Source organism: Burkholderia sp. FL-7-2-10-S1-D7 (assembly GCF_001524185.1).
GTDB classification, from domain to species: Bacteria; Pseudomonadota; Gammaproteobacteria; order Burkholderiales; family Burkholderiaceae; genus Burkholderia; species Burkholderia diffusa.
In genome coordinates this window covers 1-57,671 of sequence record NZ_LOWY01000037.1, presented here as the reverse complement: position 1 = coordinate 57,671, position 57,671 = coordinate 1, and the positions used below count along the sequence as shown (strand labels likewise).

Genomic DNA, 57,671 nt, shown 5'->3' with positions numbered 1-57,671 from the left:
GCCAACGCTGTCGAACCAGCCCTGATACACGCCTTCCAGGAAGGCGGAGGACCATGCGAGATGGCCGTCGCCGAACGCGCGCAACGGCGCGGCGTGATGAACGATGCGCAGGAAATCGTGTTCGTCGGACAGTTCGGCGTAACCCCACTGCATGTCGCGCCAGCGGGCATTCAACGCATTCGCGAGATCGTCCGTCGACTCGCAAGGGCCAAGCGGATGCGCGGCAGCGAAGCGCATGCCGATGCGCGCCATCAATTGCCTCAGTTCGTCTCGATCGAGCTGATCGGTGAATTCAGCCGCCAATGCCTCGAGGAAGCCGCGCCATTGGACCGACACATGGCGTTCAAGTAGATGCTCCAACATTCCCTGCATGGACGACGAATCCCCGGTAAAAGACAATTGTCGGCGTGGCCGCATCGTGCGCTTCGCGTGCGGACATCGTGGCAACAGCGTTTTTGCGAATCGTATCGAATCCAATGAGACGAATGGGGCTCGATATCTAGCCGAAAACTGCCAAACTATCGGCCGCCACCGACAATCGACGGGAGCGGCCACTGCGGCAGCCGAGCGGGATCGGTCGCGCGGTTCGCGCGCGGCGCGACGTATGAAACGCTGGAAAGGTCGCTCTGTCAGGCCCGGCCGGGCGAGGACTCCGCGCGGAATTCGCTGAACAGTTCGCGACGCTCGGCGAGTTCGTCGATCTGTTCCGGCGTCAATGCTGCGACGATCACGGCCGTCTCATCCGACATGCCCAGTTGTTGTTTCGCCGCTTCGCGATCCGCTTGCAGCAAGCGCTGGGCAAGCGTCAGATACGAACGATTGAATTCCGCAATCGCGTCGAAGATGTCGTCCTGTTCGGGCATGGGCGTTCCTGATTTTGGACGGTGATTGCATTCAGCCGGCCGCAGGGCGCGTATCGGCAATACGCGGAGTGTCGGCCACGCACTCTACGCGCCGGACATATCGACGAGCGGACAAAACCTAGCGGTAATCCGCCACGCCGTGGGTTTCTTGTATTTACTTTTGTGAAAACACGACATGACGGACCAGCGACATGCGGTTCGGTAAAGTCATGTGGCGATCGCCGGTCCACCAGCATTCCTGTCGGAACGCGCGGCGTCGCCAGCGTCCCAATTAAAGACGAGCGCAAATACACATCGGGGAAGGAGACGACGACGCGGCAACGCCGATGCGATCACAGCGGCCGCCGGGTGCTTGCTATGCAGCCCGTATCACACGCTCGCGCCAAAAATCGCCGCGGGCGCCGAAAATCTTGCTGCACCATTTGGTGCCGTCCCAATACACGGGAAACCCGTACGCATGTCCCGGCCATCGGCCCTCACACCACATCGGTTCCGCGGGAGGATCGGTGCATGGAAGCCAGACACTGGCCCAGCCGGTGCACTGCCGTTGATCGGATATCGTCATGGTGTCTATGGTCGAATGCGTCATGGTGGCTCCACTTTCACTTTTCTCTTTGGCAATTGCGTTTCAACGCTAAATATATTTCATTCTTTTCTTCTTCTTTCTTCGCATATAGCGGGACCGTGGCGCGCTTCCATCCATGCATGCATGCAGGAAACTCAACGGCTCCCGGCCGCGGGCCGCCGTCGCAATCAGGCCTGGACTTTTTCCGGCAGGTGTTGCGACGAGAAGACGCCATGCTTGCCGTCTAAGGCTGCGACCCTCGGCCGACCAGCGCTTCGATCTCCGTTGGTGTCAGCGCGATGATCCGTGACGCGATCTGATTCGATATGCCCAACTCGCGTGCCGCCACCTCGCAATCGATCTTCAACATCTGCTGCATCAGTTCGAGATAGGCGGGATCGAGTGCCCCCAGTGCATGGCAAATATCATCATCGTCCGTCATCACGCTCTCCTAATGACACGCCCGTGAACGCGATGCATCGGTACACACTCGCATCTGCAAAATCCGTCCGGGTTCCGGGTTTTCCTCTTCAAACCGTATCCCAACCGAGCGCACGCCTGCCGACAAACGACAGCCGTAATCCGCTATATAACGCCGCGCCGGCCACTTGCACACCATTTCAAAATAATTCTTGCGCAAATGCATGACCTCGCTATCACTCTGTCGGATTCACCCAAGATTCAGTCGCCGCTTTATTTCGGAACACACTAGGATTGCCTGAATCGCACGTGCGCGACGCATGCAATTGCGTCCTGTGCGACTTCGAATCTTTTGTTGCGCCCGGACACCGACATCGCATATCGACGTTGTCTGCTCTTCATTCCGAACCCATGGAATTACCACTATGTTGAAAGTGACGAAAGCCGTCTTTCCGGTCGCCGGCCTGGGCACGCGGTTCCTGCCGGCCACCAAGGCCAGTCCCAAGGAAATGCTGCCGGTCGTGGATAAACCATTGATCCAGTATGCGGTCGAGGAAGCAATCGAAGCGGGCATCACGGAGATGATTTTCGTGACCGGACGCAGCAAGCGCGCGATCGAGGATCATTTCGACAAGTCGTATGAGATCGAGGCCGAGCTCGAGGCTCGTGGCAAGGACAAGCTGCTCTCCCTCGTGCGCAGCATCAAGCCGAGCCATGTCGACTGCTTTTACGTGCGCCAGGCCGAAGCGCTCGGGCTGGGTCATGCCGTGCTGTGCGCGGAGAAACTCGTCGGCGACAATCCGTTCGCAGTGATCCTCGCAGACGACCTGCTCGATGGCCCGAAGCCGGTGTTACGCCAGATGATCGACGTCTTCGATCACTATCATGCGTCGGTCATCGGCGTCGAGGAGATCGCGCCTGAAGATTCGAAATCCTATGGCGTGATCGACGGCAAGCGTTGGGAAGAGGATCTCTTCAAGCTGTCCGGCATCGTCGAGAAGCCCGAACCGTCGGTTGCGCCGTCGAACTTCGGTGTCGTTGGCCGCTATGTGTTGAAACCGAAGATCTTCGAGCATCTCCGCGGGCTTAAACCCGGCGCGGGCGGCGAATTGCAACTGACCGACGCGATCCAGTCGCTGCTCACCGATGAGCAGGTGCTCGCGTACCGCTACGACGGCACACGCTTCGATTGCGGCAGCAAGCTCGGGTACCTGAAGGCGACGATCGAGTTCGCGCTGCGGCATCCGGAGGTCGCGGCGGACTTCGAGCGGTATCTGCTTGCGCGCCTCTCCGAGGCGATGGTCGCATGACATGAACGCGAGACGACGATCGGCCTCCATTACACTGCCGATGCGGTCGTTGCAGCGCATGCCGGCGCCCGCCCTGCCCGCACGAACAGGCGACGCCCGGCATGTGGACATCGGTTAGCCGCCTCGGCGACGCGGCACTGACCGTCCCGCTCGCTGCGGTTTGCAGCGCATGGCTCGCGACGTCGATGCATGGGTGGCGGATCGCCGTATCGTGGTTGATGCTGCTCGGCGGCGGCATGCTGGCGGTCGGCCTGACCAAGGTTCTGTACGCGGGCTGCGGCATCGAGATCCGTACGATCCATTTTCGCGTGATTAGTGGGCACACAATGCTCGCCGCATCGGTATGGCCGATGGCCTTCTTGCTCGCGCTGCACGATGGCTGGCATGTACGCGCCCATATCGCGTTGCTGCCCGGCTCGGCGCTCGCGGCGGCCGTCGCAACAGCCCGCGTGTTCGATCATGCGCACACCGTATCCGAGGTGGCCATCGGTTGGATCATCGGCATGCTCATAATGGTGACGCTGCTGCGCTGGAAAGCCGCACCCGTGCTGCTTCCCTGGCGCCGATCGCCCGCGGCCGCTTCGATGCTTGCTGTCTCGAGCATTGCCTACGGATACTGCTCACCGATCCAGGCCGCGATCGAGACTTACTCCCCGCTCCTGTGTACGGCATTTCGATGAGGTGCCGGCGCACCCGTGCGCCGACGTCGGGATCGCGAGGCTGTCGTCGCATCGGCCCGCCGCGTACGCGTTGCACCTGACGCACCCACGTGGCGGCGCGCGCCAACATTCTGTCGGACCGATTCGACGAGCAATCCGCACAATGCTGCTATTGCGCACCGCACCATTTCTCCCGAGATCACGCGTCAATTCGATGAAAATCCTTGTCTACGGAATCAACTATGCCCCCGAACTGACCGGCATCGGCAAGTACACGGCGGAAATGGCTGAAACGCTCGCCGCCAAAGGTCACTCGGTACGCGTAGTCTGTGCTCCACCGTATTACCCGGAATGGCGCGTAGCAAACGGATATCACTCGGCGCGGTATGCGACCGAGCACCGCAACGGCGTCAGGTTGTGGCGAGCACCGCTGTGGGTCCCGCGCCGTCCGCGCGGCGCCCTGCGCATCGTGCACCTCGCCAGCTTCGCGCTGACGAGCTTTCCGCTCATGCTGCGCCACGCTCTCTGGCGGCCGGACGCCATCATCTGCGTCGCGCCCAGCTTGCTGAATGCGCCCGGCGGATGGCTCGCGGCCAGGCTGAGCGGTGCACATGCGTGGCTTCACATTCAGGATTACGAAGTTGACGCGGCATTCAATCTCGGCATGCTCGACGGCTCGCTGTTGCGACGCGCGGCGCTGGCATTCGAACGGATGCTCATGAAGCGCTTCGATACCGTCTCGACGATCTCCTGGAAAATGGTCGAACGCGCGGTGGATAAGGGCATTCCACCCGCCAAGCTCGTACATTTCTCAAACTGGGCCGACACGCGCTCAATCTATCCGCTGGGGCGCCCAAGCGAACTGCGCGCCGCGCTCAGTATTTCCCTCGACGCGACGGTCGTACTTTATTCCGGCAACATGGGCTCGAAGCAGGGGCTCGACGTATTGGCGGATGCCGCACAAAGGCTTGCCTCACGCGACAACCTCGTATTCGTCTTCTGTGGCAACGGCCCGGTGCGTGACGACCTCATTGCACGCTGCAGCAAGCTGCGAAACTGCAGATTCATGAATCTGCAGCCCGCCAACCGACTGAACGAACTGCTGAATCTGGCGGACATACACGTGCTCCCCCAACGCGCCGACGCCGCGGACCTCGTCATGCCATCGAAGCTGACCGGCATGTTCGCGAGTGGCCGGGCAGTCATCGCGATGGCCAATGCGGGCACGGAGCTGCACGATGTTGTATCCCAGCGCGGGGTATTGGTTTCACCTGGCGACCCGGAAGCATTGGCGAGCGCCATCGATGCGCTCGCTGCCGATGCAAGGCGGCGGATGCATCTAGGGCGCGCTGGAAGGGATTTCGCAGAGGCCGTCCTGTCACGCGAAGCGGTATTGCACGAATTCGAGGCGAAATTGACCGCATTGCGTCGAACGTCGCCCGGTACCTGACCGCGTGGCCGGCGACGGCGGCTGCGCCCATGCCGCCACGATCGCCGGCCGCTCGCGATACCCCGGCTTCCGGCTCGCCACGCGGCAGCATGCTCAACGACGTCGGTCGGCCCGATGAAGCTCAACGGCTTTCACCGATATCAGATATTCATAGACGCATTGCAGGAACGTGTAATGCCATCCTGCGCGCCCGTCAAGAAACGACCGACGGACAGCCATCATGTAGAAAAACTTGAATAAGGGCCGACATGGCATTCTGTAGAACAGTGCTTTCTGATGAAATCGTCGAACATTGAAGTCACGGTCGAACAGCGCCTTGATGACCGAAAAATCGGCCTGCCGCCGGCGAAGCAACTCGCCGGCTTCCATCGACGAATAGACGTTGTGCTTGCCGATCCAGTGAGCCATCCCTTTCGAGAAGGGAAAGTGATCCAGCGGGCCGGCCAGTTCGTGAATGTCGCCGTCGACTATCAGAACCTCGTTGACCTCGCGTTCGTAATGCACACGCGACGGACGCACGAATCGAATAAAGTAGGGCGAGATTTGCGCATGCTTCAGCCATCGACCCAGGAAGTAGTCTCTACGGCGCATCCTCGCAGCACCAATTTCGTCGGGCGCATCGGAAACAAAGCGGCGGAGTTCATCCATCAGTTCCGGGGAGGGTCGCTCATCGGCATCCAGGATCAACAGCCATTCGTGCCTGAAGCCGAAATTCCGTAAAGCATGATTACGTTGCGCGGCAAAGCCGTCGAATTCTCGCGCCACGACATGCGCACCGAACGCGTTCGCGATTTGCACGGTGCTGTCTTCGCTTATCGAATCGAGGACCCAGATGTCGTCCACGCCATCGATGCTCTTCAGACATCCCGGCAGGTCCGCTTCCTCGTTCTTCGTCAGGATCAAGACCGAGAATCCGTATGTCATTCTGCCCCTCTGCGCACGCGCGAGTTGATTCGACGGGCAGGCATACCGGCATACACCGCCCACTGCTCTTCTAGTGGCCGCGACACGACGGCTCTCGCCCCCACCACGGCGCCCTCGGGTACGACCGCTCCCGGCGCAAGAAAAGCCTCAGCACAGACCCACGCGTGATCACCCACTGTAATAGGACGCGTCACGAGCTGGAAATTGCGGGAATGGATATCGTGCGAACCGGCACACAGGTGCGCGCCTTGGGAAATCACGACATAGCTCCCGATCTTGATATTGGCCATGTTGTAGAGAGTCACGCCATCCGCTATGCCGACATGCGAACCGATTTCCAACATCCACGGCGCCCAGATCCTGACGCGCGGATACACATGAACATGCGGGCCCAGTTTTGCGCCGAACGATCTGAGCAACAGCGATCGCCACCCATGCAGCGGCCTGGGACTGAACCTGAACAGCAAGACATAGGCCGCGCCCCAGACGGCGCGCCGCAGCCGATTCGAGAAGTTGAACGACGGCTCGGTGAAGGGATCATTACCGTCAATAATCATACGATCGAGAAATGAGCGAGAGGCGAATCCGCGCCGATGGGCGCGGGAACAAATCACGTCGGCGCTCTGTTGCCGCCAATAGCCACCGGTGCGAACATGCCGAGCTGTAAGTCTACCGCCACGCGTGCTCGTTCAAGTCGCATCATTCCGCCAAAATCTAGTTGTTCATGCACATTGTTCCCGGTCCTCGCAGGCTGCGAGGCTATCATCGACTCGATCGAATTACGTTTCGACGCGCTTCAATTTCCCCGAGAGCCGAATCATGAAGGTTAGCGTTGCAGTATGCGGCCGGTTTCACTTTCACAACTATATCGATCGACTCGACGAGCTCGGAATCCTGGACACGTTCTACTACTCTCACAGAGCGCGTACCTCCACGTTCTCACTGGCGCATGGCCGGGCAGTCAATATCTGGGCGAAGGAATATGCGGTTCGGGCTCACGCGAAGCTGTTGAAGGGCCGTCTGAGCGATCAGCTCTTCCCTGCATACCACGATCTGTGGCAATTCGGTGTGCAATTCAACTGGCGGCCGACACCGCTTCTGCATGTCATGGCACATGGCACTTCACGACAAATCGTCGCCAGGGCAAGGCGCGAAGGTTCGATCGTAGTCGGGGAAGTCGTCAACACGCATCCGCTCTATCGCGATCGGCTCCTGTCGGAAGAAGAGGACAGGCGCGGACTGCCACGCATGCGGCGGATCAATCGGCAACAAAGGCGGCTCATCGATGAAGTGAATCTTTACGACTACGTCCTGGCACCGTCGTCGATCGTGCGGGATTCATTCATTCAGTACGGTGTTCCCGCGAGCATCATCAAGGTGATTCCCTATGCGGCCAATGTGAAGCGATTTCGCCCGTTGGAACAGCGTGGCATGGATACAAGTCGCTTCGGTATCCTTTGCGTTGGACAGGTCAGCCTTCGCAAGGGGCAGCTCTATCTCCTGGAAGCTGTCAAGCGGCTCGGCGACAAGCGTGTCCATGTCACGTTGATCGGACAGATCGATCCGACGGTCGAGCCGCTGCTCGCTCCGTACCGCCACCTTTTCACACACATTCCTCGCGTAGACAACGCGCAGCTCAACGACTACTACAACGCGGCAGATCTTTTCGTCCTGCCGTCTCTTGAAGAGGGGCTCGCCGTCGTTTTATGTGAGGCGCTCGCGACTGGCCTGCCGATTGTGGCGACGAGGGAATCCGGCGCCGCCGAAATCATCGAGCATGATCGCAGCGGCACGATCGTCTCCTCCGGATCCGTCGAACAACTGGCCGATGCCATCGGCGAGATGATCGGCTCGCCCGACAAGCGCGTGGAATTCTCCCGGCACGCGCGCGTCGCGGCAGCCGGTACGCACAACTGGACCCAGTATGTCGACAAGTTGCAGCAGGTCTATGCCAACTGCCTCCAGCCGGTGCGCAACGTGCGTTCAGGCATGTGACGGCTGCGCCCGGTACGCAGTGACGGGTTGATGCTATCGGCTGATTCTCGATGCGGCGCCGGGAATCCCGACCGATAAACCCTGCACACCCGGAAGCATGCCGGCGACCGACTTCCCCATTCCGGCACGCCGCCCGGAGCGCAGGCTCGATACGGAACCGGCGCCCAGTCCCGAGTACATGCTGCCGCGAGCGTACCCCATCTGCTCCAGGTCATCTGCGTACGGATTCTTCGCGACGGCGGCCGCCGTCGCGAATGTCCGCAATTCGCTCGCATCCGATACGGATTGCCGATAACTTCCCGAGTTTCCTTTCAACGTGTCTCCAGCCGGATCGCCATAGATCACGCTTGCCTGTGCCGCGGCAACGCTGGACCTCGACTGCCCGTGACACCCGGGCAATGCACAGGTTGCAAGCGACGTTGTCGGCACCATTGCCGCCGCCGCGATCGACACGGCGCACAGAAGCAGCATCGTTTTTCGCCCGTTGAACATCCCGTTTGCCTCATTCATTGCGACTCACCTCATCGGTCAGCAGAATTTTTATCTTGACGTGCGTCGACAAAGCCGAACGACCGGCATTGCATACGACTCTCAATCGCACGATTCGGACGTTCGGCAAAACAGCCAGTTGGTCGCGCGACGTCCCCAGCACGTAATGCTCACCGATTGTCCGTATACCCGGCGCCGACATGTCGACGACACCTCGCCACACCGGGCGGCCCGTGTAATCCAGTCCCGTCAGCATGAGCGTTGCGCTGGATTCGCTTCCAGCGGTCGCATGCGCGTCGCCAATCTCTACGGCCAACTCGCGCGCTCGCCGATGGATCGTAAGATCGAATGGCCGTTGACGAGCGCTTCCGCCGAAGTCAAATCCGACATCGATGGCGTCATCGTCGTGGTGAGCGTCGCGAATGCGCGCGTCGTCGACATTCAATTGAACGGCAACATCGAACGACGCCTCCGAGATACTTCGTGGACTCGAAAATCGGGCTTCCATATCGGATTGCGCCCCGACGATTGCCGGATCGACGATTGTCAAACGCTTGCAGATGTTGGCCATCAATACCTGACTGACACGCGCCGTTACCGCAGAGTCTCGCGCCTTGACACCGATTGCCGTGCGGCCGCTCTCGAGCCATATTCCCGTCACATCGAATTGCGGTTGACCGCTTTCGTTTCGAAGCACGGAGCCGATCGTCAATCCACGTGGCACCGGGTCGTTGATTCCGGAGAAATCGGTATACAAGACGCCGGATCTCATTCCGGTCACCTTGACCCTGACGACGCCGCCTCCCGTTGTCAGCGGCATGAGGGTGCCCTGGGCGGGAACCAGCCTGGGTCGATTGAACACGACCGACTCCATCGGTGTGGAGAAACTCAGCGTCACGAACGCGCTCGCTGCCCGTCTCGCTCCAACGAACGTGACGTCATTGAACTCGACGTTGCGGCAGCTGACGATCGGAATGGGTTCTTCTATCGTCGAATCGTTCACGACGATCTGGTTAACCGCCGGACCGTTCGAAAAGAAGCCGATCCGGCAGCGGTTGTATTCGATCCTGTCAACGAGCTTGTCGTTCTCAACGAAGCGGATGTACGAGTCATTGACGACGATGGCTCCACTGGCGGACGGATAGAAATAACCATTGACCCGGACGCGATTGCATACGATCAGGTCTGAAGAGAATGCGTACAGGCTGCCGTCGAGGGAACTGACATCGGCGTCGCGACGATCGCGTGACGACAGGAATTCCAGATCGTCGAGCACGATGCGCGTGGCGACGCGAAACCCAGCCCTATCCAGGCTCAGGATGCGCGCGGCGCCCGTCGCACCTGCTGCGCGATCCGTCTCGTCGCCATTCTGCACGATATCGGCCCAACGCGCGTCGTAGGCGTTCCGGAGCGGCACGGCGAGTTCGACGGAGTCGACACCGACTTTCGCGACTATGTTCCGCTCGAAATATCGAATCGACGGCGGGTAGCCTTGTGAGTCCTGGTTGAAGCCGTAGACCAAGACCGGCATGCCCGCCCGATACTTCGACACGGCATCGGCGCTCGCCAGCCGAACGTGCGATGTGCCGGCAGCCACCGATCCGATACAGTCGCCGTTGACGAACTCGCCGAATCCGGGTATCGAACCGGCGTGATCAAGGAAGTAGTCCTGGTTGATAATGAGCGGTACGCGTTCAGTCGTCGATTGCGACGTCCCGACGTTGCACAATTGCGTGCCTCTTCCACCTCGTACGTGCACATCCGCGACACCTTGCAGCCACCTTCCGGTCAGGATATTCAGCTTACCGTCCGGCAAGATGAGATCGAATGCGGTGTCTGCGCCCCGCATTCTCTCTCGAATCCTCAGTAGTCCGCTTGAGTTCTGTTCAGCGGATGCATCTGCTGATACTCCGTATGCCGCGGCATCGATCACTTCACGGGCCGATGGCCCTGGGCGCCGCTCGAATGCACCGGCGTCGCCTAGAACCGCTTCCGTACCCGCGGCGGATGCAATCAGCTTCAGGAACGCACGCCTCGATTGCTTCACGATGTCGACTCCAGTATCTGATTCGTGGCCATGCCTGGAAATGCTCGCGGGCGCGACGTTTTGCGCGGTTCATGCCGATGGATTCGCGTCATGCCACCGAACCGACCGTGCGTGGACGGACCGTGCCTGCGTTGGCTGCCGGCGCTTGAATTCGCGCCATTCTGATCTTGCCCGCGGTCACCAGAATATAGACGGCAACGAACGAGAATCCGAAGAAATACGCCATCGGCACGCCACCATCGCGAAACAGCGTCGAGATATAGCCATTGAAAATCCAGTACGACGCGAATAGTTTCGGACTCGCCGTATAAGTGACACGGTGATGAAACCGGTACAGGAACAGTCCAACCAGGAACATTCCGCCGACCAGTGACGGGAATCCGAATATCGAGTACAGGTCGGCATGCAACGACCATGTCAGCGCAAAGAAATTCCCATATTTCAGGAGATTGATCCGTTGCGTTGTCGTCGGCTTGTCAGGCCAGATCGCGCGAGGAATCGGCCATACGAGCAGCCGCAGGTACTGCGTGCCCCAGTTGAACCCCGTTCTTTCCGGTACCAACTCGTAAATTGCCGACGACACGTCGAACTCCTGGAAGTCGCTCGTTCCGGCGCCAACCGCTCTCGACTTCTGATATCGATCCACGATCTCCGAAATGCTCGTGTCGCCGGTCAAAATTTTTCGCGCCGCGAGGCGATCCGACCCAACGACGTCGAATACGAGGATCAGACAAACGCCGATAATGATCGTCTTCATCGCGAAGCTGCGGCGACCACGCCGCATCAACCCGATGGTCAATGCGCTCAGCACGACGATGACGAAAGACAGGCGCTGTGCGCCAACCAGTATGCGCAACAGCACGAACGCGCCGATCCCTGCAACCATCGGCGGCGTCACGCCATAAGCGAGGATCAGGATCAGCAGTGCTGCCGGAATGAATTCCGCAAATGCCATCAGATAGCCCGACACGCCCACTAGCCGTTGCCCGCCATTCGAATCGACCTGCACTTCGAACGATTGGACCGAATCGATACCGGCCGTCCCGTACGCGACATGCGTCGAATACAAGCCGAGCGCAACGAGAACGATCAAAGCCATGAAAAAACGTACCTTGTCGGTGATGACGAGGCGGGTCGGCGGAATCATGAGCTGTCGAAGATTGCGCGGTTCCACAAGTGCCGGCAGGATGACCGCGGCGAGAAGCGCACAATTGATATTGAGGCACGTCAGCCAGAGCGTTCCGTCCGATGGGGTCAACCCGATGGTGTTCCACAGCAGGGATTTTCCGATCAGATAAATATTGATCGGGCGTATGACATATCCCAGGAAGTGATAGATCAGGTACAGGAAAATCGGATGATAAATGGGCATGCGCATCGCCATGACGAACGCGAAGCACATGCCCCAGCACAATAGATTGATTACCGCGATATAGCCTATGATTTCCATGTCATCTCTTCGCCGGTCGGATATTCACTCGATGACGCAACGCGGCTTCTCGCGAAGCCCCATCAGCCAGCCATAAACGTCGGCCATCTGTGTGGCAACGACATTCCATGTGAAATGACTTTCGACCAGTGCTCTCCCGCCATTGCCCATTGCCACGAGCCGCGCATCGTCGGTGGCATACAGTTCGTCAAGGAAAGCCCGCAGTCCCTCGACTGAATTGAGAATCTCGAATGCGGCGTGTCGGGAAAATCCGATCGACAGATTGCATTCGCGCGTCAGCGCGACCGGCTTTCGGAACGACCATGCTTCGAGTGGCACCATCGGCAACCCCTCGCTGAATGACGGCAGGATCACGCAATCGCAAGCCGCGTAGGTTTTTTCCTTGTCCTGGCCGAATTGCGGGCCGATGAAATGGACACCGTCGCCGCTCACGCCCTCGCTGACCATACCGCGCAATTTACCGATATAGGAAAGATCCCCCCAGCCACCGACGATCAGATTCCAACTCGCATTGATCGAATTCGCCACGACGCGATCCTTCCAGGCCGTCAGCAGGTTCTCCAGGCCCTTCTTTGGATGCAACCGTCCGAAGTAGAGCAGCAGTTTCCTGGATGCCAGTTCACCGGTCCACCAGGACGGTAATCCGGGGCTGTCCAGCTCCGGAATCGCCACACCGTTATGCACGACGGCAATCGGTTGTTTCAGACCCACGGCCCGGATCGCATCCGCCTCTTCGCGATTGAGTGCATGAAAGCAGGCAGCGCGATTCAAATGGCTACGTTCATAGGCGGCGAGCGCAACCCATTTCTTCAGTTTCGAACGATTCAGGATCCATTGATCGAGCATGCCGTGCGGCGAGATGACGTAGGGCTTGCGTCGATGCCGATGCCACGCGACGACATCCGCCGACGGGTGCATCCAGATTCCGTGCGTGTGGACGATGTGGGCATCGGATGCCAGCAGCGAACTACGCAAGGCCGGGGAGTAACCGAGCATCGCGGGGCCAACCGCGTCGCAAGTCGTCACCTGCGTCCCGCGCCATTGCGGAAGATCGCTATTGGTGTTCGCATCGTTCAGTGCGAATACGCGCGGTACGAACCCGTTCGACGGAAGCGCGAGTGCAAGACCACGTACCGCGTCGAACAGGCCGCCACCGGTTCTGGACGCGGACGCCGTTACGAATCCGACCTGATAGCCCGGAGCCTGCTCATGATGGAGGTCGACAGTCCGAGTCACGCGGCCTCCCGCAGGAGATCCGCAAACCGCGGATACAGGCGACGATAGCGCTCGACCGCACGGTCGATCTCCTCCTGCCCCTGGGACGGCGCCCGATAGTCGGCGATCATCGTCCTCGCGACCTCATTCACATTGAACCCATCGATGTCGTGAACGCGGGCGCTCAGGCCCAGGTCCGTCATGATGCCGCTCGTTTTGGGCAGGTAGGAGAGCGCCACGAGCGGCCGCCCTGCCAACAGGCCGAAGATGCATGAATGAAAGCGGCTACCCAGAAATACCGAGGCACCGGCGATGATGCTCCTGACGTCCGCCACGGGTCGATCCTTCTGATCCAGGATGACAAATCCTGGACACCGTTCAGCGATCTGGCGGCCCACCGGCAGATCGGCCGCGACCTGGTTGACGATGACGATCCGGACGCCCAGCGTGTCGTGCAGGACATTCAGCAGCTCACACAAGTTCCGCACATATCGTTCCTTGGCCTGCGCCTGGTCGGCGGCAAGCGGAAACGCCCATTCGATCACCGAGACAGCAATGTAAGGCTCGTCTGGCTCGATTCCGAGTTCCGCTTTCATCGATGCGGTCGCGGCCGGTGTCGCTGCATGCCAAAAAGCAAGATCGCCCGTTCTGGCCACCCGCGCTGCCGGCAATGCGAGCGTCTCGACGACAAAATGGTACGACTCGCTTTCCCGCACGCAGATGAGGGATGCTTTCGCGAGCACCTTTGCAGCAAACCACCGGCCGCGCCTGGAGCGGATCGGACCGACGCTCTGCGGCGCCAGAACCACGGTGGCGCCGAATTTCGAAGCCGCCCAGATCTGGATCAGATTGGCGTAGTACGACGGATTGGAGTCCTCAAGATAGCCGCCCGGACAACTGACGACGACGTCGGCTTTCCAGAGCGCATCGATGGCACGTCGTTGCTCGACCGGAATCAGCCAGCCGAGCAGCCACGGTCGTCCCAACGACACATAGCAGATCGTGATGCCCTGGCGAACGACATTGCACAGACGGCGGCGCCACACATGCTTCGATACGCAGTTCCCGAGCCGTTCGTGCCACGTCACCCGCGGCAGATGGGCGCGTTGCGTCGACGGCTGGTATGCGATACCGCTGAGAGATGCGTTCGGATAGGCTTCGAGGATTTCGTCGATACACACCTCGATGAGCGCCGCATCGCCTTTGTTCACCGCGCCAAAGACATTGGCCACAACGACATGATTCACTTGCATTTCGAGAACCCGTTCGCGAAGTTCAACACATTTTCGGAAAACCGCTGCAAATTCCAGTCATCGAGATTCCACGGAAAGTTGCGCCTGAGCGCGGACAGCTTCTGGTCGTCAAGCAGTGTCGCGACGCCGCGGTCAATGTCTGCATCCGTTCCATCCGTGACGAACCCGTTCTCGCCGTGTCGGACCAGTTCGTGTGCAGCCCCGCAGCCGTCGCTGCACAATACGGGCGTCCCACACGCGAGCGCCTCGTTCAGACACAGGCCCCACTGGTCATAGTCACTCAACAGCATCAAGAAATTGGCAAGCGACAGGAAAACCGGCATGTCCTGATTGGGAACCAGCCCTTTGAACACGACGTCGCGCGCGATTCCGAGGCGCTCGCAGCGCGCGCGCAGCGAAGCCTCGAGTTCACCGGCGCCTATGATTAGCAGCGAAACACCGATCGTCCTTGCCCGCGAACGCGCGTACGCGTCGATGACTTTGTCGACACGCTTGCGAGCCACCAGACGCGACACGCAAACGATGTACTTTTCCGGCAATCCCATCTGCATGCGAAGCTCGTCGGGCCGGACGCGGGCCGCGGCTGCGGCTTTCGTGAACCGGCTGTTGTCGACCACGTCGTAGCCGACGTGGATGCGCTCCGCCGGGATGCCAAGGAACTGGAAGTACTGACGCTGCCGACGCCCTGCCACTATCGCGCCGTCATACAGGCACGCAAGCCGGGCCTTGAGGAGCTCGCGGCCCGGCCGGCGCACACCGTCGTCGAACTTGCTGTCGGCGCAAAACACGATTTTTGTTCCGCGCGTCAACCACCGGTAGATCAGCCCGACGATCGAATATGGAAAGTTGTATCCGATGGTCACGATCATGTCCGGCTTCTCACGAACGATTTCCCTGAACAGGCACGCGAGGAATGTCGGCCGCGTGTACCGCGCGCGTTCCTTCGTCACGTACCGCCAGCCGCTTTGCGGCGCATCGCATCCGGGGCGCTGTGCGTCTCGATGCAGGTAATCCGTCGATTTGCGATTCATCACCAGCACGCGAAAGTCGACGTTTTCCTGCACGAGACGGCGTTCCGCATCGTTCAAGCGCGCGGTATGGTAATCGCCGATGCTACCGATCAAGAACAGAACCTTCATATTCCTTCTCGCGATACTCTTGAAATACCTCGTATTCGCCGAAGAGAACCAGGAATACGTCGAGCCCCAGCAGACAGATCGCGACGGATACGAGTCCCCCATGGCGCACGGCGAACAGCCCGGCGACGATCGCAATGCTGGCAGCGAGCAAATAGGCGAACGCAAAGCGGATATGGCGATTGATCGCAATCACGAAGATGGAAGCCGATTGCCACAGTGAATTCGCGACCATCGACAGCAACAGGATGTCGAACAGCGTCGAATCGAAAACGACGTGCTTGCCCGTCCAGGCTGCATAAAACCGCTCTCCGTACGCGCTCATTGCGATACCGACCGAACCCGCGACAGCCATCGTGACGATCGTCAGTCTGCGCTTGATACGTATGACGTCGCCCTTTCTGCCGACGGCGGCAAGCTTCGACACTTCCGACCAGACCGAGTTTGACAACAGGTTCATCATTTGCACGGCTACTCGCGTAAGCGTTCGCATCGTGGAAAACGCCGCCACCTGCGCCGGACCGAGTGCCGTCCCGATCACCCAAAGGATCCCCTGGAAATTCAGTCCGTTGCTGAGCGGGAATCCGAGGAAAGCCAGGGATGGAACCAGCGATTTCCTGAGCCACGCCCAGTCGATCGTCAATGGAAGCAGCGTAGCCCAAGGGCAATATCGCTTCTTCACGATCTGCTGCGCGGCGAAACCGGCAATGCGCGCGACGAGCATGCCGGTGGCGACCGCAATCGGTGTCTTGAATATCACTAGCGCGACCAACCCGAATGCCAGCGCGACAAAGCGCGTCACGTTCAGAATACCGACGGACAGTGCATAGCAATTGGCACTTCGCAACGCGGCTGTCTGGGGGCCATACATCACGCTCAGGCATACGTCTCCAATCAAAATCAGCGCCACGAACCTAACCTCGTCCCCCGACATATACCGGAACACGTGGCCACCCGCGCCCAGGATCCACCACGCCGCTCCCGAGACGATCAGCACGGCAAGCACGAACATCGCGACCGTGGCAGCGAGCGTCCGGTAAATCAGCTGAAGTCGTTCGTGATCTCCGACTGCCGCCAACTGGTCCATCTCATTCGCCGCTACAGTCGACAGGCCCAGGTCGCTCAACGCGAGGTAGGTGGGAATAGTCGAGATGAGAATCCATTCCCCGTATTTCGCCGCGCCCCACACCGACAGAAACAAGGGAACCGATACGATCTGAGCGAAAACACTCACGGCCTGTCCGAGGCCGTGAGCGAGAAATGCCTTGATGATGCGCTGTGCCAACATGGTGGGTTCGAATCGATAGCCGGGCAAGGCGCGTCGTCCAGGCCCGGTCTTGAAATCATTGCCGCGGTGCGTATTCGTACTGGTACGCGTACTTGTATTTCCCGTATGCATACCCCCCGGTGTTCAGAGGGAGATCGTTAAAGATCACGCCTTTCAGCGTCCCGCCCCCCTGGCGCAACTGCTTGATTGCCATTTCCACTTCTCGCGGCGGATTCGCGCCGAAGCGCAACACCAGCAGCGTCACACCCGCATAGCGGCCGACGATGGCTGGGTCCGTGACGGCCAGAACCGGCGGGGTATCGACAATGACGTTGTCGTATCGGGACGACAGCTGATTCAACACCTTCTCGAAGTTGGGATGCAGCAGCAGCTCGGCCGCATTCGGCGGCAGTTCACCGGTAGGCATGAAGTCAAGTCCGTTCACGAGCGTATCGCGCTGAATGAATTCGCCGACATCTCCACCTGATCTGATCAACTCCGTCAATCCGCGCCCTCGCGCCGCACCGACGTAACGGTGCAGGTATCCGCGACGGAGATCGCCGTCGATCAGCAATACTCTCTTTCCCGTACTCGCCATCAGTGCGGCGAGGTTGATGGCAATGAACGACTTGCCCACGCCCGGCGCGGGGCCGGTCAGCATAAGAATGTTGTTTTTGGCGTCGAATTGAGCGAACTGCAGTGCAGTGCGCAAGCTGCGGATGGCTTCGACGGCGAGGTCGGTCGGTGCGGCCTTGGCCAGCAACGGCGTATCGCTGCCGCCCGATCTCTCGACTCGTCCGAACGTCGACTGTCGCTCACTATGCGGAATCGTCGCATAGACCGGAATCCCGAACTTGTCTTCCACTTCTGCCGGATCCTCGATGCCGCTGCGCAACGCCTTGAACGCGAAGGCGGTGACCAGCCCGAGGAATATGCCGAGCGTCGTGGCCACGAGGATGATCAGGCCGGGACGCGGCCATACCGGCACTGTAATCAACTCCGCGCCGTCAAGCAGACGGACGTTGCCGGTCTTGCCCGCCTTCAGCACCCTCAATTGCTCAACGTTGTTGAGCAGCGTGGTATAGATTTCCTGGGCAACCATTGCGTCACGAGCGAGGCCGACGGTATCCTGCTCATTGGCCGGAATCGCTTTCAGTCGCTGGTTGAATCCGGCGATCCGAGCGTTGACGGTATCGAGCTGTCGATTGACCGCGTCGACGTCCGGATGCTGCCGAGTGAAACGTTGAAGCAACTGGTCACGTTGAAGCACGAGCTGGCTCTTCTGAACCTCCGCCTGCACGATCTGATTCAGCAAGCTCTGCGCCTCGACGGGCAGATCGACGATGGTATTTTTCGTCCTGTAATTGTTGTATTTCGTTTCCGCCTTCGTCAGATTGTCCTTCAACCCCGGCAACTGGCGGTCGAGGAACCGAATCATGTTGTCGGCTTCCTCGGACTTTCTGTCGACGTTCTGTTTGACATACCGCCGCGCAATCTCGTTTAGCACCGCCTGGGTCTTGTGCGGATCGTCGCTGCGCCAGACCGTGCTGATGATGCCAGAATCTTTCCCTTGCTCCGAGATGTTGAGAGACTTCTGAAGTCGCGTGATGACATCGAGACGCTTCGAGTGAACGAGCTGAAATCGCGTCCCCGGCCGGCCGACGAGGCGCTCGACTTTAACCGTGACCACGCCGCCCGGGACCGACGCACGGCACACGTTGCCGACGTCGCAATGATCAGCCACCGCCTCGTCGTCGGGAGAACGTAGGCCGTACTGGCCGTTCGGCAGCGCGGTCACCGTCCAGATGCGACCGTTGTACTGCGACGGCACCTCCATCTGCGTGACTTCGATTGCCTCGTTCCCCCATGCGAAGGAAGGCAGGTTCAGGCGAGGCGCTCCATCGACGGGCACCGGCAACCGTGACGCGAGGAAACGGCCAAACAGCGGGAAATAGGTCGGCTTCGCGTCGATATCCAGATGCACTGCATCCACGGTGGGACCGAGGATCATGCGTGACCTCAGAATCTCGATCTCCGTCGTAGCAGCCGTCTTCAGTTCGAACATGCTTGCCAGATCGCCCAGAGCCGACCCGATGGAATTGCCGTTCTCTTCGACCTGCACCACGATGTTCGACTCGTAGGTAGGTTTCGTGATCAACGCATACACGGCGCCCAGCAACGCTGCACCGAGCGCGAACGCGAGAATTACGTTCCTATATTCCAGCAGCGCGGCCAGGTGCTCGCCGAGACTCGGGCTTTCCTCGGCTGGGGAACTGCGTTGCTTGGACAGGAATTCATCTGCTTCTTGCATGGGCTTGGTTCAATTGGTTGAGTTGCTGAAACGTGTCCGAATCGGGGCCTTTCATCCCTTCACCGGCCTTGCCGGGATGCCAGCCGCTCACCGCGTCTGCAGTGCATCCGGTTCCGTGACGCGCCGGCCTGTAGTCGCAATCCTTTCCGACCACGCGCTCACGCCTTGTTCGATCGAGTCGAGGGCCGTCTCGAACGCCTCCCGACCGCGCCTGAACGGATCTTGAATATCGGCATCGCCGAATTCCCCCAGGCGAAACACCCGCCCTCTCGACAGGGGATTCAACCTTTCGACATAGCGCTTCTGCTCCATGTCCATAACGAGCAATAGATCGGCGTGCATGCAATGCGAGCGCAGCAGTTGCCGTGCACGATGACCTTCGATGTCGAGGCCTCTCGCCCTCATCAATTCCCTGGCGACTGGGTCCGCCTGCTCCCCGACCAGCGCGCCCACACCCGCGGATTGCACGATGCAATCCGGAAGCTCGCTCGCCAGCATGGCCTCGGCCATCGGGCTGCGACATATATTTCCGATACAGACAACCAAAATGGATCGAATCATCGATATTTCCCGGTATCGTCCTGAGTTACGCCGGACGCCCACTGCGACACGTCAGACACATCACGATGGAAATGCTCCGAGGCAACCGGAGGCGCATGACGGCACGCGACCTTGGCCATCCCGGCACGCTGGCCGCACGCTGCGTTCTACGACGTCGCGAATTCCGCGTATCTCGCCTGATAATCCGCGTACGCGATGGCCAGCCCCTCTTTGAGGCCAGTTGTAGCGCGTATTCCGAGCGAATGGAGTTCGCCCACATCGAGAAGCTTCCGGGGAGTGCCATCCGGCTTCGACGTGTCGAAGACGATCTCGCCGTCGAATCCGACGACCTTGGCGATCGTCCGAGCCAGATCGGCGATCGACAGGTCCACACCGGTGCCAACGTTGATATGCGCGGTCGGTGGCCGTCTCGCATGCTTCCACTCATCCGCCGGGATCTGCATGATGGCCACGGCGGCAGTCGCGAGATCGTCCACGTAGAGCAGCTCGCGTTTCGGGTTCCCGCTGCCCCAGACCGTCACCGATGCGCTGCCGCCGGTCTTCGCTTCATGCATCCTGCGTATCAGCGCCGGCACCACGTGACTGTTCTCCGCATGGTAGTTGTCGCCCGGACCGTACAGGTTGGTTGGCATGACGCTGCGAAAGTCGGTGCCATACTGCCTGTTGTAGCTCTCGCAAAGCTTGAGTCCTGCTATCTTGGCAATCGCATACGGTTCGTTGGTCGGCTCGAGATACCCGGAAAGCAGGGCGTGTTCCGGGATCGGCTGCTCGGAGAATTTCGGATAAATGCATGATGAGCCGAAGAACATCAGCCTATGAACAGCTGCGCGATACGCATGGTGAATGACGTTCGCCGCGATCATGAGATTGTCATAGATGAAATCGGCCGGATACACCGCGTTGGCCTGGATGCCACCAACCTTGGCCGCCGCCAGGTACACGTGGTCGATCGCCTCGCTCTGGAAGAACGCCTCGACCGCGTCGCCGTCGGCGAGATCGAGTTCCGCTCGCGTGCGAGTGACGACCGTGCAGGATTTCATTGCCGACAGCCGGCGGACGATCGCACGTCCGACCATGCCATTGTGGCCCGCGACGAATACTCTGATGTGCTCGCCCATTTCGTTACTCGTTGTATGCGAATGCCGTGAAACCGGCCAGTTTGATCAATGCATCGCGTTTTGCCGCCTGATAGTCGGCACGGACCATTTCCTTTACCAAGTCCTCGAAAGAAATCTTGGGCGTCCACCCGAGTTTCTTTCGCGCATTCGTGGCATCGCCGAGCAGAGTTTCAACTTCCGTTGGACGGAAGTAGCGCGGATCGACACGCACGATCACGTCGCCTCGCTTAACCTTGAGCTCGGCATTCTCGACCGCATCCACAATAGCAATCTCGTCGACACCCGATCCTTCGAATCGCAGAACAATTCCCAATTCGAGTGCCGCGCATTCGACGAACTTTCGAACACTGTGCTGGATTCCCGTCGCAATGACGAAGTCTTCCGCCTGCTCCTGCTGGAGCATCAGCCATTGCATCTCGACGTAGTCGCGCGCATGCCCCCAGTCGCGCAGGGCGGACAGGTTGCCGAGATACAGGCAATCCTGCAGGCCCGCCGCGATGCGCGACAGTGCGCGGGTAATCTTTCTCGTCACGAAGGTTTCGCCGCGCACCGGAGATTCGTGATTGAAAAGAATGCCGTTGCACGCATAGAGGCCATAGGCTTCGCGATAATTCACGGTGATCCAGTACGCGTAAAGCTTGGCGACGGCATACGGGCTGCGTGGGTAGAACGGTGTCGTCTCGCGCTGCGGAGTCTCCTGGACGAGCCCGTAGAGCTCGGATGTCGACGCCTGGTAAAAGCGCGTTTTTCCCTCGAGGGACAGGATGCGAATCGCCTCGAGCACGCGCAGCGCGCCGATACCGTCAGCGTTCGCCGTATACTCGGGTTCCTCGAACGACACCGCGACGTGGCTCTGTGCGGCAAGGTTATAGATCTCGTCGGGCTGAACGCGCTGGACAATGCGCACGATGCTCGTCGAGTCCGTCAAATCGCCGTGGTGCAGCACGAATCGACGATCCGATACATGCGGATCCTGGTAAAGATGGTCGATACGATCGGTATTGAACAGCGACGCGCGGCGTTTGATGCCATGCACCTCGTAACCTTTTTCCAGCAAAAGCTCTGCCAGATACGATCCGTCCTGTCCGGTCACACCGGTGATTAGCGCTACCTTGCGTGTCATGTTTTCACTCCACATCCCCTGTTCGCCGCCTGGGGGTTTGCAAATGTCCTGCTGAAATTCGGAACCGCTCGCTCGATGAAATGCCGCGAACGCCCACCGCATCCGTTCGGCTACGTGTCGATTACTTCGTCACCACCGCCGCCGTCAGTCCGGCATTCACAGCCGGCAACAGCAGACTGAGCACCCGGTTCAGACGAACCAGACCGTTGCCATCGACATAGACGACGTCATTCGGCTGAAGCTGAAACTGGTTGGCCAAAACCATCGCAACAGGCGAACGTGCGTCGAGATGAAAGACATGCGGCTCGGCATTCAACGCGCCACGAATCACATACATTTGGGCGGCATCGGCCGTGTTGACGTTGATGCTGCCCGCCTGCGAGATCGCGTCGCTGAGCGAAAGCGACCCGTCCCGCATCGGCAGGGCCGTCATCGGCTTGTTGACCTCGCCCATCACGTACACGCCGTTCTGATCGCGCGGTAGCACGCGCAGCAGATCGCCGTTCCGAAGCACGACATGCGCCGGATTCTCCCCGCGTGCGAGCATTGCAGTGAGATTGATCGGATAAGACTTCGCGCCACGCACGAGCACCATTCGACTCTGGTCGGCTGTGGCACTGAATCCGCCGGCACGCGTTACCGCCTCATACAACGTCATCGGTACATCGTTGACCGGAACTGCCCCGGGCGTATGCACTTCACCATCCACATAGATCTGCTTCGACCGGAACGATGCGACGCGTACCGTCACCTGCGGATTGCGAAACACGTTCGCCAGCGCGGCCGTCAGCTTTTTCTGAACCTCTTCGGGTTGGAGCGAGGCGACGTGCAGCTTGCCGATATACGGAAACTGAAGGTCGCCGTTCTGATCCACCAAGTGTCCCGGGGCGGGATCGAACGGCCGCGAACTCGGCGTGGAAAGCTGGGGACCTTGCGATTCGACCAGTTCCGGGTGATCCCACACCGTGATTTGCAGGACATCACCCGGGCCGATCAGGTACGGTGCAGGCTTCGAAAAAAGCGCGGCATATTCAGGGGTGCCAGCCTCCTGACGCTGCTCCCTGACCTGCCTGATCAGATCGACCGTAATTTCGGTGACGGGTACGTCCGCTCGCGCTGCCGGATGCTGGTTGTCGGCTGCAGTGACGGCAATCGACGCTGGCGCTTGCATCCGCATGCCGGGTGCGAATGTGCAAGCCGACAGTGCGGCGCATGATGCAACCAGGAGCGTCGCCGGCATGCGGCCGATCGGATACCGAAACCTTTCACGCTCGCTTCGCGTCGTTGTCCTCATCATCAAAACACTTTCCGCAAGTTTCATCCGTTTACCCTGGACGCACGTTGTTGCACAACGCACGCTGAAAATTTCGAATCCATCTGAACGCGCGAACTCCCGGATATCCGCTCAATAGGCATTCGCATTCACCAACCCCTTCGCCACCGTCGCCAACACGATCCGCATATCCAGCGCAAACGACCAGTTCCGCAGGTAATAAAGGTCATACTCGACGCGCTTCTGCATCTTCTCGAGACGATCGGTTTCCCCGCGATACCCGTTCACCTGGGCCCATCCGGTAATCCCCGGCTTGATTCGATAACGATGGATGTACCCATCGACGACTTTCTGATAAAGCCGATCGTGCTCGATCGCATGCGGCCGCGGCCCGACCACTGACATCTCCCCGCGCAGCACGTTAAGAAACTGCGGCAGCTCGTCGAGACTGGTTCGTCTGAGAAAGCGCCCGACCCTTGTGATGCGCGAGTCGCTCTTCGTCGCCTGCGTAACGACGCCAGCCTGTTCGGCGTGCACGCGCATCGTGCGGAACTTCAGTATCTGGAACTTGCGCCCGTCCGCACCCTTGCGGTATTGCTTGAAGAACACCGGCCCGCGCGACGACAACTTCACCGCGATGGCGATCAGCACCATCAGCGGCATCAACGCCACCAGCGCGACTGCAGCAAACAGGCGATCGAACACCTCCTTCTGCCACATCGCATGGCGCGGTAGCGGCGACGCCACGAGATTGATCGCCGGCGCGCCGATGAGGTCGATCATCGCGCCGTCGAACAGCGCGACGCTGCGCACATCGGGAATGAAGCGGATGTTCACGAGATCGTCACCGAACGTATTGACGAACCGCAGAACGGTCGCCTCCTCCGACAAAGGCAGCGCAAGCCAGATTTCCTGAACACCGTTCTCGCGGACGAACTGCGCGAACGAATCGAGCTCTGTGAATACCGGCACGCGCTGCGAGGGATTCGCGGTAACCGGGCGCAGGTCGAATACAGCTGCCGGCCGGAATCCGCTTGCCGGCGACTCCTCGATGTTTCTAACCACCTGTTGGCAATGCTGAGCGTGTCCGACCACGGCGACACTGCGCAGGTTGATGCCCGCATAACGAACACTTCGCAGAAACAGATGCGTCACGATTCGCGATGCGATCAGCGCACTCCCGGTCATCGCGGTCCAGTACACGAACCACAGCCTGGAGATCACGTCCGAGCGATGGAGCGAGAACATCAACACGATCCCGCACGCCTGTACGACGAGCCACGCGAGCGAGATCTTCCCGCTCAACCTCAGCATCGACCGTCCCCGCCACGATTCGTACACGCCGAATACCGGAAACAGCACCAGCGTGAACGCAATCGCAAACGTGACGAGTGCGCTGTCGAAGTGCCCCTCGGAAACCGTCTGATAGCGAAATTGCGACGCAAGCAACGAGCCGGCGACGATCAACGCGATATCCACGACTCGAGCCATCAAGCCTTGTAGACCGAACATTTCAATCTCCCGTCTGACGCCAACGATCACAGTCGATTCGGGGCATTACGCGCGCCCGTACGTATCGTCGAACCGCACGATGTCGTCCTCGCCGAGATACGATCCCGATTGCACTTCGATGAGCTCGAGCGGCAACTTTCCCGGGTTCTCGAGCCGATGCGTCACACCAAGCGGAATGAAGGTGGACTCGTTTTCGCCGAGCATGAATTGCTCGTCCCCGCGGGTAACGAGTGCAGTTCCGCTCACGACGATCCAGTGCTCGGCACGGTGGTGGTGCAGTTGAAGCGACAACCGTCCGCCCGGATGCACGACGATGCGCTTGACCTGGAATCGGGCGCCGTGATCGATCGAGTCGTAGTAGCCCCACGGGCGACGCACCTTCCGGTGCGTGTCGGCTTCCGGCGCCTGCTGCGCACGGATCCGGTTCACGAGACCCTTCACGTCCTGGACGCGCGAGCGGTCCGCCACCAGCACCGCATCTGCGGTTTCCACGACGACGGCATTGGTCATGCCGACACATGCGACGAGCCGCCCTTCCGAATGCACGAAGCTCGACGTCGCACCTTCGAACACGACCTTGCCGCGCCCGACGTTGCCGTCCGCATCCTTGTCGAGTGCCTCCCAAACCGCATCCCACGAGCCGAGATCCGACCAGCCTGCATCGAGCGGCACGACCACGCCCTCCACCAGGCTCGCGTCGGACACGAGGCGTTCCATCACCGCGTAGTCGATCGAATCCGAAGGCGACTGAAGAAAGGCATCCTCATGCGGCCGGAAGAATGGGCCATCGTGCTTGCCATGCACGTGTGCCGTGAGGCATGCGGCGTGCATATCGGGCTGGAGCGTGCGCAACGTGTCGAGCCAGACGCTCGCGCGCACGACGAAAATGCCGCTGTTCCACCAGTACGAACCCGACTCGACGTACTGCGCCGCGAGTTCGGCGGCCGGCTTCTCGACGAATCGCTCGATGCGGTGCGCACCGGCACCAAGGGCCTCGCCGATCTTGATATAGCCGAACCCCGAATCGGGCCGGGTCGGCGGCACGCCAAGCGTCGCGATCGCGCCGCGCCGCGCATGCTCCACCGCGAGTGCAATCGCACGGTGAAACGCGGCGGTATCGGCAATGGCGTGATCGGCCGGCATCGCGACGACGATCGCGTCTTTCCCGTCCGCACTGGCGGCAGCGACCGCCAGCGTCAGCGCGGGCGCCGTATCGCGTCGGGCCGGCTCAACGATGACGCGGGCATCGAGTCCGCTTGCCCGAAGCTGCTCCGCCGTGACGAAACGATGCTCGTCGCCGCAAACGACGATCGGCGCCGATACATCGCCTTCTTCGATCGAAAAACCCGTCATTCGCTGGACGGTTGCCTGCAGCAGAGAATCCGCACCCAGTACGCCGATCAACTGCTTCGGATACTGTTCGCGCGACATGGGCCACAAGCGCGACCCCGATCCGCCCGCGAGAACGACGGGCGCGACGCTGACTTTCACGTCGACGGTGTCGGCGCGACCTGAGCCGATCGATCCTGTTTCGCCGCGCTCTGTTTCGATGGATGCCGACATAATCTGCACTCCTATTCTCTCAGGCAATGATTCGATCTGAAAATCCGGGAATGAGCTCCGTCCCTTCGCCGAAGCTTATCCAGCCTTCTCTACAACTCCAGTTCCGTCTGGCTCGAGCGTGCCTGGAACCGGTATTCCGAGGGTGTCACGTCGAGGTGCCGCCGAAAAATTTTGGCCAGGCGATCACCGTTCCCCCACCCGCATTGCCGCGCGATCGTGCCGATCGGCAAATCGGTTTCCATCAACATCTGCACCGTGCGCTCCAGGCGAACCTGCAGCAGAAATTCGGACGGCGTCACGCCGATTTCCTGCTTGAAATGCCGCAGGAAGTTCCGTTCGCTCATTGCGGCAACCCGCACCGCATCGCTGACGGATATGGCTCTTCCACAGTTCCTGCGCAACCAGCTCGCCGTCGCGCGGACCCGGTCGGCAGGCGTGCCACTGCGCACTTCACCCTCCTGCTCGGCCGGCTCGAATGCGTCGCTCAGCGCGAGCCGCGCCGCAATGCCTCGCACCGCGTCGCCACCCAGGTCGCGTTCGATGAGCGCCAATGCGGCTGTTACAGGCTCGTAGCCGCCGCGACCCACGCGCACCGCATCCACGGCATCGATCACATGCGAACCATTCAGCGCCGCATCGATCAACATCCTGCCTTCACCGATCGTCTCGACCATGCCCGCCTTCGGCAGCACGATCCGCAACCAGTCGATCACCCGGGCGTCGCGCGACGCGCGACGCGCACCTTCTCCACCCGCGACGAATAGCGCATCGAATGCGTGCGCCGAGCCCGCATCGCATGCGAATGTCCGCACGCTGATGGCCGACGACCAAACGATGTTTCCACCTTTCGACGAATAGAAGCGAATGTCGTACAGCGGAAGCCCTGTCGCGCGCGGCGCATAGATTTCATTGGCTACTTCGAACACCTCGAATACCGCGCCCGCCGCGAACAACGAGAACCCCTCGAAGACGACAACGCCAATATCCCGATTCCTGCGTGACTGCTTTCCCCCAATATCTGCTGCCGCTTCATCTCCCGAATGATCGACACTCGTGTGCGTCATGGCGTGCTCTCGGACAATCAGTCCAATCAACTTCGGTCGTTCTGGATCGACGTTTTTTGCTCCGTTGCGACGCATCATACCGAGGGCGCCGAATGGCGTTTAAACACTGGCCGATTCGAACAAACAGTCGTCGGATTAGTCTGCGGGATTTCCCTGATCGGCCAAATGTTGGCGGTTTCTGACTACCTCGACACAGCGAAACGGATGACGAAGAGCTTGCAGAAACAGCGGCGCTCGCATGACGAGCGAGTGATATTCGATGGCAGTCATTCGGTGATCGAAGCGTCGTGATGCGCCCCACGGAAGGTCAGGCGTTCGGCAAGGTGCGGGGCGCCGTCGTGCATGAATCACGACAGCAAGCAATGTGGTGCGACATGATCATGTGTCGGCGGGCATCGTCGTGGAGAAGTCGATTCGGCCCTGGAACTCGACGGTACGGTGGCGCAACGGGATCGGCGTCGTTGACGATCAGCCTGCATCGATGCGTCGTATTCGGCCACGGGTGCCGCGCGAAGCCGATTAGCCCGGATCCGCCAGCCCGGCGCCTGGCGAAACACGCTGACGACGCGATGCAGCAATCCGCCGCCTTCAGTTCCTTGTATTTTTTTGAGTTCGGGCCGGCTGGTGCTTGCTCCAGCCGCGTGACGACGCACACGCGAGTCGGGCGTCTACGACATCACCGCGCTCGCAACGAGCGACGCAATCGCCACGGGTAACGCAAACAGCGCCGACAGCGCCATCTTTTTCAAGATTCGAGCTCGCGCCACCTCACGCGAGCCGCGAGCCCGGCGCGACTGAAATTCGAGCAGCAGCAGCCCCTGACCATGTCGTGCGCCGGCCCAAAGACCCGACGCGGTGCTGAAGACGAGGTAGACGAGAATCCAGACGAAACAGATCCTCGAGAAGATCAGAAGCGCGACGTTCATGGCGGCGATGCTCCGTTTTCGGCAAGATACCGCGCATCAGATGGCGCGCGGTTCGATGCCGATAGCGTACATTGCAATGCAGCATGCCGGACATGACAATTGATCCGACGATTCCGCCAACCAGTTACCGTACGTTTCCTTCGGGTGACGCGCGACGCGAAGCGCGACGCGAAGCGCGACACTGGCGCAACAAAATTCGGACTGCTTCGCAATATTCGAAGCCAAGCGGCATGTACCGTATTTCGGATCCACGACTCGAACGACGGCGACTGACATTCGCGGTACGTGCAACTCGACCCGTGATGAATAAAAAGGCCTGCGTGCCACACGGCACGCAGGCAAAATTCCGAGGAGAGTTCCGGGGTGAACGCGTCTCCTCGAAAGGCCAGACAAAAGCGTAACGTCGAATCGACCGTTTCAAAACGAGATGGCGGCTTCGACCACGATCATGGCCGAATGAAATTGTATTGATGCACGCGCACACGTTTCTCGACGGGCATTGCGCCGTCACACCCGATCCGCTTCCTGCAATTGGCGGATTGCTTCGGTGTTTTGGCCGACGAGCGCAATCTCGACTAGCCATGATGAGATGCGTGCACACGGACATCCGCAGTTCGCTCATCGACGAAGCTGGCATGTCATTGCCGTGACCGAGTCGCCTCGAACGCGCAACGACGCCGGTGCACTTCGACAGACTTCCAGGAGCCCATCCGCCATGCTTCCGCTGGACACTTTCTTGCGCGTCGTCGACGCGACCCCGCTCGTTGCGATCGACCTGATCATATCGAATGGCGATGGCGCGTATCTACTCGGTCACCGTGTCAATCGTCCCGCACAAGGTTTCTGGTTCGTGCCGGGCGGCCGGATTCGCAAGAATGAACGTCTCGACGATGCATTCAATCGTATCGCGCGCGACGAACTCGGATGCAGCGGTCTGGAACGCGCCGATGCAGAACTGATCGGCATCTACGATCACCTCTACGAAGACAACTTTGGCGGCGAACCAGGCATCTCGACGCACTATGTCGTGATGGGATACAAGCTGCGGGGCAAGTTCGACCTCGTGTCGCTGCCGAACGCGCAGCACACTGCCTACCGATGGGCGACCGCCGACGAGATCGTCGCCGATCAAACGGTCCATTCGAATACGCGAACCTACTTCGGCACGTCCGCCTGAAATCGGGCTGGCGCTGCTCCCACGGACAAATCGGCGACCCAACGCCGGTCGTTATCCCGGCGCGGGCGTCAAAGCGACGATGTCCCGTTGCGCATGTCCGACCCGCCGACCGATGAGAACATTCTGTCCCGAGCGGCCGCGCGATACTCCGTCGGCGACATCGACAGATGCTGGCGGAAAAGCTTGGCCAGCCGGTCTCCACTGCCGAGGCCGACTCGCCGCGCGACCTTGTCGGCGGGCAAATCCGTCTCGACCAGCATGGAGCACGCCTTTTCGAGCCGCACCCGCAGCACGAATTCGGTTGGCGTCACGCCGATTTCGTTCTTGAAGCGCCGCAGGAAATTCCGCTCACTCATCGCTGCGGCCTGCGCTGCATTGGCGATCGAGATGCGATTCGCACTGTTCGCCCGAAGATGTTGTGCGGCCGCGCGAATCAATTCACTGGCTCGCGCCTCCTGCGCCCCGAACAGAACGCTCGCGAATTTCCTGTTCGCCCCCGGCATCATGTACGAGACGATCTCTTGCGCGACTTCGTAGCCAGCGTCACGCACGACGATCGACAACGCGGCCGCAAACATGCCTTCACCATCGTCGTCGGATGGCCCCGATTCACCCATACCGCCAACGGCAAGCGCCGCTTGCGGTACGACCTCCGGAACTTTCTGGTTCAGGCGAATCGCCGCCAGCATTTCGGCGCCGGCATTATCGCCCTTGACCACGCGGGCGCGCTGATGGGCATGCTGCAACCAGCTGATGAACGCATCGTCGAGGCCGCCTGCGCGCCCCTGTCCACCGAGCACGAACATGGCCTTCACACTGCTCGCATCGAGCGGCCGAGCCGCTTCCGTCCAGATCTGTACACCCGACGACGAACGAACAGCGCCACCGTGACTGGAATAAAGCCGCAATTCATAGCGATCGGCAAACGCGACATTCACGCCTTCGAGCTGATTTGCAAGCTCGAATACCGCGGCCAGCCTGCCCATTTGCATAATTGAAAAGCCGTCGAGCAGCAGGATGATGACGCTGTCCGGCCGACGACCGACGCTTCTTCCCCGGTCACCGCTCACTCTGAACCCCGTAGTCGTATCGTTCGGCACTATTTGCATCATCTCGGCCTCTTAACAATTTTTTGCATTTTCTGCAGCGCATCATATGCGGCTAAATCGTCGGCCGTTCCGTCGGTGTCCGATCCCGCCTCATTGTTGACGGAATCAATCAAGGCGATGATGTGGAACCAATTACTGGTTGATAATCAAGAATAGGGGCTGGCGTGGCGGCACAAAGTTACGAAGGTTTGCTCCAGATCATTGACGTAACATTTTTGCAACACATGGTACAGCGCATGTTTCATGCTCGAAATAGAACATGCGTTCAATTCCGGACAAAACATGACGCTATTGGTCACAAGGAGTGGCCCCGTTCGCTTCGTCCGCCGCCTCGACAGTCGAAGTGGAAGAGACAAAAATGAGCGCAATGCAACCTTCTGCGGGAGGGGATATTACCTTGCAAACTTTGCCATACAAGCGCGATACAAAAAAATCATAAATGGCAAGCGTTTTAACGTTTGCCATATTAAGAAAATTTTTCCATATGCATTCAAAACCATATTTACCGATGATAGCCTCATTTCATCAGATAAATACGCACGGATGGGAATTCTCCAATATTTCGTAATATTAAACCCGACGTGCGCCAAGGCCTGCACGTCACACCACCAGGGCCATCGGTTTCCGAAACCTGCGGATCTGCCGCCAGCCGATCGTGATATTTGCCAGGCGTCAATCGTACGAAGCTCATTCCGCCACTGAAACGGGACTTCGTTCCTCTCGCGGCGGTGCCGGTGCGACGCATACACTGTTCGCCTACGGGCCGCATGCACTCGTCAGGCGGTGGACGATACGCGTCGCAGTGCCCGAACGGCATCCGATGGCGCATGCGGTGACACGTGACTCGAAGATGTTGCCTTGCCAATCAATCAGGATAGCGAATCGCTACGGGTATGATCGTGCGACGTGCGCATCGATATCCGACGCGTGGCGGCGCCCTCCTCAATCGATCACACTCGGAAATCGAATTCCTGCCGGCATGACTTCAACCGCGATGATTGCGCTCACTGCGAAGCGTCATCGAACAGGCTTTGCGCACGCCATTCAATCGGACGGGCGGCCCGCACGTCGATCTCACGCATCGTTCGGCGATTATCGATTCGCCATCGTGTTCGAATCTGCCGGACACTGATTCCAGCATCTGCAACACCCATAACCGGAATTTTCCAATGCGACACGCCGCTTGAAAACGTCTCCTTTTCCGGATGGCGTCGTTCGCGGAGTGAACCATGAGATTCATACCCCAGTGCCTGTAGCGCCATAGCATGCGGCACGCATTGCACGCCAGCCTGGGAAATGAGCGTGTCAGCACCACCATCACTCGATACAGTTTCCTTACCGGCCCGATTCCGCACACGTCTCGCCCCGGATCTTCCGATACGCCACGGTGCGATTTCCCGACGAGTCGGCACATACCCCTGACGATGAGGCTGCACGACAAACGTGAGTGCCGACTCCGTGCCGACTCCGTGCCGACTCCGTGCCGACTCGCCCCCAGCTCGCCAATCATAAAATCGAAAATCGTTCCAAAAAATCGACGAAGTCCGATTCAATCAAACCATTGACGTATCGCGACTATATCGAGCCGCTTCACTTTCATTCATCCATCAAAAAATGCTCGCTTCAATCTCTCCGCACACTCCACTTCGATCAAAAGCATCGTCAATTCGACCGATCTGCAGAAGCCGAAACGCATTATCCTCCGTTATTTTTTAGAGACACCGCGCCTTTTTAATTTCGCATTCGAAATCTCTCGATGTAGTCTGCTTCCGTTCATTTGAACGCAGGCATGCTTACACAAAAGGAGAGACCATGAAACACGCTATTTTTCCTGTACTTGCGACCGCGTCGGTCGCGATGGCCGGCGTAGCCCACGCGCAGTCGAGCGTGACGCTGTACGGGACGATCGATACGTCGATCACGTACGTGCGCAACGCCGATGGCGGCAAGAACCTTTGGGCGCTCGGCAACAGCAGCGCCGGCAATCTGTCCGGCAGCCGTTGGGGGCTCAAGGGTTCGGAAGATCTCGGCGGTGGCCTGGCGGCGATCTTCCAGCTGGAAAACGGTTTCAATCCGAGTACGGGCGGCCTCGGTCAGGGTAGCCGCATGTTCGGCCGCCAGGCCTATGTCGGGCTGACCAGCAATCGGTATGGCTCGATCACGCTCGGTCGCCAATATGATCCGCTGATCGATCTCGTGCAGCCGATCACCGCCGACAACTACTTCGGCAGCGTGTTCGCCACCGCCGGCGATGTCGACAACTACGACAACAGCTTCCGCGTCGACAACGCAATCAAATACACGTCGCCCGTCATCGCCGGACTCCAGTTCGAAGCGATGTACTCGCTGGGCGGTGTCGCGGGCAGCACCGGCTCGAAGCAATCGTATTCGGCCGGCGTGTCGTACAGCAACGGTCCGCTGAGCCTCGCCGGCGGCTACTTCTATGCAGCCAACGCGAATCCCGTCACGGGCAGTCGCACGACATGGTCGAGCACGTCGGACGGCACGTTCGACAGCGCAATCAATACCGGCTACCAGACGGCCCATTCAATCGGCATCGCTCGCGTGGCCGGTCAGTATGTGCTCGGTGCGTTCACCGTGGGCGCCGGCTACAGCAACGCGCAATATCGACGCGACGGTGCGTCGGTGTTCGCGAAGAACGAACACTACAATACCGCCCAAGGCTTCCTGAACTACCAGGCGTCCGCGGCGCTGCTCGTCGGGGTCGGTTACAGCTTCACGAAGTCGGGCGGCGACACCGCGGCGAACTACCACCAGGCATCCGTCGGTGCCGATTACAACCTGTCGAAGCGTACGGATGTATACATGACGGCCGCCTATCAGCATGCAAGCGGGAATACCGCTGACGGCGCCGGCGGTGCGATGCCGGCACAGGCGTCGATCGGTTCATACGGCTACAACGGCACGAAAAAGCAGGCCCTGGTCAATCTCGGGCTGCGTCATCGGTTCTAATCGTCGCTTACGCGCGCCGGCAAGACCGGCGCTGCGTTCGACGAACCGGCCGTGCTCGCCAGCAATGGCCGCCTTGCCGATATCGTGGAAAGACTCGGCCTGCACGCATGCGGCGTTCGTGCAGGCGGTACGTGATCCGCTCGATGCGCTGGACCTGCACGCGATCGAGCGGCCGGCCGAGTCGCCAAAACCTGTCGGCATCGCCGATGCGTCGTTCAACGCCGAACGGGATAGGGATATGGCCGGACCTGCGTATTCGTCACCGGCGCGCCGCCGACGGCGTGAACCGCCACAACCGCCGCATCGTCGACACCAGCGCCGCATCGTCACCCGGCGCGGCTGACCCGGCCTGCGCGACTTCCCGCTTCCGCCGTTTCGGATCGAGCCCGGTCCCACCGCTACGCCGCCGCGCCGCGTGCCGCTCGATGACCCGCTGCAGCAGACAGAACACGCACAGCAGCGCGCCGATCACGATCCGCGTCCACCACGAACTCAGCGTGCCGTCGAACGTGATGAGCACCTGGATCGTGCCGAGGATACCGACGCCGAACACCGACCCGATCACGTACCCCACACCGCCCGTGAGCAGCGTGCCGCCGATCACGGTCGCGGCGATCGCGTCGAGCTCCATCCCCTGCGCCTGCAGCCCGTAGCCGGACAGCACGTACAACGTGAACACCACGCCGCCGAGCGCCGAACAGAAGCCGCTCAGCGCATACACGCCGACCTTCGTGCGCGCGACCGGCAACCCCATCAGCAGCGCCGATCGCTCGTTGCCACCAACCGCATACACGTTACGGCCGAAGCGCGTGAAATGCGCGACGTAGATCGCGGCGGCCAGCGTCGCGAGCGCAATCAGCGCGCCGGCGCTCAGCGTCCCGCCGCCGACCGGCATGCTGACGCCCGCGAGCGCATGGAAGGTCGGCTCGTTGATCGTGATCGACTGCGTCGTGATGAGGAAGCATGCGCCGCGCGCGAGAAACATCCCGGCGAGCGTGACGATGAACGGCTGCAACCTGAAGTAATGAATCAGCGCGCCCATCGCCCCGCCGTACAGCGCGCCGAACACGAGCACGAGCGGCACGATCGCCCAGACGGGCCAGTGCAATCGTTCAGCGCCGACCGCGCAGAATATCGTTGTCAGCGCAACGACCGAGCCGACCGACAGGTCGATACCGCCCGACACGATCACGAACGTCATCCCGATCGCGACGATCAGCAGGAACGCGTTGTCGACGAGCAGCCCGGTCAGCACCTGCATCGAGAAAAAGCCCGTATACATCACGGATCCGAAGCCGAACAGTGCGGCGAACAGCACGATCGTCACGACGATCGGCAGCGTGCGCGGGTCGGTAAGCGATGCGAAGAATCGGTTCATCGCGGCGTGGCTCCGGTGGTGGCGCGTGAACGGGTGGAAGACAGCAGCCGCGACGCACGCTGGATCACCAGCGCGCGCGCCGCGTCCGACTGGATCAGCGTCACGACGATCACGACGAGCGCCTTCACGACGAGTGTCGCCTCCGGTGGCACGCCGATCGAATACGTCGTGTAGGTGAGCGTCTGGATGATCAGCGCACCAAGCACGGAACCCGCGAGGCTGAAGCGGCCGCCGAGCAGCGACGTGCCACCGAGCGTCACCGCGAGGATCGCGTCGAGTTCGAGCAGCAGCCCCGCGTTGTTGCCGTCGGCGCTGCGCACGTTCGAGCTGGCGAGGATGCCGGCGAGCGCCGACATCACGCCGGAGAACAGATAGACGCCGAACACGACCGCCCCCGCGCGCAAGCCCACGAGCCGCGTCGCGACCGGGTTCACGCCGATCGCGCGGATGAACAGGCCGAGCGCCGTGCGGTTCACCAGCAGCGCGGTCGCCGCAATCGTCGCGATCGCGATCCAGACCGAGCACGGCACGGCCGCGAGATAGCCGCCGCCGAGTTCGAGGTAGCCCGGCGCACCGATCGGGATGATCTGTCCGCCAGTCAGCAATTGCGCGATACCGCGTCCGGCGACCATCAGGATCAGCGTCGCGATGATCGGCTGCATCCCGACGAACGCGACGAGCACACCGTTCCATGCCCCCGCGAGCAACCCCACGCATAGCGCGGCCGCCAGCGCCGCACCGACCCGCGTCGGATCGCCGTCGAGCACGATCGCCGCGGCCGCGCCGGCGATCGCGACGATCGCGCCGACCGAGATGTCGATCCCGCGCGTCGCGATCACGAGCGTCATGCCAAGGGACACGATCACGAGCGGTGCCGCGCGATTCAGGATGTCGATCGGTGCGCCAAACAAGTGGCCGTCGAGCACTGCGATCGACAGGAAGCCCGGCCGATGTGCGACGTCGAGCGCGAACAGCAGCGCGAGCGTCAGCACCGGCCATACGAGCGGATGGCGAAGCAACGTGCGTAACCGGATCATGACCGGCCTCCCGCGATCAGTTGATACACGTGTTCCTCCGACGCCTCGGCACCGGTCAGTTCGGCGACCTTGCGGCGATCGCGCAGCACCGCGATGCGGTGACTCACGCGCACCACTTCGCTGATCTCCGATGAGATGAACAGGATCGCGAGCCCCTGCGCGCACAGAGCGAGCACGCGCTCCATGATGTCGAATTTCGCGGCGACGTCGATGCCGCGCGTCGGCTCGTCGAGGATCAGCAGCTTCGGCGCCGTCGCGAGCCAACGCGCGAGCAGCACCTTCTGCTGGTTGCCGCCGGACAGCAGCCCGATCGGCTGCTCCGCGTCGCGCGCCTTGATGCCGAGCCTCGCGATGTACGTCTCGGCGAGTTCGCGCTGGCGCGCGCGGCCGATCAGCCGCCACCAGCCGCGCCGGGCCTGCAGCGCGAGGACGATGTTCTCGCGGATCGACAACGCCGCGACGATCCCCTCCTTCTTGCGATCCTCGGGGCAATACGCGATCCCGTTGCGCACGGCATCGTGCGGCGACGCGAGCCGCTTGCGCGCGCCGTCGATCTCGATCGCACCGGTGTCGGTGCGTTCGGCCGCGAACGCGAGCCGCGCGGTTTCCGTGCGCCCCGAGCCGAGCAGCCCGGCCAGCCCGACGATTTCGCCGGGCCGCACGTCGAGATCGAGCGGGCTCATCATCCCGCGCCGGCCAGCCTGCTGCATCGACAGGAACGGCGCAGCCGCATCGGCATCCCGCTGCACGGCCGCCGCGCGTGCCTGCAGCTTGCCGGACATCGGTTCGCGGGCGGTCATTTTCGCGACGAGCATATCGACCGGCAGGTCGCGCGCGAGGTACTCGCCTTCGCGCTCGCCGTTGCGCATCACGGTGATCCGGTCGGACACCGCATAAGTCTGTTCGAGAAAGTGCGTGACGAACAGGATCGCCATCCCCGACGCCTTCAGTCGGCGCAGCACGTCGAAGAGCCGAGCAACCTCGCCGTCGTCGAGACTCGACGTCGGTTCGTCGAGAATCAGCACGCGTGCGTCGACCGACACGGCCCGCGCGATCGCGACCATCTGCTGCACCGCGATCGGATACGCGTCGAGCGAGCGCGTGACGTCGAGCGACAGGTCGAGCTCGGCGAGTGCATCGCGCGAGCGCGCGTGGATCGTCTTCCAGTCGATCGCGCCGCGCCGCATCGGCTGCCGCCCCGCGAAGATGTTCTCGGCGACCGACAGGTTCGCGCACAGGTTCACTTCCTGATACAGCGTCTGGATCCCGGCCGCCTCGGCCTCGCGCGGCGCGGCGAACCGCACCGGTGCGTCGCCGACGCGAATCTCGCCCGCGTCGTGCGCGTGCACGCCGGTCAGCACGTTGATCAGCGTCGACTTGCCCGCGCCGTTCTGGCCCATCAGTGCATGAATTTCGCCCGGAAACAACCGGAAGTTCACGCGCTGCAGCGCGTTCACGCCCGGGAACGCCTTGTCGATGCCGATCATCTCGACCACCGGCGGATTCGTCATGGATCGCCCTCGATTCGAGGCGGAAGGCTGACGGCGGCAGCCACGCCGCCGCCCGCGTCCGCCGGGACTCAGTACTTGCGGGTCGGCAGCACCTGCGCCGCGACGCTCATCGGGAACACCGTCTCGTTCGTGACGATGCGCTTCGGCAGCTGCTTGCCGGCGACCACGTCCTTCACCGCGGTCATCAGCTGCGGGCCGAGCAGCGGGCTGCATTCGACGTCGACGTTGATCTTGCCGGCGACCATCGCCTGGAAGCCGCCCTTGGTCGCATCGAACGACACGACGCTCACGTCCTTGCCGGGCTTGATGCCGGCCTCTTCCATCGCCTGGATCGCGCCGAGCGCCATGTCGTCGTTGTGCGCGTAGACGACGTTGATCTGCTTGCCGTAGGTCTTCGCGAACGCTTCCATCACCTGCTTGCCGCCGGCGAGCGTGAAGTCGCCGCTTTGCGATGCGATCACCTTGAACTTCGGATTGTTCTTGATCACTTCGAGCAGGCCCGCGCGGCGGTCGTTGGCCGGTGCGGAACCGACCGTGCCCTGCAGCTCGACGATATTGATCGGGCCCGCATCGTTCTTGAAGCGCTCTTCCATCCAGTGGCCGGCGCGCCGCCCTTCCTCGAGGAAGTCGGAACCGATCATCGTCACGTACAGCGACGGATCCTTCACGTCGACGCCACGATCGGTCAGGATCACCGGAATATGGGCCGCCTTCGCTTCGGTCAGCACCGGCTCCCAGCCCGACTCGACAACCGGCGAGAACGCGATCACGTCGACCTTCTGCGCGATGAACGAGCGGATCGCGCGGATCTGGTTCTCCTGCTTCTGCTGCGCGTCCGAGAATTTCAGGTTGACGCCGGCGTCCTTCGCCGCGCTCTTCACCGACACGGTGTTGGCGGTGCGCCACGCGCTTTCCGCGCCGACCTGCGAGAACCCGAGCGTGATCGGCTTTTGCTGCGCGTGCGCACCCGAAGCGAATACCGTCGCCGCGGCGACGAGCGCACCGGCCGTCAGCTTCCTGATGAATGTCATGGTCCGTCTCCGATGATGTCGTTGTATGCCGCGGCGCCTGCCTGGCGCGATGCCGTGCTGTTGTGGTTCTGCGTGGCGCGGATGCGGTTCGGGGCGGTGCCGGCCGGCGCATGCGGCCGGCCCGGTATGTACGCCCCGGATCAGTCTAGAAACAAGTCCGATAACCTTCCAATGAAATATTGGATTGAAGCGATATCGGTATCGGCATACGTATAAACACCTAGCGCCGGATCGTCGCCTGCCCCAACCGTTTCGACGTCGGTGGGGCCGCGTATTCCGCGGCGGCGCACGGAATTTGCTGTCGCACTGGCAAGCGCCGTTCGCGCCCCGCGACGGCCGCTCCGACAAGAAGGAGAACAACGATGTCCGTCGCGCGTGAACACCGATCGCCGCACATGGATACGCCGCTTCGCTGGCGGCTTGCGGCATGAAGAAACGTACGTCCCGAAGCAGCCCCGGCAACGAAACCGGAGCGGGTCTTGCCGCGCCGCTGCGCCATGTCGACGACCGGCATCCCGGCTACACGCGCCGGCGGTTGCGCCATGGCTTCGCGTACTACACGCAGGACGGCGTCCGGATCCGCGACGCCGATGAAATCGCCCGCATCGATGCGCTAGCGATTCCGCCGGCGTATACCGACGTCTGGATCTGCATGGATCCGCGCGGCCATTTGCAGGCGACGGGGCGTGATGCACGCGGGCGCAAGCAGTATCGCTATCACCCGCAGTGGCGCGAGACGCGCGACGCAAACAAGTACGCGCGGATGGCGGCCTTCGCCCGCGCGCTGCCGCGCATCCGCACGCGCGTCGCGCGTGATCTCGCACTGCCCGGAATGCCGCGCGACAAGATCGTCGCGACGATCGTGCGGTTGCTCGACACGACGCTCGCGCGGATCGGCAACGCCGAATATGCACGCGAGAACGCGTCGTACGGGCTGACGACCCTGCGCAAGCGCCACGTGACGATCCACCCTGGACAGGTTCGCCTGCGCTTCACGGGCAAGAGCGGCATCGAGCATGACGTGACCGTCGAAGACCCGCGCGTCGGCCGGATCGTGCGGCGCTGCGCGGAGTTGCCCGGGCACGAGCTGTTCCAGTATGTGGACGACGACGGCACACGTCATTCGATCGGCTCGTCCGACGTGAACGCGTATCTGCGCGAAGCAGCAGGCGCGGAGTTCACCGCGAAGGATTACCGGACGTGGGCGGGCAGTGTTCAGGCGCTGGCATTGCTGCGGCACATCCCGCATGAGGACGTCACGCAGGCGCGCAAGCAGATCGTAGAAACGGTGCGGGCCGTCGCCGACATATTGCGCAACACGCCGGCCGTGTGCCGACGCTGCTACATCCACCCGGCGGTGCTCGATGCGTTCGAAGCCGGGATGCTCGCGGCGCTGGAGGTGCGCCACTCGCCGCGAGGGCTGCGCGTGGACGAAGCCGCATTCGCTGCGTTGCTCGGGCAGGCGGCGCGGCAATCGTCCAGGAAGTCAAGAAAGTGACGTGCCCGATACAGCGGCACGCGCCACTCAACGCCCGACAGAATTCGCAGCACTGCGAAAGATCAGCGGACGCTCGTCCTGCCGCCCTGCCCGTCGCGCGAACTGCACGGCCTGTTCGACACGGCCGTGATGCGGGGACTTCGCGCAGACCGGATCGGCCTGCGCAGGATCGCCGGCCAGCATGTACGCCTGGCAGCGGCACCCGCCATGATCCGCATGGCGCTCGTCACAGGTGCGGCACGGGTCGCGCATCCAGCCGTCACCGCGAAACGCGTTGAACGCGTCGCTTTCATACCAGATGTCCTTCAGCGATCGGTCGCGCACGTTCGGCAGCTCGAGACCGGGCAATCCGCGCGCGGCATGGCACGGCAGCGCGGTACCGTCCGGTGCGACGCCGAGGAACACCGAGCCCCAGCCGTTCATGCAGGCCTTCGGCCGCTGCTCGAAGTAGTCGGGCACGACGAACAGGATCTTGCACCGTTCGCCGACGAGCTTGCGGTAGCGGTTGACCGTTTCCTCCGCTTCGCGCAGCTGTTCGGCGGTCGGCATCAGCTGGTCGCGATTCAGCATCGCCCAGCCGTAGTACTGCGTATTCGCGAGTTCGAGAAAATCCGCGCCAAGGTCGAGCGCCATCTCGATGATCTGGCCGACGTGCGGCAGGTTGTAGCGATGCAGCACGCAGTTCAGCACCATCGGATAGCCGTGCGACTTGATCAGCCGCCCGACGCCGCGCTTGAGGTCGAAGGTGCGCGTGCTGGTCAGGAAGTCGTTCAGCTCGCGCGTCGAATCCTGCAGCGACAGCTGGATATGATCGAGCCCGGCCGCCTTGAGCCGACCGATGCGCGCGGCATTCAGGCCCACGCCCGACGTGATCAGGTTGGTATAGAAGCCCAGCGACCGCGCATGCTCGACCAGCACCTCCAGGTCGTCGCGCTGCAGCGGTTCGCCGCCGGAAAAGCCGATCTGCGCGGCGCCGAGCGCGCGCGCGTCGCTGATCACCGTGCGCCATGCGTCGGTATCGAGCTCCGCGCCGTGCGTCGCGAAATCGACCGGGTTGTAGCAGAACGCACAGTGCAGCGGGCAGCGGTACGTGAGCTCGGCGAGCAGCCACAACGGCGCGGACGGCCGGTTCGGAGGAGGGGTCATGTCCATGTCAGTCGAGCCAGCCGCGCAGTCGCGCATGATCGAGGAAGCGATAGACGTCCGACGCAAGGTCCGACGTGCTGAACAGCCGCTCGAGTTCGTCGATGATGTCGTCGAGCTCGCGCGTGCCGTCGCAGCGCGCGAGGATCTCGCCCGCGCTCGGGTTGAGCCGGACCATGCCTTCCGGATACAGGAGCACGTACGCATCCTGGGCCACCTCCCACTGCAGGCGGTACATGCCCCTCAGCGAGGGGCGCAGCGGCACGCCGCTGACGGCGTCGTTGGAGTTCATGCGGGATACGCCTTTTCAATCGCATCGAGAATCGACCACAGCACATCCAGCTTGAACGACAGGATGTCGAGCGCGCGCCGTTGCGCGTCCGGTGTCGTGAAATGGCTCAGCGTCACCGCGAGCCCGTGTTCGACGTCGCGTTGCGCGAGCGGCACGCGGCTGCGGAAATACTGCAGCCCGTCCGCCTCGATCCATGGATAGTGGGACGGCCAGCCCGCGAGCCGGTCGAGGTGGATCTGCGGCGCGAACATCTCGGTCAGCGACGAGCACACGGCCTCCTGCCACGGCGCGTGCCGCGCGAAATTGACGTAGGCATCCACCGCGAACCGCACGCCGGGCAGCACGTGCGCGAGCGACCACAACGCCTCGCGCTCGATGCCGACCGCCTCGCCGAGCCGTGCCCATGCCTCGATCCCGCCTTCCCGGCCGCCGTGACCGTCGTGATCGAGAATCCGCTCGACCCACAGCCGACGCGTGTCGCGGTCCGGGCAATTGGACAGGATCGCCGCGTCCTTCAGCGGAATGCTGACCTGGTAATAGAAACGGTTCGCGACCCAGCCGCGAATCTGCGACGGCGAGCACGCGCCGGTATTCAGGCGGCGGTTGAATGGATGGTGGATGTGATAGCGCGATTCGAGCGCGCGCAGGCGCGCCTCGAACTCCTGCGCGCTCCAGGGTGTCGCGTGCAGCGCCGCGTCCGGAATCGGTGCGTTCATGGTCAGACCTCGAATTGCATGCCGTCGTGGGCGACCTCGATGCCGTGCTCGCGCAATTGCGCGCGCGCGCCGGAGCCGGGGTCGAGAATCGGATTCGTGTTGTTGATGTGGGTGAGGACCTTGCGCGTGTGCGCCGGCAACAGCCGAAGGCGGTCGATCATGCCCGGTCGCGCCGCGTCGCCGCACTGCGCGAGATGCCCCATGTCGGCCGCGTGCTTCGACGACAGGCCGAGGTCGATCATCTCCGTGCCGGTCCAGAATGTACCGTCCACCAGCACGAGGTCGGCGTCGCGCATCGCGGCGCGCACACCGTCGTCGACGTCGGCGAGCCCCGGCGCGTAGAACGCCTGCCGGCCGCTCGTCGTGTCTTCGATCAGGAGTGCGATGTTGTCGCCCGGCACGCTCGCCTCCCGGCGCGGCGAATAAGGCGGCGGCTTGCTGTCGACCGGCACGGCGGTGAAGCGGATGCCACCGGCGCCCGGTATCGCGAACGGTTCGCCCGCCGCGATCGTGTGGACGTCGACGCCGCAGTAGTGGCCGAGCAGCGGCACGAGCGGCAGCCCGGTCGACAGGTCGTCGAGCACCGGCGCGCTCGCATACAGCGGCAGCGGCGACGTGCGTTCGCGCAGCATCAGCAGGCCCGTCACATGGTCGATCTGCGCGTCGCACAGCACGACGGCGACGATCGCGCTGTCGCGCATCGCGCGAGCCGGCTGCAGGTCGGGGGCGGCGCGCAGCTGCGCGAGGATGTCCGGCGACGCGTTCACGAGCACCCAGTCGACGCCGTCGCCGCTGACCGCGATCGACGATTGCGTGCGTGGCACGATGCCGTCGGTGCCGGCCCGCGCGCGACGGCAGTTGCCGCAGTTGCAATTCCATTGCGGCAGTCCGCCGCCGGCGCCCGAGCCGAGTATCTTGATCTTCATCTGCGTGTGCTCCCGGTGCCGCCCGCATCGTGTCCGTCGATGCGGGCGGCACTGCGCGCGTCGATCAGCGGTTGGCGATGTACATCGTGATTTCGAAACCGAAACGCAGGTCGGTATAAGCCGGGGTGGTCCATTGCATGATGTGTCTCCTTGTTGAGTTGGTGAATCGAAAAAACCGCATCGATCGAGCGGCCGATACCCATTCAGCAAGGAGCGTGCCGGGGCGGCACTTGCGTTGCGCGACGGCGTGCGAAGGCATGCGGCAGCCGCCGGGTGGTCACGGCACCGCAATGCTTACGTTTTGCCGACGATAATATTTCAGAAACCGTCGCGCGACGGTTCATGCCACGCGCGGTCGGTTGAGCAAGTGTTGAATCCCTGAACACCGGGTGTTGCAACCTGACACACCGGTGTGACAGTCGCGGCTTGCGTCAGGGTTCGTCCGGCTCCAGCGCATCCGGTCCGGCGGCCGGCATCTTGCGGTAGATCGTGTTGCGCGACACGCCGAGCGCGCGTGCGGCGGCGGATACGTTGCCGCCGTGACGCGCGAGCGCGGCCGCGATCGCGGAGGCGGCCACGTCCTGCAGCCGCGCATCGCTGCCCGCAGTCACGAACGCAGGTGCTTCCGATGCGAGCGGCGGAGACATACAGGCCTCCCGTGCCGCCGGACCGCTGTCGCGCCGCACGTCGTCGAAGAAATCGTCCGGCAGATGTTCGCAGCGGATTTCGCAGTCGTCGTCGACCATCGCGGCCGCCGTGCGCAGCAGGTTCGCGAGCTGCCGGAAGTTGCCCGGCCACGCGCAGCGCTCGAACAGCGCCATCACGTCGGGCGCGACGCTCAGCGGCCGGCGCCCGGGCCCCGACAGCGTTTCCCGCTGCAGCATCTTCTGCACGACCACCGCGAGGTCCGTGCGGTCGCGCAGCGGCGGCAGGCGCACGACGAGGCCGTTGAGCCGGTAGTACAGGTCCTCGCGGAAGCGGTTCTGCGCGATCATGTCGCGCAGGTCGCGGTGCGTCGCGCAGATGATCGCAATGTCGACGCCGATCGCCTTCGTCGACCCGAGCGGGTTGACGATGCGCTCCTGCAGCACGCGCAGCAGCCGCACCTGCAGCGGGTAGGGCATGTCGCCGATTTCGTCGAGAAACAGCGTGCCGCCGTTGGCCTGCAGCAGCTTGCCGGTCGCGCCTTTGCGGCGCGCGCCGGTAAACGCGCCCTCCTCGTAGCCGAACAGCTCGGATTCGATCAGCGTCTCCGGTATCGACGCGCAGTTGACCGCGACGAAGGGCCCGTCGCGGCGTGGCGAGTCGTTGTGGATCGCCTGCGCGAGCAGCTCCTTGCCGGTCCCCGTCTCTCCGGTGATCAGCACCGGAATGTCCTTGCCGATCACCTTGCGGACCTTCGCGATCACCGCCGCCACCTGCGGATCGCCGGTGTCGAGATAGCTGAGCCGCGACAGGCTCGCCGCGCACTGCGCGGCAGGCGGCCGCGCGGCCGGCGCGGCGCCGTCGTGCACTTCGGCGGGCCGGCTGCCCTCGGCCCGCAACGCGCGCCGGAACTGCACGCGCGCGCAGACCACAGCGCCGTTGCCGAGGTTCAGCGACACGTGTGGCTCGGCGCTCGCGCGCATCCGGTCGATCAGCTGCGCGCTCGTCACGTCGAACAGCGACGCGAGCGTATGCGCGCGCAATGCGGCGAGCGGCATCCCGAGCTGGAACTGCGCGCTGCGATTGGCCGACAGGAAGCGGCCGTCCGCGGTGAACGCGACGATCCCCTCCATCAGTGTTCCAAGGAATTCGGGGCGGCCGTGAAACGACACCTGCAGCGTCTCCTGGAACGTCGTCGTGAACAGGTGGTTCTCGATCATCTGCACCGACATCTTCGCGAGCGCCATCGTGTGCTGGTGATAGCTGCGATGATCGCCCGTCACGTCGAGCACGCCGATCGCGTCGCCGTACGGGTCGAGGATCGGCACGCTCGAGCAGGTCAGGAAATGATTCGCGGCCAGGAAGTGCTGGTCGCCGTGCACGACCATCGGGCATAGCTCCGCGAGCGCGGTGCCGATCGCGTTGGTGCCCTGCCGGTTCTCCGCCCAGTTCGCGCCGGGGCGCAGCGCGACCCGTTCCGCGCGCCGCAAGAAGTCGTCGTCGCCGATCGAATGCAGGATCAGCCCTTCCGCATCGGTCAGCACGATCATGCTCTGCGTATTGACGATCTGCTCGTGCAGCGTCTCCATCACGGGCATCGCATGCACGCACAACACGCGGTTCTGCTCGCGCTTGAGCGCGAGCGCGGTGCCGGACAGCAGGTCGTAGTCGGGACGTGCAGACGCCTGCAGGCCGAACGTCTCGGACCGCTCATGGGACTTCTGGATCGTCGGCGTCGGCCAGCCGGGCGCATGCGTTGCCCGTGCGTTGGCCGTCGGATGAACGTCATCGCGCATTGTCTCCTCCGGGGATCCTTCCGGTCAGTGCCGGACTTTGTGCTGGATCAAGCAAACTTCGGGCCACGCTGCCGGCAGCGCATGCGTCGGGCGCCGCGCATCGTCGCCCCGATACAAATCGAAATCAAAATGAAAGCAACGTCGATCGCGTGCGGTGCAGCCGGTGCGACGCGCCGGGGACGCAAAATCGCGATTCCGCCCGCTGCCGCTACCCGGCCGATCCCGATCGTGGTCGCTGGCGCGATTCTGGCTTTGACGTGGGTCAAGCCCCGGCCTGTTCTCGGGTTTCACCGGATCCGCCCGTTACGGCGTCGACCCGTTACCTCTTTCCGACACGACACAACACGACATGACGCAGCGACCGCTCCGCTCCGCTTCCACGCCCCGACCTGCCCTGTTCCGCGACGCATGCCGGATCGCATGGACCGAAGCCGGCAACCCGCACGGCGATCCGGTCGTCGTGCTGCACGGCGGACCCGGCAGCGGGAGCCGACCGGCGGTACTCGGCCTGTTCGACCTGACGCGCATGCGCATCGTGCTCGTCGACCAGCGCGGCGCCGGCGCATCGACGCCTCGTGGCGGCCTGCGTCACAACAACACGATGCGTCTGATCGGCGATCTCGACGCGCTGCGTGCTCGCCTCGGCATCGCGCGCTGGTGCGTCGTCGGCGGGTCGTGGGGCGCGGCGCTTGCGCTCGCCTACGCGGGACGGCATCCATCGCACGTGACGGGCGTCGTGCTGCGCGGGTTGTTTCTGACGTCGCCGCGCGAAGTGCGCGGCCTGTTCGTCGGCTCGCGCGCACGGGCGCCGCGGGCCTGGCAGCGCCTGACGGCCGCCGCCGGCACCGCGCGCGCCGATCGCCTGATCGCATGCTGCGCGCGGCGTCTCCAGCCGGGCGCCGGCGCGGCGCGACAACGCGCGATCGCGCTCGCATGGAACGCGTATGAGGATGCGATCCTGACCGGGCGGCCGGCGCGCGGCGCGCGGCCGACGCGACCCGCCATCGCCAGGCTGATCGACAAATACCGGATCCAGGCGCACTACCTGCAACGCAACTGCTGGCTCGGCGAGCGCCGGCTGCTGGCGCTGGCGCGGCAGGCCGCTCAAGCGGGCGTGCCGCTGCATGCCGTGCACGGCACGCGCGACCGCGTGTGCCCGGTCGACAACGTCGATCGGCTCTCCCGCGCGGTGCCGGCGGCCGTCGTCGAACGCGTGCCGGCCGGACATCTCGCGAGCGACGACGCGCTCGCGCGTGGCGTCGCTCGCGCGGTACGCAAGGTGCTCGACGTCACGGCAGCAGGCGCACCGCAACACGCTGAGCCGCCCGTTCAGTCCCACGCATAGCGGGCGCCGACCCACGCGCCGCGCGGCGCGCCCGGCCCGACGAACTGCTCGTTGACGGGATTGTTCCCATCGAATGAATGATTCGGACCACCAAAGACGTTCTGGCCGATTATCCCGAAGCTCGCGTAGCGCTTGTCGAGCAGATTGGTGATCGACGCGAACAGCTGAAGGTGCTTCGTCACCTGCCAGGTCGTATCGAGGTCGATCAGGACATAGCCGGGCACCTTACCGTTCACGTCCTGGTTGTTCTCGTCGCCACGCGCGAACACGCCGCTCCGATACGTGATGTTGGTGCCGACGTTCCACTTCGGCGTCGCCGCATAGTCGAGGCGCAGCTTCACGGTGCTCGACGGAATCCCTGGAATGCGGTCGCCGGAACGAACGACGATGTTGCCTTGCGCATTGGCGCTCGAATTGCTCGCGCTGCTTTCGGTCCACGTCGATCGGTAGGTGGCGTCGACATAGCTGTAGCTGACGCCGATCCCGACCGGCCCCAGCCGCGTATGGCCCGCGAGCTCGAAGCCTTGCCGGCGCGTCTTGCCGACGTTCTGGAAATAGCCGAGCGTGCTCGCGCCGCCGTTGCTGCTGATGAACTGGATGTCGTCGTCGAGCGTCGTGCTGTAGACGGCCGCGCTCCACGTCGTCGCCGGGTCGACCCGGCCGCGCGCGCCGAACTCGATCGTCTTCGCGATCACGGGTTTCAGCGCCGGATCTGCGAGAAAGTCGTTCGGCAACGAGCACGGTGCGGCCGGATCGGCGCATGCGAGCTCGATCGCGGTCGGCGAGCGCATTCCTTCGTTGTACGTCGCATATGCGGTGAAACCGGGCACCGGATTCCACGTGACGCCGACGGCCGGGTTGAACCGCGAGAACGTATGACGCGCGGTGAGCAACGGCTGCAGGCCGCTCGCGTCCTCGATCGCCGCCCGCGACCAGTTGTAGCGCCCGGCCAGCGTCAGCGACCATTGACGCGTCAGCGCCAGCGTGTCGTCGAAGTAGACGCCGTAATTGGCATTACGCGTCTTCGCGCGCGTCTTCGGGGTGAAATCGCCGATGCCGACCGTCGCACGCGTATCCGTGAACATTGCATCCTGCGACGACTGCTCGAAGCCCGAGTTCGCGAGATCGGCGGATGCGCCCACGATGAACTGGTTGTCCATGCCCGCGAGCTTGCCGAGCAGCGTCAGTTGCAGGTTCGCGCCGTAGCTGTCGGTCGTGATCACCGAGCGATCGTTGGTCGCCTGCACGGTGTCGGCAGCGCCGCTGCCGTCGACGCTGCCGAAATCGTCGTTCACGTTGCTGCTGATGTTGGTGTTGCGGTAATGCCGGTAATAGATGTTGCCGCTGAGCTGCACGTGGTCGTTGAACGAATGGTCGCCCGACACGGTGACGTACGCGGCGCTGTTGCGATTCAGGTCGGGATACGTATAAGCCTGCGCGCGATTGTCGAGAAACGAGCGCGGAATCGTCTGCGAGCCTTGCAGCGCATTGTCCGCGCCGCCGGCCGAGATCGACAGCGTCGTATCGGCGTCGGTGTAGCGCAGCTTGCCGAATCCCTGCCGCACTCGGCTCGCATTGTGATCGGCCCAGCCGTTGTCGTTCGCGACGTTGCCCGTCACGTAGTAATCGAGGTTGCTGCCGATGCGCCCGCCCTGCTCGATCTGCGCGGTCTTGCGTCCCCACGAGCCCACCGACACCTGTGCGGCGCCGCCCGGGCTCGTCCTCCCGTTCTTCGTCGTGATCGCGAGCGCGCCGCCGAGCGTGTTGAGCCCGTAGGTCGGATTCGAACCGGGGATCAACTGCATCGTGTCGATCGCCGCCTGCGGGAGGATATCCCAGTTCACGACGTCGCCGAACGGCTCGTTCACGCGCACGCCGTCGACGAATACCGACAGCCCCTGCGGCGTGCCGACGATCGGCGACGCCGTAAAGCCGCGGTAGTTCACGTCCGTCTGGTACGGGTTGCCCTGCGCCTCGTTGATGTCGACGCTCGACACGTTCTTCTCGAAGTAGTCGGTCAGTACGCTGCCGTGCTGCCGCATGATGTCCTCGCCGCGAATGGTCTGGACGTTGGCCGGCACGCGCGACAGCGGTGTGCCGATCCCGAGCAGCGGTGTCGTGCCGACGACGACGATCGGTGCGAGCGTCGGCGCATCGACGCTGCCGGCCCGTTCGACCTGCGCCGACGCCGGCGTCAGCCAGCCGCCGAGCATGCCGCCGAAGCACAGCGTGACGCCCGCGCGCCGGCCAACGAAGCGGCGCTTCGCCCCATCCTTTTCCTTCATCTCCACGTCTCCTGTTTTCTTGTCGTAGTTTTGTTATATCGTTGTCCGTACCGATATATCGGCGATCGCCCCAGCTGCCGTCGATCGCCTCATCGCGCAGTGTCGGCATTGTCGTCCGCCGTCGCGATCGCGACATGCGAGACACGCGCGCGTCCGATCGACGCGATGACGCCGGCCACTGTGCCGAACGACTCGTTTCGGTCCGCGTGCAGGCTGACGCTCGTCCGCGGGTCGCGCGCGACGCGGCGTGCCAGCTCGACCTCGACCTCGGCTGGCGTGGCCGGCGCGCCGTCGATACGGATGGCGCCGTGCGCATCGACGGTCACGGTGACGGTCGATGCACGCGTGTCGCGCGCTGGGGCGGCTGCTTTCGGCAGGTCGATGCGGATCGCATGCGTCATCAGCGGCGCGGCGACCATGAAGATCACCAGCAACACGAGGACAACGTCGACGAGCGGCGTCACGTTGATCTCGCCGAGCGGTTCGCCCGCCTCGGCTTCGCGGTCATCCGTCTTCATACGGCCGCCCGACGCACGGTGCCCGCGTGGCTCGCGGCCGCGAGCGCGGCATGCACCGGCGCGCCGGTCCTGAACCGCCGCTGCTCGGCCAGCGCGATCAGGTCCTGCCCGAACTCGTCGAGCGCGGCCGTCACGGTCTTGAGCCGCCGCAGGAACAGGTTGTAAGCCAGCACGGCCGGAATCGCGACGCCGATGCCGATCCCGGTCGCGACCAGCGCCTGGCCGATCGGCCCCACGATCGCATCGATGCCGTTCGTCGCTGACGCCGTCATCGACTGCAGCGTGTGGACGATGCCGAACACGGTGCCGAACAGCCCGACGAACGGCGCGACGTTCGCGATCGACGCGAGCACGGTCAGCCCGCGCTCGAGCGACCGCTGCGCGCGCCGGATCTCGCGCGCGAGCGTGCGCTCGAGCACGTCGCGGCGATCCCACGCGACGAGCACGGCAGGCGCGTCCGGCGCGGGCGCGTCGAGATCGCGCAATGCGATGACCACCGCACCCTGCAGGCGAGCGTTCAGGCTGTCAGCCACATCGTCGTCCGTCGGCATCGACAGCGTCGCGCGATCGCCTCGGCGCGCGGCAAAGCGGCGATTTCCGAGCGCGACGCGTGCATACAGCATCGCCTTGACGACGATCAGCGTCCAGGTGATCGCCGACAGCACCGCGAGGAGTGCAAACGCGCCGACGACCGCGTAGTGGATGTAATCTGACATGACGGATTCCTTAGTTTCCGAGTTTGAACACGACCGGCACCTTGACCCAGCCGTCGATCGATTCCGTACCGCGTTTCGCCGGCACGAAGCGCCAGCCCGAGACCGCCGCGATGGCGGCATCGTCGAGCGCGTCGTGTCCGCTGCTCGCCGACAGTCGCACCTGATCGGGCCGACCGTTCGCGAGCACATGCACGTTCAGAATCGTGGTGCCTTCCCAGCCGCGCCGCTGCGCGACGTCCGGGTAATCGGGCGCGGGGTTGCGCAGGTAGGCGGCCGCGAAGCGCGGTGCGGTGACGGGTTCGGGTGCGGCCGAGGATTGCGCGACCGGCGTCGCTTGCGCGGGCACCGTCGCGGTATCCGCCGCGGCATGTGCAGCGGCGGGCTGAGCCGGTTCCTGCTCCGGCACGGTTCGCCGACGTTCACTGTCCGGCTGCACTGCGGCGGTTGCGGCAGCGAGCTGGCGCGAAGGATCTGCATGATCGGCCTCACGCGTTGCGGCCACACTCGACCGAGCCGCTCGATGCGACGCTGATTCGCGGCTCGAATGCGACGGCATACGCGCGGAAGGAACCTGTGTCGCGACATCCACCCGACGATGCACGCCAGGTTCAGCAACCCGCGCGGATTCGCTCGCGTCCACCTCGACGGCGAGTGCGCGAGGCAGCGTCGTCCGTCCATCGGGCACCCATGCGTGCCACAGCGCGGCCATGATGGCCGCATGGGCGGCAAATACCGTCAGCGCGACGGCTCGCAGCGGTTCGCGGGCGCGTGCGGGCTGCCGCATGCCGATCGTCGTCGCCGCATACGGGCCGGCAGGCGTGATGCCATGTGCGCGCGCGATCACGCGGCGGCGTTCGCACCTGCGAGCGGCATCGGACGAAATCGGGACAAGCATGGCGGTTTCTCGCTGCGCGGAATCATTGCCGTGTCGAACGGCAAGAAGCATGCCGATGCGTGCAACGCCCTGCCGGCAGCCGATCGAAGCCGACACGCATCGATATGCAGCCGCGCACCTGTTGCAGTTCGAGCCACCCCTGTTGCGCCTGTGTCAATTTGGATCAACGAGGTGACGCCTTCAGCCGCGCACCGCACTGTCATGTTTCGCAACACTCCACCCACGGCTGTCCCCGAACGCAACACACACGGATCATCCGCGCCACGCCGCGCATGTCGCCGCGGCGCGCACAACCGTCCGCTCCGCCTTGTGCGACAGGGCGCGCGCCTCAATGGCATGCGATTTGCGTGACTGGCTGCGCACTGGACCCGGATCCCCACCCTGCCGGCCCGGCCATGTGTTGGCCGCGGTGCGACCACAATGACTCAGGAGACAACCATGAAAAAACTCTCGGCTTCGACGAGCCGACTGGCAACCATCGGAATCGCAGCGGCGGCCGCGATCGCCTTGAATCCCGGCCTGGTGGACGCTGCCGCGGATTATCCGGCCGTCACGTATCAGCGGCTCACGGATGCGCAACGCGATCCGGGCTGGCTCACCTACTACCGCACGTACAACGGCCAGGCGCATTCGCCGCTCAAGCAGATCGACCCGTCGAACGTGAAGCAGCTCACGCAGGCGTGGAGCTACAAGTTTCCGGCCGAGTTGAAGCAGGGTTTCGAGGCCACGCCGATCGTCAACGGCCGCTACCTGTTCGTGACCACGCCGAAGGACAACGTGTACGCGTTCGACGCGGCCACCGGCGCGCAACTGTGGAAATACGAACCGAAACTCGGCGCGGAATCGTTCAAGACGGCCTGCTGCGACGTCGTAAACCGCGGTGTCGCGCTCTACGGCAAGAACGTCTACGTCGCGATGCTGAGCGGCGAGGTGGCCGCGCTCGACGCGCAGACCGGCGCGCTCGTGTGGAAAAAGCAGATGTTCGAGCCGGGGCTCGGCTACGCGTTCTCGCTCGCGCCGCTCGCGCTCGACGGCGCGATCGTCGTCGGCAGTTCGGGCGGCGAATACGGCGCACGCGGCTTCATCGCGGCGCTCAGCCCGAACGACGGCACGCTGCTGTGGAAGCGCTTCACGATTCCCGGCCAGGGCGAGAAGCACGCTGACACCTGGCCCGACGGCATGCAGGCGCACGGCGGCGCACCGGCCTGGTTGACCGGCACCTACGATGCGGCGACGCGCACGCTGTACTGGGGTGTCGGCAACCCGGGGCCGTGGCTCGCGGACTTGCGCCCGGGCGACAACCTGTACTCCGATTCGCTGCTCGCGCTGGATCCGAAGAACGGCGACCTCAAATGGCACTACCAGTACACGAAGCACGACACCTGGGACTATGACGGCGTCAACACACCCGTGCTTGCGACGATCAAGTACAAGGGCAAGGAGCGCGACGCGATCATCCACGCGGACCGCAACGGCTACTTCCATGCGATCGATCGCGACACCGGCAAGCTGATCTATGCGGAGCCGTTCGTGAAGGCGACGTCGGTCACCGGCTATACGGAAGACGGCGAGCCGATCCAGGATCCCGCGAAGTATCCGAAGGTCGGCACGACGATCGACACGTGCCCCAGCTTCCTCGGCGGCAAGAACTGGTGGTCGGTGTCGTACGACCCCGTGCGCCATCTCGCGATCGTGCCGGCGCTGCATGCGTGCATGAGCCTGTCGGGCAAGTCGGTCAACTACATGGAAGGCCTGCCGTATCTCGGCGAAGGCTTCGAGATCAAGCCCGAGCCGGGCAGCGAAGGGTACGGCGAACTCCAGGCGATCGACGTGAACACCGGCAAGAAAGTGTGGAGCCACTGGAGCAAGCTGCCGTGGAACGGCGGCGTCGCGACGACCGCAAGCGGCCTCGCATTCAGCGGCTCGCTCGACGGCCACCTGTACGCGTTCGACGTCGCCACCGGCAAGGTGCTGTGGGAGAGCCCGAAGCTCGCGAGCGGGATCATCGCGCAGCCGTCCGTTTTTGAAGTCGACGGCAAGGAGTACGTAGCGGTACTCGCCGGCTACGGCGGCGCGAATCCGATCTGGGGCGGCCCGATGGCCAAGGCGGCGGACGACGTGCCGCGCGGCGGCACGCTGTACGTGTTCGCTCTCGACCGCGGCTGATCGGCATCCGGCCAACCGTATTGCGCCCGCGCCGCCGGCGCGGGCGCCCCTCCCTTTCCCGTTTTCAACCGAGCGTACGATCATGAACATCCGACTTTCCCGCCTCGCCGTGGCCTGTGCGCTCGCGGCAGGCACGGCGCTGACACCGGCGCTCTCCACGGCCGCGACGGCGGTGCGCGTCTGCTCGCTGCCGGGCACGCCGACGGCCGCGCTCGACAAGGCCGTCGCTCGCGAGGCGTTCCGCACGGCCGGCATCGCCGCGAACTTCTCCGGGCACGACGCGGGCGGCAACGATGACGACGGCGTGTCCGCGCATGAGCTCGCTGGCATCCTCGAACACGACTGCGACGTGCTCGCAGGCTTTCCGCGCTCGGCCATCGCCGACGCATCCGATACGAAACTGCTGTTCTCGCAAGGCTACCTGCGCTCGGGCTACGTGAGCGTCACGCGCCGCGATGCCGGCGCGCCGGCCACCGGTCGCGAAATCGTCGCGGCGACCTACGCGAGCCCCGCGCAATTGATCGCGGTTCAGCAGAAGAACGCGCGCTTCGATCTCGAGAACACGTCCGAGCAAACGGTCGACGCGGTCGCGCGCGGGCGCGCGCATCGCGCGATCGTCTGGTATCCGGCAGTCGTCGCGTATCAGGCCGCGCATCCGAAACAGGCGTTCCGCATTGGCGCGACGTCGTCGCCGTATGCGGAATGGCAGCTCACGTTTGCGTTCGCGCCGCGCTCGGCCGAGTTGCAGCAACGTATCGACGCGGCACTCACGCAAATGAAGAACAACGGCCGGCTCGCCGCGCTGACCCGCAAGTGGGCGCTGCCCGGCAGCGCGCTCGAAGCGCACGAGTCGCGCATGCCGTCGCGTTTCCTCGACGGCGCGACGGCGAGCGCAGGCCGCGCGCCCGATAGCCTGCTGCGCGCGCGCAACGTGCGCGCCGGCGGCGGCTTCATCCGCGTCGGCACGAGTACCGGTGACGCCGCGCCGTCCTTTGACGCGGCCCAAGTTGCCCATGGCAAGGAAATCTACGGCAATGCGTGCGCCAAGTGCCACGGCGCCGATCTCGAAGGCAACACCGCGCCCGCGTTGAGCGGCCCGTCGTTCGCGCCGTTGTCGCATTCGCACCTGACGATCGGCGGCGTGTTCGGCTACATGGCGACCAACATGCCGGCGGACCAGCCGGGCAAGCTGAAGGACGACGAATACGCGGACCTGATGGCCTTCCTGCTCGCGTCGAACGGCTATGCCGCCAGCAAGGACAAGCTGACGGCCGATACCGCACATGCGTCGACCGCGCCGCTCGTCGCCGGTCCCGCCGCGCACAAGGACGCGAGCCAGTAATACCGGGCAAGCGGCTTCGCCACGCGATGCAAGCCGCCCCTTCCCCACGAATTCATCTTCAACAGGAAACGACCGTGACGTACCCGACCTCCCGCAGAACCTTCATCATCAACGCGATCGGCCTGTGCGCGACGCTCGCCGCCGCACGCACGGCATGCGCGGCGCCGCCGCTCGTCGACGAGAACGACCCCGCCGCGAAGACGCTCGGCTATCGCGCGCATGCGTCCAGCGTCGACGCCGCGCAGTTTCCGAAATACCAGGCCGGCCAGCGCTGTGTAAATTGCCGCTTCTACAAGGGCGAAGCGGCAGATGCCGCCGGCACGTGCCCGATGTTTGGCGGCAAGCTGGTCGCGGCGGACGGCTGGTGCAACGTGTATGCGAAGCGGGCGTGACGCTTCGCGCGACGGCCTGCCGGCGCGGCACGCACCGGCGCCCGCAGCCGGCATCGACGACGGCGCGCCGGCGCACGCCGTCGCGCATCTGCACGCACTGATCGCGGCCGGCCTGTCGCGCGGCTTCGTCACGCGCGGCGACATCATCGACGCGCTGCCCGACGACGATGCGAGCGAAAGCAGCATCGATGCGGCCGCCGCCGTGCTCGCCGAACTCGGCATCGCGGTGTCCGAGCGCGCCGATACCGCGAGCGGCTGGACGCTCGACCGCTACTTCCGGCCGGCCCCGCCCGCGCGCGCATGGGCCGACGGCGACGGCACGCTCGCCGCGGCCGACCTGCTCGCGCCGCGCACGACCGATCCGGTCCGGCTGTACCTGCGCGAGATGGGCACGACGCCACTCCTCACGCGCGATGAGGAATTCACATACGCGCAGCGCATCGAGCGCGGCCGCGCGGCGTCGGTCGCGGTGCTGTGCGGCGATCCCGATGCACTCGACGCGCTCGTGTCGATTCGTACCGAGATCGCCGAACGCCGAGCCGCCGCATCGACCTATGTGGTCTTTCTCGCCGACGACCCGCGCGACGCTCGACCGTTCAATAACGCCGAAGCGGGCGCTTCGCCCGCCGCCATCGGTGAGCCCGGGCGCGACGACGACGCGCCATCGGAGGATTCGGCCTGGCGCGACGCGGTACTGACACGGCTCGCCCGCATCGACGCATTCGCGGCCGGCATTCGGGCCGCGCTGGCCTCGGGCGGCACCGCGTCTGCCGCGTATCGCATGCACGTACGCGACGCCGCGGCGCTGCTCGGCACGCTGTGCCTGTCCGCCCGCGCACTCGAACGGATGAGCGAGCCGTTGCGCAGCCGCGCACGGCAGCACCGCGCGCTGCGGGGCCGATTGGCGCGGTTGTTGGCCGACGTGGGCGTTCCGCCGTCGTTCGCGCAGACGGACCACGACGATCACGCCGGCTGGCTCGCGTCGTGCATTGCCTCGCATCCGGCCTGCGGGCCGACGCTGACGCGGCGTGCGGCCGAATTCGTCGACGCACGCGTCGCGATCGTGCGCGATGCCCCGGCGTCGGAACTGCCGCCCGGCGCGACCGCGTCGCTCGATGCCAGGCTCAGTGCGATCGAACGCGCGATGCAGCCGGCAAAAGCGGGCTTGTTCGACGCGAACCTGCGGCTCGTCGTGTCGATCGCGAAGCGCTATCCCGATCGCGGCCTGCCGTTCGCGGACCTGATCCAGGAAGGCAACATCGGCCTGTTGAAGGCCATCGAGCGCTACGACTACCGGCGCGGCTTCCGGTTCTCGACCTACGCGACCTGGTGGATCCGGCAAGCGATCACGCATGCGCTCGCCGACCTCGGCCGCACGATCCGCGTGCCGACGCATACGGTCGACGCGCTGAACAAGCTCACGCGGCTCGCGCGCGAGCATCGGCAACGCGCGGGCACGGCCGCGACGCCGGCCGAACTCGCCGTCCACATGGGCGAGCCGGTCGACAAGGTGCGCGATCTGCTTGCGATCGTGAAGGAACCGGTGTCCGCGGACCTGCCGGTTTCGCCGGAAAGCGACATGACGTTCGCCGACGTCGCGCCGGACCTGTCGTCGCCGTCGCCCGAGGACGCCGCCGGCGCCACCCAGTTGCGCAATACGATCGCTGCCGCGATCGACCGATTGCCGCCGCGCGAGGCGACGGTGCTCCGGCTGCGCTACGGGCTGCACGCGGACGAAGGCTGCTCGCTGCGCGACATCGGCCGCCAGATGAACCTGTCCGCCGAACGCGTGCGGCAGATCGAGGCGTCGGCACTCACGCGCCTTCGTGCGTCCGACGCGCTCGGCGTGCTGCGGTCGTTCATCGCATAGCGCGACGTCAGTCCCACGGTGCGCACGCCGTGCGTCGTACGGCGTGCGTCGTGTTGACGTCTGCAACACCCGCTGCTGCATTTCGACGCAACGCGCAGGCCGGCGAGATCGCCGATCGTTATGTCGTTCATTGATTTGCAGTGCAGATCGATCGACGAAAGCCGCTCGACGACGCGCATGCGCGCCGTTCCGGCTGAATACCCGCGCGATTGGCATGCAAGTTGCGTTTCGACAGTCAGACCACACCCAACGTTTTGCATGGAGACCATCTTGACCGCCCTCGTATCGATCCTTCAGGAGCGCCGAATCTTCGAACCGCCGGCCGACACGCGCGAGCGCGCGACCATTTCCGGCATGCCGGCTTACCAGGCGCTTGCCGCCGAGGCCGAGCAGGATTACGAGGGCTTCTGGGCGCG

At 63.2% G+C, this 57,671-nt stretch carries 49 protein-coding genes (1 of these 49 running past the window's edge); 13 read left to right on the top strand and 36 right to left on the bottom strand.

Features of this window, described 5'->3' with window-relative positions; translation table 11 throughout:
• The 3 genes from bcsD to WS75_RS16055 form a co-directional block, all read right to left on the bottom strand.
• Window positions 1-372 carry the 5' portion of a cellulose biosynthesis protein BcsD gene (gene bcsD, locus WS75_RS16065; RefSeq protein ID WP_059681366.1) on the bottom strand. The gene continues 84 nt to the left of window position 1, outside the view, so the window shows 372 of its 456 coding nt (coding positions 1-372); the start codon lies at window positions 370-372; its stop codon lies beyond the left edge, outside the window.
• Window positions 373-629: 257 nt separating this feature from the next.
• On the bottom strand, window positions 630-863 hold the full coding sequence (locus WS75_RS16060) for a flagellar transcriptional regulator FlhD (protein ID WP_059681365.1): 234 nt from the start codon (window positions 861-863) through the stop codon (window positions 630-632).
• Window positions 864-1,672: 809 nt separating this feature from the next.
• The gene (locus WS75_RS16055; protein WP_059681364.1) at window positions 1,673-1,870 is read right to left on the bottom strand and encodes a flagellar transcriptional regulator FlhD; all 198 of its coding nucleotides are present in this window, start codon (window positions 1,868-1,870) and stop codon (window positions 1,673-1,675) included.
• Between the two features lie 403 nt (window positions 1,871-2,273).
• On the opposite strand from WS75_RS16055, the gene galU reads away from it, so the two are divergent.
• The 3 genes from galU (at window position 2,274) to WS75_RS16040 (ending at window position 5,267) form a co-directional block, all read left to right on the top strand.
• Window positions 2,274-3,158: a UTP--glucose-1-phosphate uridylyltransferase GalU gene (galU, locus tag WS75_RS16050; RefSeq protein ID WP_059681363.1), complete on the top strand. Its 885-nt coding sequence runs from the start codon at window positions 2,274-2,276 to the stop codon at window positions 3,156-3,158.
• A 101-nt stretch (window positions 3,159-3,259) separates the two neighbouring features.
• Window positions 3,260-3,838 carry a phosphatase PAP2 family protein gene (locus WS75_RS16045; RefSeq protein ID WP_059681362.1) on the top strand — a complete coding sequence of 193 codons (579 nt, stop codon included), beginning with the start codon at window positions 3,260-3,262 and terminating at the stop codon, window positions 3,836-3,838.
• Between the two features lie 193 nt (window positions 3,839-4,031).
• Window positions 4,032-5,267, top strand: coding sequence for a glycosyltransferase WbuB (locus tag WS75_RS16040; RefSeq protein WP_059681361.1), 1,236 nt, complete (start codon window positions 4,032-4,034; stop codon window positions 5,265-5,267).
• A gap of 93 nt (window positions 5,268-5,360) precedes the next feature.
• Here the strand turns inward: WS75_RS16040 and WS75_RS16035 are convergent, their stop codons facing one another.
• Together WS75_RS16035 and WS75_RS16030 are read right to left on the bottom strand one after the other, a co-directional pair.
• Entirely contained in the window at window positions 5,361-6,170 is an 810-nt protein-coding gene (locus WS75_RS16035) for a glycosyltransferase family 2 protein (protein ID WP_257129395.1), read from the bottom strand.
• 17 nt (window positions 6,171-6,187) lie between these two features.
• A complete protein-coding gene (locus WS75_RS16030; protein ID WP_059681359.1) occupies window positions 6,188-6,748 on the bottom strand; it encodes an acetyltransferase in 561 nt (186 codons plus the stop codon).
• A gap of 262 nt (window positions 6,749-7,010) precedes the next feature.
• Here WS75_RS16030 and WS75_RS16025 point away from each other — a divergent pair, with 262 nt between their 5' ends.
• Window positions 7,011-8,186 carry a glycosyltransferase family 4 protein gene (locus tag WS75_RS16025; RefSeq protein WP_059681358.1) on the top strand — a complete coding sequence of 392 codons (1,176 nt, stop codon included), beginning with the start codon at window positions 7,011-7,013 and terminating at the stop codon, window positions 8,184-8,186.
• Window positions 8,187-8,219: 33 nt separating this feature from the next.
• Here WS75_RS16025 and WS75_RS16020 read toward each other — a convergent pair whose 3' ends face one another.
• From WS75_RS16020 to WS75_RS15950, 15 genes are all read right to left on the bottom strand, one after another.
• Window positions 8,220-8,696: a hypothetical protein gene (locus WS75_RS16020; RefSeq protein ID WP_156429804.1), complete on the bottom strand. Its 477-nt coding sequence runs from the start codon at window positions 8,694-8,696 to the stop codon at window positions 8,220-8,222.
• Window positions 8,689-10,722, bottom strand: a complete 2,034-nt coding sequence (locus tag WS75_RS16015; RefSeq protein WP_156429803.1) for a hypothetical protein — start codon at window positions 10,720-10,722, stop codon at window positions 8,689-8,691. The genes WS75_RS16020 and WS75_RS16015 overlap by 8 nt, the downstream gene beginning before the upstream one ends.
• 88 nt (window positions 10,723-10,810) lie before the next feature.
• Window positions 10,811-12,172 (bottom strand): O-antigen polymerase, encoded by a 1,362-nt coding sequence (locus WS75_RS16010; protein WP_156429802.1) that lies wholly within the window; start codon window positions 12,170-12,172, stop codon window positions 10,811-10,813.
• Between the two features lie 24 nt (window positions 12,173-12,196).
• Window positions 12,197-13,408 (bottom strand): glycosyltransferase, encoded by a 1,212-nt coding sequence (locus tag WS75_RS16005; RefSeq protein ID WP_082729619.1) that lies wholly within the window; start codon window positions 13,406-13,408, stop codon window positions 12,197-12,199.
• Window positions 13,405-14,634, bottom strand: a complete 1,230-nt coding sequence (locus WS75_RS16000) for a polysaccharide pyruvyl transferase family protein (protein WP_179948919.1) — start codon at window positions 14,632-14,634, stop codon at window positions 13,405-13,407. The genes WS75_RS16005 and WS75_RS16000 overlap by 4 nt, the downstream gene beginning before the upstream one ends.
• Window positions 14,631-15,779, bottom strand: coding sequence for a glycosyltransferase (locus WS75_RS15995; protein ID WP_059681352.1), 1,149 nt, complete (start codon window positions 15,777-15,779; stop codon window positions 14,631-14,633). The genes WS75_RS16000 and WS75_RS15995 overlap by 4 nt, the downstream gene beginning before the upstream one ends.
• Window positions 15,754-17,064, bottom strand: coding sequence for a lipopolysaccharide biosynthesis protein (locus WS75_RS34155; RefSeq protein WP_059681351.1), 1,311 nt, complete (start codon window positions 17,062-17,064; stop codon window positions 15,754-15,756). The genes WS75_RS15995 and WS75_RS34155 overlap by 26 nt, the downstream gene beginning before the upstream one ends.
• A gap of 55 nt (window positions 17,065-17,119) precedes the next feature.
• Window positions 17,120-19,354: a polysaccharide biosynthesis tyrosine autokinase gene (locus WS75_RS15985; protein ID WP_059681350.1), complete on the bottom strand. Its 2,235-nt coding sequence runs from the start codon at window positions 19,352-19,354 to the stop codon at window positions 17,120-17,122.
• An 87-nt stretch (window positions 19,355-19,441) separates the two neighbouring features.
• Complete coding sequence (locus WS75_RS15980; RefSeq protein ID WP_059681376.1) at window positions 19,442-19,915, bottom strand: low molecular weight protein-tyrosine-phosphatase; 474 nt, start codon at window positions 19,913-19,915, stop codon at window positions 19,442-19,444.
• Between the two features lie 146 nt (window positions 19,916-20,061).
• On the bottom strand, window positions 20,062-21,033 hold the full coding sequence (locus WS75_RS15975) for a GDP-L-fucose synthase family protein (protein WP_059681349.1): 972 nt from the start codon (window positions 21,031-21,033) through the stop codon (window positions 20,062-20,064).
• Window positions 21,034-21,037: 4 nt separating this feature from the next.
• On the bottom strand, window positions 21,038-22,156 hold the full coding sequence (gene gmd, locus WS75_RS15970) for a GDP-mannose 4,6-dehydratase (protein ID WP_059681375.1): 1,119 nt from the start codon (window positions 22,154-22,156) through the stop codon (window positions 21,038-21,040).
• A gap of 121 nt (window positions 22,157-22,277) precedes the next feature.
• Complete coding sequence (locus tag WS75_RS15965; protein WP_059681348.1) at window positions 22,278-23,396, bottom strand: polysaccharide biosynthesis/export family protein; 1,119 nt, start codon at window positions 23,394-23,396, stop codon at window positions 22,278-22,280.
• Window positions 23,397-23,561: 165 nt separating this feature from the next.
• Window positions 23,562-24,941 (bottom strand): undecaprenyl-phosphate glucose phosphotransferase, encoded by a 1,380-nt coding sequence (locus WS75_RS15960; RefSeq protein ID WP_059681347.1) that lies wholly within the window; start codon window positions 24,939-24,941, stop codon window positions 23,562-23,564.
• Between the two features lie 45 nt (window positions 24,942-24,986).
• Window positions 24,987-26,504, bottom strand: a complete 1,518-nt coding sequence (locus tag WS75_RS15955) for a mannose-1-phosphate guanylyltransferase/mannose-6-phosphate isomerase (protein ID WP_059681346.1) — start codon at window positions 26,502-26,504, stop codon at window positions 24,987-24,989.
• Between the two features lie 89 nt (window positions 26,505-26,593).
• Window positions 26,594-27,568 carry a GlxA family transcriptional regulator gene (locus tag WS75_RS15950; protein ID WP_059681345.1) on the bottom strand — a complete coding sequence of 325 codons (975 nt, stop codon included), beginning with the start codon at window positions 27,566-27,568 and terminating at the stop codon, window positions 26,594-26,596.
• Here WS75_RS15950 and WS75_RS33615 point away from each other — a divergent pair.
• Complete coding sequence (locus WS75_RS33615) at window positions 27,545-27,859, top strand: hypothetical protein (protein WP_156429801.1); 315 nt, start codon at window positions 27,545-27,547, stop codon at window positions 27,857-27,859. The two genes, WS75_RS15950 and WS75_RS33615, sit on opposite strands and share 24 nt — an antisense overlap.
• Before the next feature lie 377 nt (window positions 27,860-28,236).
• On the opposite strand, the gene WS75_RS15945 is transcribed toward WS75_RS33615, so the two are convergent.
• Complete coding sequence (locus WS75_RS15945; protein ID WP_059681344.1) at window positions 28,237-28,494, bottom strand: hypothetical protein; 258 nt, start codon at window positions 28,492-28,494, stop codon at window positions 28,237-28,239.
• Window positions 28,495-29,209: 715 nt separating this feature from the next.
• Between WS75_RS15945 and WS75_RS15940 the strand changes: the two genes are divergently transcribed.
• On the top strand, window positions 29,210-29,671 hold the full coding sequence (locus tag WS75_RS15940) for a GDP-mannose mannosyl hydrolase (RefSeq protein WP_059681343.1): 462 nt from the start codon (window positions 29,210-29,212) through the stop codon (window positions 29,669-29,671).
• 68 nt (window positions 29,672-29,739) lie between these two features.
• Here the strand turns inward: WS75_RS15940 and WS75_RS15935 are convergent, their stop codons facing one another.
• Window positions 29,740-30,783, bottom strand: a complete 1,044-nt coding sequence (locus WS75_RS15935) for a GlxA family transcriptional regulator (protein WP_082729616.1) — start codon at window positions 30,781-30,783, stop codon at window positions 29,740-29,742.
• 1,809 nt (window positions 30,784-32,592) lie between these two features.
• Here WS75_RS15935 and WS75_RS15930 point away from each other — a divergent pair.
• Entirely contained in the window at window positions 32,593-33,753 is a 1,161-nt protein-coding gene (locus WS75_RS15930; protein WP_059681342.1) for a porin, read from the top strand.
• A gap of 259 nt (window positions 33,754-34,012) precedes the next feature.
• Here the strand turns inward: WS75_RS15930 and yjfF are convergent, their stop codons facing one another.
• From yjfF to WS75_RS15910, 4 genes are all read right to left on the bottom strand, one after another.
• A complete protein-coding gene (yjfF, locus tag WS75_RS15925) occupies window positions 34,013-35,131 on the bottom strand; it encodes a galactofuranose ABC transporter, permease protein YjfF (RefSeq protein WP_059681341.1) in 1,119 nt (372 codons plus the stop codon).
• Window positions 35,128-36,168 carry an ABC transporter permease gene (locus WS75_RS15920; RefSeq protein WP_059681340.1) on the bottom strand — a complete coding sequence of 347 codons (1,041 nt, stop codon included), beginning with the start codon at window positions 36,166-36,168 and terminating at the stop codon, window positions 35,128-35,130. Before WS75_RS15920 ends, yjfF begins: the two co-directional genes overlap by 4 nt.
• Window positions 36,165-37,679, bottom strand: a complete 1,515-nt coding sequence (locus WS75_RS15915) for a sugar ABC transporter ATP-binding protein (RefSeq protein WP_059681339.1) — start codon at window positions 37,677-37,679, stop codon at window positions 36,165-36,167. The genes WS75_RS15920 and WS75_RS15915 overlap by 4 nt, the downstream gene beginning before the upstream one ends.
• A gap of 68 nt (window positions 37,680-37,747) precedes the next feature.
• Window positions 37,748-38,710, bottom strand: coding sequence for an ABC transporter substrate-binding protein (locus tag WS75_RS15910; protein WP_059681338.1), 963 nt, complete (start codon window positions 38,708-38,710; stop codon window positions 37,748-37,750).
• Window positions 38,711-39,137: 427 nt separating this feature from the next.
• Between WS75_RS15910 and WS75_RS15905 the strand changes: the two genes are divergently transcribed.
• Window positions 39,138-40,208 carry a DNA topoisomerase IB gene (locus WS75_RS15905; RefSeq protein WP_059681337.1) on the top strand — a complete coding sequence of 357 codons (1,071 nt, stop codon included), beginning with the start codon at window positions 39,138-39,140 and terminating at the stop codon, window positions 40,206-40,208.
• Window positions 40,209-40,235: 27 nt separating this feature from the next.
• Here WS75_RS15905 and pqqE read toward each other — a convergent pair whose 3' ends face one another.
• The 6 genes from pqqE to WS75_RS15880 all read right to left on the bottom strand — a co-directional run bounded on the left by pqqE (window position 40,236) and on the right by WS75_RS15880 (window position 45,726).
• Window positions 40,236-41,360, bottom strand: a complete 1,125-nt coding sequence (pqqE, locus tag WS75_RS15900; protein WP_373558507.1) for a pyrroloquinoline quinone biosynthesis protein PqqE — start codon at window positions 41,358-41,360, stop codon at window positions 40,236-40,238.
• A gap of 1 nt (window position 41,361) precedes the next feature.
• Window positions 41,362-41,643, bottom strand: a complete 282-nt coding sequence (pqqD, locus tag WS75_RS15895) for a pyrroloquinoline quinone biosynthesis peptide chaperone PqqD (RefSeq protein ID WP_059681336.1) — start codon at window positions 41,641-41,643, stop codon at window positions 41,362-41,364.
• On the bottom strand, window positions 41,640-42,359 hold the full coding sequence (gene pqqC, locus WS75_RS15890) for a pyrroloquinoline-quinone synthase PqqC (protein WP_059681335.1): 720 nt from the start codon (window positions 42,357-42,359) through the stop codon (window positions 41,640-41,642). Before pqqC ends, pqqD begins: the two co-directional genes overlap by 4 nt.
• A gap of 2 nt (window positions 42,360-42,361) precedes the next feature.
• Window positions 42,362-43,285, bottom strand: coding sequence for a pyrroloquinoline quinone biosynthesis protein PqqB (gene pqqB, locus WS75_RS15885; RefSeq protein WP_059681334.1), 924 nt, complete (start codon window positions 43,283-43,285; stop codon window positions 42,362-42,364).
• A gap of 64 nt (window positions 43,286-43,349) precedes the next feature.
• Window positions 43,350-43,424, bottom strand: a complete 75-nt coding sequence (gene pqqA / locus WS75_RS32220) for a pyrroloquinoline quinone precursor peptide PqqA (RefSeq protein ID WP_006410019.1) — start codon at window positions 43,422-43,424, stop codon at window positions 43,350-43,352.
• A gap of 292 nt (window positions 43,425-43,716) precedes the next feature.
• Window positions 43,717-45,726 (bottom strand): sigma-54-dependent Fis family transcriptional regulator, encoded by a 2,010-nt coding sequence (locus tag WS75_RS15880; RefSeq protein WP_059681333.1) that lies wholly within the window; start codon window positions 45,724-45,726, stop codon window positions 43,717-43,719.
• 349 nt (window positions 45,727-46,075) lie between these two features.
• Here WS75_RS15880 and WS75_RS15875 point away from each other — a divergent pair, with 349 nt between their 5' ends.
• Complete coding sequence (locus tag WS75_RS15875) at window positions 46,076-47,071, top strand: alpha/beta fold hydrolase (protein ID WP_059681332.1); 996 nt, start codon at window positions 46,076-46,078, stop codon at window positions 47,069-47,071.
• Here WS75_RS15875 and WS75_RS15870 read toward each other — a convergent pair.
• From WS75_RS15870 to WS75_RS15855, 4 genes are all read right to left on the bottom strand, one after another.
• Window positions 47,056-49,356: a TonB-dependent receptor gene (locus WS75_RS15870; protein ID WP_059681331.1), complete on the bottom strand. Its 2,301-nt coding sequence runs from the start codon at window positions 49,354-49,356 to the stop codon at window positions 47,056-47,058. The two genes, WS75_RS15875 and WS75_RS15870, sit on opposite strands and share 16 nt — an antisense overlap.
• Window positions 49,357-49,445: 89 nt before the next feature.
• Window positions 49,446-49,874, bottom strand: a complete 429-nt coding sequence (locus WS75_RS15865) for an ExbD/TolR family protein (RefSeq protein WP_059681330.1) — start codon at window positions 49,872-49,874, stop codon at window positions 49,446-49,448.
• On the bottom strand, window positions 49,871-50,590 hold the full coding sequence (locus WS75_RS15860) for a MotA/TolQ/ExbB proton channel family protein (protein ID WP_059681329.1): 720 nt from the start codon (window positions 50,588-50,590) through the stop codon (window positions 49,871-49,873). The genes WS75_RS15865 and WS75_RS15860 overlap by 4 nt, the downstream gene beginning before the upstream one ends.
• A gap of 10 nt (window positions 50,591-50,600) precedes the next feature.
• The gene (locus WS75_RS15855; protein ID WP_257129394.1) at window positions 50,601-51,299 is read right to left on the bottom strand and encodes an energy transducer TonB; all 699 of its coding nucleotides are present in this window, start codon (window positions 51,297-51,299) and stop codon (window positions 50,601-50,603) included.
• 624 nt (window positions 51,300-51,923) lie between these two features.
• On the opposite strand from WS75_RS15855, the gene WS75_RS15850 reads away from it, so the two are divergent.
• From WS75_RS15850 to WS75_RS15835, 4 genes are all read left to right on the top strand, one after another.
• Window positions 51,924-53,651 carry a methanol/ethanol family PQQ-dependent dehydrogenase gene (locus tag WS75_RS15850; RefSeq protein ID WP_059681327.1) on the top strand — a complete coding sequence of 576 codons (1,728 nt, stop codon included), beginning with the start codon at window positions 51,924-51,926 and terminating at the stop codon, window positions 53,649-53,651.
• A gap of 82 nt (window positions 53,652-53,733) precedes the next feature.
• A complete protein-coding gene (locus tag WS75_RS15845; protein WP_059681326.1) occupies window positions 53,734-54,993 on the top strand; it encodes a c-type cytochrome in 1,260 nt (419 codons plus the stop codon).
• A gap of 74 nt (window positions 54,994-55,067) precedes the next feature.
• The gene (locus WS75_RS15840) at window positions 55,068-55,385 is read left to right on the top strand and encodes a high-potential iron-sulfur protein (RefSeq protein ID WP_059681325.1); all 318 of its coding nucleotides are present in this window, start codon (window positions 55,068-55,070) and stop codon (window positions 55,383-55,385) included.
• Window positions 55,369-57,255, top strand: coding sequence for a sigma-70 family RNA polymerase sigma factor (locus tag WS75_RS15835; RefSeq protein WP_059681324.1), 1,887 nt, complete (start codon window positions 55,369-55,371; stop codon window positions 57,253-57,255). The genes WS75_RS15840 and WS75_RS15835 overlap by 17 nt, the downstream gene beginning before the upstream one ends.
• The last annotated feature ends 416 nt before the right edge of the window (window positions 57,256-57,671 follow it).

What these genes read in the sequence shown, in the direction of transcription:
- WS75_RS16060 (WP_059681365.1), bottom strand. Translation starts at nt 863, where the DNA reads ATGCCCGAACAGGACGACATCTTCGACGCGATTGCGGAATTCAATCGT.
- WS75_RS16055 (WP_059681364.1), bottom strand. Translation starts at nt 1,870, where the DNA reads ATGACGGACGATGATGATATTTGCCATGCACTGGGGGCACTCGATCCC.
- galU (WP_059681363.1), top strand. Translation starts at nt 2,274, where the DNA reads ATGTTGAAAGTGACGAAAGCCGTCTTTCCGGTCGCCGGCCTGGGCACG.
- WS75_RS16045 (WP_059681362.1), top strand. Translation starts at nt 3,260, where the DNA reads ATGTGGACATCGGTTAGCCGCCTCGGCGACGCGGCACTGACCGTCCCG.
- WS75_RS16040 (WP_059681361.1), top strand. Translation starts at nt 4,032, where the DNA reads ATGAAAATCCTTGTCTACGGAATCAACTATGCCCCCGAACTGACCGGC.
- WS75_RS16030 (WP_059681359.1), bottom strand. Translation starts at nt 6,748, where the DNA reads ATGATTATTGACGGTAATGATCCCTTCACCGAGCCGTCGTTCAACTTC.
- WS75_RS16025 (WP_059681358.1), top strand. Translation starts at nt 7,011, where the DNA reads ATGAAGGTTAGCGTTGCAGTATGCGGCCGGTTTCACTTTCACAACTAT.
- WS75_RS16020 (WP_156429804.1), bottom strand. Translation starts at nt 8,696, where the DNA reads ATGAATGAGGCAAACGGGATGTTCAACGGGCGAAAAACGATGCTGCTT.
- WS75_RS16010 (WP_156429802.1), bottom strand. Translation starts at nt 12,172, where the DNA reads ATGGAAATCATAGGCTATATCGCGGTAATCAATCTATTGTGCTGGGGC.
- WS75_RS15995 (WP_059681352.1), bottom strand. Translation starts at nt 15,779, where the DNA reads ATGAAGGTTCTGTTCTTGATCGGTAGCATCGGCGATTACCATACCGCG.
- WS75_RS34155 (WP_059681351.1), bottom strand. Translation starts at nt 17,064, where the DNA reads ATGTTGGCACAGCGCATCATCAAGGCATTTCTCGCTCACGGCCTCGGA.
- WS75_RS15985 (WP_059681350.1), bottom strand. Translation starts at nt 19,354, where the DNA reads ATGCAAGAAGCAGATGAATTCCTGTCCAAGCAACGCAGTTCCCCAGCC.
- WS75_RS15980 (WP_059681376.1), bottom strand. Translation starts at nt 19,915, where the DNA reads ATGATTCGATCCATTTTGGTTGTCTGTATCGGAAATATATGTCGCAGC.
- WS75_RS15975 (WP_059681349.1), bottom strand. Translation starts at nt 21,033, where the DNA reads ATGGGCGAGCACATCAGAGTATTCGTCGCGGGCCACAATGGCATGGTC.
- gmd (WP_059681375.1), bottom strand. Translation starts at nt 22,156, where the DNA reads ATGACACGCAAGGTAGCGCTAATCACCGGTGTGACCGGACAGGACGGA.
- WS75_RS15965 (WP_059681348.1), bottom strand. Translation starts at nt 23,396, where the DNA reads ATGCCGGCGACGCTCCTGGTTGCATCATGCGCCGCACTGTCGGCTTGC.
- WS75_RS15960 (WP_059681347.1), bottom strand. Translation starts at nt 24,941, where the DNA reads ATGTTCGGTCTACAAGGCTTGATGGCTCGAGTCGTGGATATCGCGTTG.
- WS75_RS15955 (WP_059681346.1), bottom strand. Translation starts at nt 26,504, where the DNA reads ATGTCGGCATCCATCGAAACAGAGCGCGGCGAAACAGGATCGATCGGC.
- WS75_RS33615 (WP_156429801.1), top strand. Translation starts at nt 27,545, where the DNA reads ATGATCGACACTCGTGTGCGTCATGGCGTGCTCTCGGACAATCAGTCC.
- WS75_RS15950 (WP_059681345.1), bottom strand. Translation starts at nt 27,568, where the DNA reads ATGACGCACACGAGTGTCGATCATTCGGGAGATGAAGCGGCAGCAGAT.
- WS75_RS15945 (WP_059681344.1), bottom strand. Translation starts at nt 28,494, where the DNA reads ATGAACGTCGCGCTTCTGATCTTCTCGAGGATCTGTTTCGTCTGGATT.
- WS75_RS15940 (WP_059681343.1), top strand. Translation starts at nt 29,210, where the DNA reads ATGCTTCCGCTGGACACTTTCTTGCGCGTCGTCGACGCGACCCCGCTC.
- WS75_RS15935 (WP_082729616.1), bottom strand. Translation starts at nt 30,783, where the DNA reads ATGATGCAAATAGTGCCGAACGATACGACTACGGGGTTCAGAGTGAGC.
- WS75_RS15930 (WP_059681342.1), top strand. Translation starts at nt 32,593, where the DNA reads ATGAAACACGCTATTTTTCCTGTACTTGCGACCGCGTCGGTCGCGATG.
- yjfF (WP_059681341.1), bottom strand. Translation starts at nt 35,131, where the DNA reads ATGAACCGATTCTTCGCATCGCTTACCGACCCGCGCACGCTGCCGATC.
- WS75_RS15920 (WP_059681340.1), bottom strand. Translation starts at nt 36,168, where the DNA reads ATGATCCGGTTACGCACGTTGCTTCGCCATCCGCTCGTATGGCCGGTG.
- WS75_RS15915 (WP_059681339.1), bottom strand. Translation starts at nt 37,679, where the DNA reads ATGACGAATCCGCCGGTGGTCGAGATGATCGGCATCGACAAGGCGTTC.
- WS75_RS15910 (WP_059681338.1), bottom strand. Translation starts at nt 38,710, where the DNA reads ATGACATTCATCAGGAAGCTGACGGCCGGTGCGCTCGTCGCCGCGGCG.
- WS75_RS15905 (WP_059681337.1), top strand. Translation starts at nt 39,138, where the DNA reads ATGAAGAAACGTACGTCCCGAAGCAGCCCCGGCAACGAAACCGGAGCG.
- pqqE (WP_373558507.1), bottom strand. Translation starts at nt 41,360, where the DNA reads ATGGACATGACCCCTCCTCCGAACCGGCCGTCCGCGCCGTTGTGGCTG.
- pqqD (WP_059681336.1), bottom strand. Translation starts at nt 41,643, where the DNA reads ATGAACTCCAACGACGCCGTCAGCGGCGTGCCGCTGCGCCCCTCGCTG.
- pqqC (WP_059681335.1), bottom strand. Translation starts at nt 42,359, where the DNA reads ATGAACGCACCGATTCCGGACGCGGCGCTGCACGCGACACCCTGGAGC.
- pqqB (WP_059681334.1), bottom strand. Translation starts at nt 43,285, where the DNA reads ATGAAGATCAAGATACTCGGCTCGGGCGCCGGCGGCGGACTGCCGCAA.
- WS75_RS15880 (WP_059681333.1), bottom strand. Translation starts at nt 45,726, where the DNA reads ATGCGCGATGACGTTCATCCGACGGCCAACGCACGGGCAACGCATGCG.
- WS75_RS15875 (WP_059681332.1), top strand. Translation starts at nt 46,076, where the DNA reads ATGACGCAGCGACCGCTCCGCTCCGCTTCCACGCCCCGACCTGCCCTG.
- WS75_RS15870 (WP_059681331.1), bottom strand. Translation starts at nt 49,356, where the DNA reads ATGAAGGAAAAGGATGGGGCGAAGCGCCGCTTCGTTGGCCGGCGCGCG.
- WS75_RS15865 (WP_059681330.1), bottom strand. Translation starts at nt 49,874, where the DNA reads ATGAAGACGGATGACCGCGAAGCCGAGGCGGGCGAACCGCTCGGCGAG.
- WS75_RS15860 (WP_059681329.1), bottom strand. Translation starts at nt 50,590, where the DNA reads ATGTCAGATTACATCCACTACGCGGTCGTCGGCGCGTTTGCACTCCTC.
- WS75_RS15855 (WP_257129394.1), bottom strand. Translation starts at nt 51,299, where the DNA reads ATGGCCGCGCTGTGGCACGCATGGGTGCCCGATGGACGGACGACGCTG.
- WS75_RS15850 (WP_059681327.1), top strand. Translation starts at nt 51,924, where the DNA reads ATGAAAAAACTCTCGGCTTCGACGAGCCGACTGGCAACCATCGGAATC.
- WS75_RS15845 (WP_059681326.1), top strand. Translation starts at nt 53,734, where the DNA reads ATGAACATCCGACTTTCCCGCCTCGCCGTGGCCTGTGCGCTCGCGGCA.
- WS75_RS15835 (WP_059681324.1), top strand. Translation starts at nt 55,369, where the DNA reads ATGCGAAGCGGGCGTGACGCTTCGCGCGACGGCCTGCCGGCGCGGCAC.